General features: G+C 74.8%; 42 protein-coding genes and 1 pseudogene (1 of these 43 running past the window's edge). 22 read left to right on the forward strand and 21 right to left on the reverse strand.

Annotated features, from left to right (window positions below; genetic code table 11):
• The 4 genes from ACWCYO_RS01050 to ACWCYO_RS01065 all read right to left on the reverse strand — a co-directional run.
• The coding region (locus tag ACWCYO_RS01050; RefSeq protein ID WP_449782939.1) for an amino acid adenylation domain-containing protein at nucleotides 1–13,589 on the reverse strand (13,589 nt) is incomplete at its 3' end.
• A gap of 107 nt (nucleotides 13,590–13,696) precedes the next feature.
• Complete coding sequence (locus ACWCYO_RS01055; RefSeq protein WP_449782940.1) at nucleotides 13,697–15,955, reverse strand: ATP-binding cassette domain-containing protein; 2,259 nt, start codon at nucleotides 15,953–15,955, stop codon at nucleotides 13,697–13,699.
• A 232-nt stretch (nucleotides 15,956–16,187) separates the two neighbouring features.
• Complete coding sequence (locus ACWCYO_RS01060; protein WP_270140406.1) at nucleotides 16,188–16,562, reverse strand: DUF5132 domain-containing protein; 375 nt, start codon at nucleotides 16,560–16,562, stop codon at nucleotides 16,188–16,190.
• Nucleotides 16,563–16,863: 301 nt separating this feature from the next.
• Entirely contained in the window at nucleotides 16,864–18,552 is a 1,689-nt protein-coding gene (locus ACWCYO_RS01065) for a DUF885 domain-containing protein (RefSeq protein ID WP_449782941.1), read from the reverse strand.
• A 211-nt stretch (nucleotides 18,553–18,763) separates the two neighbouring features.
• Here ACWCYO_RS01065 and ACWCYO_RS01070 point away from each other — a divergent pair, with 211 nt between their 5' ends.
• The 5 genes from ACWCYO_RS01070 to ACWCYO_RS01090 are packed head-to-tail and all read left to right on the forward strand — an operon-like array spanning nucleotide 18,764 to nucleotide 25,244.
• Nucleotides 18,764–20,347 (forward strand): ABC transporter substrate-binding protein, encoded by a 1,584-nt coding sequence (locus ACWCYO_RS01070; RefSeq protein WP_449782942.1) that lies wholly within the window; start codon nucleotides 18,764–18,766, stop codon nucleotides 20,345–20,347.
• Entirely contained in the window at nucleotides 20,344–21,333 is a 990-nt protein-coding gene (locus ACWCYO_RS01075; RefSeq protein WP_449782943.1) for an ABC transporter permease, read from the forward strand. The genes ACWCYO_RS01070 and ACWCYO_RS01075 overlap by 4 nt, the downstream gene beginning before the upstream one ends.
• A gap of 1 nt (nucleotide 21,334) precedes the next feature.
• Complete coding sequence (locus tag ACWCYO_RS01080) at nucleotides 21,335–23,185, forward strand: dipeptide/oligopeptide/nickel ABC transporter permease/ATP-binding protein (RefSeq protein WP_449782944.1); 1,851 nt, start codon at nucleotides 21,335–21,337, stop codon at nucleotides 23,183–23,185.
• Complete coding sequence (locus ACWCYO_RS01085; RefSeq protein ID WP_449782945.1) at nucleotides 23,182–23,955, forward strand: ABC transporter ATP-binding protein; 774 nt, start codon at nucleotides 23,182–23,184, stop codon at nucleotides 23,953–23,955. The genes ACWCYO_RS01080 and ACWCYO_RS01085 overlap by 4 nt, the downstream gene beginning before the upstream one ends.
• On the forward strand, nucleotides 23,952–25,244 hold the full coding sequence (locus ACWCYO_RS01090; RefSeq protein WP_449782946.1) for an NAD(P)/FAD-dependent oxidoreductase: 1,293 nt from the start codon (nucleotides 23,952–23,954) through the stop codon (nucleotides 25,242–25,244). Before ACWCYO_RS01085 ends, ACWCYO_RS01090 begins: the two co-directional genes overlap by 4 nt.
• Here the strand turns inward: ACWCYO_RS01090 and ACWCYO_RS01095 are convergent.
• On the reverse strand, nucleotides 25,234–26,307 hold the full coding sequence (locus ACWCYO_RS01095) for an alpha/beta fold hydrolase (protein WP_449782947.1): 1,074 nt from the start codon (nucleotides 26,305–26,307) through the stop codon (nucleotides 25,234–25,236). The genes ACWCYO_RS01090 and ACWCYO_RS01095 overlap by 11 nt on opposite strands.
• A gap of 171 nt (nucleotides 26,308–26,478) precedes the next feature.
• Complete coding sequence (locus ACWCYO_RS01100) at nucleotides 26,479–26,664, reverse strand: hypothetical protein (protein WP_449782948.1); 186 nt, start codon at nucleotides 26,662–26,664, stop codon at nucleotides 26,479–26,481.
• 92 nt (nucleotides 26,665–26,756) lie between these two features.
• On the opposite strand from ACWCYO_RS01100, the gene ACWCYO_RS01105 reads away from it, so the two are divergent.
• Complete coding sequence (locus ACWCYO_RS01105) at nucleotides 26,757–26,945, forward strand: hypothetical protein (protein WP_449782949.1); 189 nt, start codon at nucleotides 26,757–26,759, stop codon at nucleotides 26,943–26,945.
• 124 nt (nucleotides 26,946–27,069) lie between these two features.
• Here the strand turns inward: ACWCYO_RS01105 and ACWCYO_RS01110 are convergent, their stop codons facing one another.
• The 3 genes from ACWCYO_RS01110 to ACWCYO_RS01120 are packed head-to-tail and all read right to left on the reverse strand — an operon-like array spanning nucleotide 27,070 to nucleotide 29,538.
• Nucleotides 27,070–27,966 carry a phenylalanine 4-monooxygenase gene (locus tag ACWCYO_RS01110; RefSeq protein ID WP_449782950.1) on the reverse strand — a complete coding sequence of 299 codons (897 nt, stop codon included), beginning with the start codon at nucleotides 27,964–27,966 and terminating at the stop codon, nucleotides 27,070–27,072.
• A gap of 52 nt (nucleotides 27,967–28,018) precedes the next feature.
• Nucleotides 28,019–28,801 (reverse strand): ABC transporter permease, encoded by a 783-nt coding sequence (locus ACWCYO_RS01115; RefSeq protein ID WP_270140426.1) that lies wholly within the window; start codon nucleotides 28,799–28,801, stop codon nucleotides 28,019–28,021.
• Nucleotides 28,798–29,538, reverse strand: a complete 741-nt coding sequence (locus tag ACWCYO_RS01120; RefSeq protein WP_270140428.1) for an ABC transporter ATP-binding protein — start codon at nucleotides 29,536–29,538, stop codon at nucleotides 28,798–28,800. The genes ACWCYO_RS01115 and ACWCYO_RS01120 overlap by 4 nt, the downstream gene beginning before the upstream one ends.
• A 259-nt stretch (nucleotides 29,539–29,797) precedes the next feature.
• Between ACWCYO_RS01120 and ACWCYO_RS01125 the strand changes: the two genes are divergently transcribed.
• Together ACWCYO_RS01125 and ACWCYO_RS01130 are read left to right on the forward strand one after the other, a co-directional pair.
• Entirely contained in the window at nucleotides 29,798–30,550 is a 753-nt protein-coding gene (locus tag ACWCYO_RS01125; protein WP_270140430.1) for a DUF72 domain-containing protein, read from the forward strand.
• A gap of 10 nt (nucleotides 30,551–30,560) precedes the next feature.
• Entirely contained in the window at nucleotides 30,561–30,845 is a 285-nt protein-coding gene (locus ACWCYO_RS01130) for an acylphosphatase (RefSeq protein ID WP_270140432.1), read from the forward strand.
• A gap of 38 nt (nucleotides 30,846–30,883) precedes the next feature.
• Here ACWCYO_RS01130 and ACWCYO_RS01135 read toward each other — a convergent pair whose 3' ends face one another.
• Nucleotides 30,884–31,543, reverse strand: a complete 660-nt coding sequence (locus ACWCYO_RS01135) for a helix-turn-helix domain-containing protein (RefSeq protein ID WP_270140433.1) — start codon at nucleotides 31,541–31,543, stop codon at nucleotides 30,884–30,886.
• A 26-nt stretch (nucleotides 31,544–31,569) separates the two neighbouring features.
• Nucleotides 31,570–32,148 (reverse strand): zinc-binding dehydrogenase, encoded by a 579-nt coding sequence (locus ACWCYO_RS01140; RefSeq protein ID WP_449782951.1) that lies wholly within the window; start codon nucleotides 32,146–32,148, stop codon nucleotides 31,570–31,572.
• Between the two features lie 194 nt (nucleotides 32,149–32,342).
• On the opposite strand from ACWCYO_RS01140, the gene ACWCYO_RS01145 reads away from it, so the two are divergent.
• Nucleotides 32,343–34,055, forward strand: a complete 1,713-nt coding sequence (locus ACWCYO_RS01145; RefSeq protein WP_449782952.1) for a GAF domain-containing protein — start codon at nucleotides 32,343–32,345, stop codon at nucleotides 34,053–34,055.
• 32 nt (nucleotides 34,056–34,087) lie between these two features.
• Here the strand turns inward: ACWCYO_RS01145 and ACWCYO_RS01150 are convergent, their stop codons facing one another.
• The 5 genes from ACWCYO_RS01150 to ACWCYO_RS01170 all read right to left on the reverse strand — a co-directional run bounded on the left by ACWCYO_RS01150 (nucleotide 34,088) and on the right by ACWCYO_RS01170 (nucleotide 38,737).
• The gene (locus tag ACWCYO_RS01150; RefSeq protein WP_449782953.1) at nucleotides 34,088–35,071 is read right to left on the reverse strand and encodes an Acg family FMN-binding oxidoreductase; all 984 of its coding nucleotides are present in this window, start codon (nucleotides 35,069–35,071) and stop codon (nucleotides 34,088–34,090) included.
• A 151-nt stretch (nucleotides 35,072–35,222) separates the two neighbouring features.
• On the reverse strand, nucleotides 35,223–35,903 hold the full coding sequence (locus tag ACWCYO_RS01155; RefSeq protein WP_449782954.1) for a response regulator: 681 nt from the start codon (nucleotides 35,901–35,903) through the stop codon (nucleotides 35,223–35,225).
• A gap of 126 nt (nucleotides 35,904–36,029) precedes the next feature.
• Nucleotides 36,030–36,632: a CBS domain-containing protein gene (locus tag ACWCYO_RS01160; RefSeq protein WP_270140441.1), complete on the reverse strand. Its 603-nt coding sequence runs from the start codon at nucleotides 36,630–36,632 to the stop codon at nucleotides 36,030–36,032.
• 9 nt (nucleotides 36,633–36,641) lie between these two features.
• Nucleotides 36,642–37,337 (reverse strand): CBS domain-containing protein, encoded by a 696-nt coding sequence (locus tag ACWCYO_RS01165; RefSeq protein WP_270140442.1) that lies wholly within the window; start codon nucleotides 37,335–37,337, stop codon nucleotides 36,642–36,644.
• Nucleotides 37,338–37,528: 191 nt separating this feature from the next.
• Entirely contained in the window at nucleotides 37,529–38,737 is a 1,209-nt protein-coding gene (locus ACWCYO_RS01170; protein WP_449782955.1) for a hypothetical protein, read from the reverse strand.
• A gap of 376 nt (nucleotides 38,738–39,113) precedes the next feature.
• On the opposite strand from ACWCYO_RS01170, the gene ACWCYO_RS01175 reads away from it, so the two are divergent.
• Nucleotides 39,114–39,968, forward strand: a complete 855-nt coding sequence (locus ACWCYO_RS01175; protein ID WP_449782956.1) for a YhjD/YihY/BrkB family envelope integrity protein — start codon at nucleotides 39,114–39,116, stop codon at nucleotides 39,966–39,968.
• Nucleotides 39,969–40,053: 85 nt separating this feature from the next.
• On the opposite strand, the gene ACWCYO_RS01180 is transcribed toward ACWCYO_RS01175, so the two are convergent.
• From ACWCYO_RS01180 to ACWCYO_RS01190, 3 genes are all read right to left on the reverse strand, one after another.
• Entirely contained in the window at nucleotides 40,054–40,425 is a 372-nt protein-coding gene (locus tag ACWCYO_RS01180; protein WP_449782957.1) for an STAS domain-containing protein, read from the reverse strand.
• A 212-nt stretch (nucleotides 40,426–40,637) separates the two neighbouring features.
• Nucleotides 40,638–41,333: a CBS domain-containing protein gene (locus tag ACWCYO_RS01185; protein WP_270140448.1), complete on the reverse strand. Its 696-nt coding sequence runs from the start codon at nucleotides 41,331–41,333 to the stop codon at nucleotides 40,638–40,640.
• Between the two features lie 5 nt (nucleotides 41,334–41,338).
• Nucleotides 41,339–44,083, reverse strand: coding sequence for a bifunctional acetate--CoA ligase family protein/GNAT family N-acetyltransferase (locus ACWCYO_RS01190; protein WP_449782958.1), 2,745 nt, complete (start codon nucleotides 44,081–44,083; stop codon nucleotides 41,339–41,341).
• Nucleotides 44,084–44,236: 153 nt separating this feature from the next.
• Here ACWCYO_RS01190 and ACWCYO_RS01195 point away from each other — a divergent pair, with 153 nt between their 5' ends.
• Both ACWCYO_RS01195 and ACWCYO_RS01200 read left to right on the forward strand, forming a co-directional pair.
• On the forward strand, nucleotides 44,237–46,633 hold the full coding sequence (locus ACWCYO_RS01195; RefSeq protein ID WP_333493419.1) for a glycoside hydrolase family 65 protein: 2,397 nt from the start codon (nucleotides 44,237–44,239) through the stop codon (nucleotides 46,631–46,633).
• A 38-nt stretch (nucleotides 46,634–46,671) separates the two neighbouring features.
• Complete coding sequence (locus tag ACWCYO_RS01200; protein ID WP_270140452.1) at nucleotides 46,672–47,271, forward strand: cation transporter; 600 nt, start codon at nucleotides 46,672–46,674, stop codon at nucleotides 47,269–47,271.
• 25 nt (nucleotides 47,272–47,296) lie between these two features.
• Here the strand turns inward: ACWCYO_RS01200 and ACWCYO_RS01205 are convergent, their stop codons facing one another.
• Nucleotides 47,297–47,914: an Rv1733c family protein gene (locus tag ACWCYO_RS01205; RefSeq protein WP_449782959.1), complete on the reverse strand. Its 618-nt coding sequence runs from the start codon at nucleotides 47,912–47,914 to the stop codon at nucleotides 47,297–47,299.
• A gap of 348 nt (nucleotides 47,915–48,262) precedes the next feature.
• On the opposite strand from ACWCYO_RS01205, the gene ACWCYO_RS01210 reads away from it, so the two are divergent.
• The 10 genes and pseudogenes from ACWCYO_RS01210 (at nucleotide 48,263) to ACWCYO_RS01255 (ending at nucleotide 57,231) form a co-directional block, all read left to right on the forward strand.
• Nucleotides 48,263–48,496 (forward strand): DUF1918 domain-containing protein, encoded by a 234-nt coding sequence (locus ACWCYO_RS01210; protein WP_333493420.1) that lies wholly within the window; start codon nucleotides 48,263–48,265, stop codon nucleotides 48,494–48,496.
• 125 nt (nucleotides 48,497–48,621) lie between these two features.
• Nucleotides 48,622–49,497 carry a universal stress protein gene (locus ACWCYO_RS01215; protein ID WP_270140456.1) on the forward strand — a complete coding sequence of 292 codons (876 nt, stop codon included), beginning with the start codon at nucleotides 48,622–48,624 and terminating at the stop codon, nucleotides 49,495–49,497.
• A gap of 79 nt (nucleotides 49,498–49,576) precedes the next feature.
• Nucleotides 49,577–50,110 (forward strand): flavodoxin family protein, encoded by a 534-nt coding sequence (locus ACWCYO_RS01220; RefSeq protein ID WP_270140457.1) that lies wholly within the window; start codon nucleotides 49,577–49,579, stop codon nucleotides 50,108–50,110.
• Nucleotides 50,111–50,346: 236 nt separating this feature from the next.
• Complete coding sequence (locus ACWCYO_RS01225; RefSeq protein ID WP_270140459.1) at nucleotides 50,347–50,586, forward strand: hypothetical protein; 240 nt, start codon at nucleotides 50,347–50,349, stop codon at nucleotides 50,584–50,586.
• Between the two features lie 77 nt (nucleotides 50,587–50,663).
• Nucleotides 50,664–51,206 (forward strand): annotated as a pseudogene (locus ACWCYO_RS01230) (cation-transporting P-type ATPase); the annotation flags it as partial.
• Nucleotides 51,207–51,307: 101 nt separating this feature from the next.
• Nucleotides 51,308–51,619, forward strand: coding sequence for a hypothetical protein (locus ACWCYO_RS01235; protein ID WP_449783042.1), 312 nt, complete (start codon nucleotides 51,308–51,310; stop codon nucleotides 51,617–51,619).
• Nucleotides 51,620–51,778: 159 nt separating this feature from the next.
• Complete coding sequence (gene ppsA, locus ACWCYO_RS01240; protein ID WP_449782960.1) at nucleotides 51,779–54,142, forward strand: phosphoenolpyruvate synthase; 2,364 nt, start codon at nucleotides 51,779–51,781, stop codon at nucleotides 54,140–54,142.
• 223 nt (nucleotides 54,143–54,365) lie between these two features.
• Nucleotides 54,366–55,229, forward strand: coding sequence for a universal stress protein (locus ACWCYO_RS01245; RefSeq protein ID WP_449782961.1), 864 nt, complete (start codon nucleotides 54,366–54,368; stop codon nucleotides 55,227–55,229).
• Nucleotides 55,230–55,243: 14 nt separating this feature from the next.
• Nucleotides 55,244–55,957, forward strand: a complete 714-nt coding sequence (locus ACWCYO_RS01250; RefSeq protein ID WP_270140464.1) for a helix-turn-helix domain-containing protein — start codon at nucleotides 55,244–55,246, stop codon at nucleotides 55,955–55,957.
• Nucleotides 55,954–57,231 carry an NAD(P)/FAD-dependent oxidoreductase gene (locus ACWCYO_RS01255; RefSeq protein WP_270140466.1) on the forward strand — a complete coding sequence of 426 codons (1,278 nt, stop codon included), beginning with the start codon at nucleotides 55,954–55,956 and terminating at the stop codon, nucleotides 57,229–57,231. Before ACWCYO_RS01250 ends, ACWCYO_RS01255 begins: the two co-directional genes overlap by 4 nt.
• Nucleotides 57,232–57,340: 109 nt before the next feature.
• Here the strand turns inward: ACWCYO_RS01255 and ACWCYO_RS01260 are convergent, their stop codons facing one another.
• On the reverse strand, nucleotides 57,341–57,671 hold the end of the coding sequence (locus ACWCYO_RS01260) for an Acg family FMN-binding oxidoreductase (protein WP_449782962.1). 665 nt of this gene lie beyond the right edge of the window; 331 of the gene's 996 nt are visible here — the last part of the coding sequence; its start codon lies beyond the right edge, outside the window — the gene reads right to left on this strand; the stop codon is at nucleotides 57,341–57,343.

The raw sequence follows: 57,671 nt of genomic DNA on the forward strand, positions 1-57,671 counted from the left end.
GGATCGCCACTGGTGTCGGTGCGCAGCACCAGCGTGTTCACGAAGAACCCGACCAGCTCGTCCAGCGCCTCGTCAGTACGGCCGGCGATCGGGCTGCCGATCGGGATGTCCGTCCCCGCACCCAGCCGGGTGTAAAGCGCCGCCAACGCCGCCTGCAGCACCATGAACAGACTCGCCCCCGAGCGCCGCGCCAACTCCGCCAGGGCGGCGTGCAGTTCGGGGCCCAGCTCCAGGCCGAGGTGGTCCCCGTGCCAGCCGGCGACGGCCGGGCGCGGGCGGTCGACGGGCAGCTGGAGCAGCTCCGGCAGGTCGGACAGCTGCCGCTGCCAGTAGTCGAGCTGCTCGGCGAAGCGGCTCTGCGGGTCGGCGGCGTCGCCGAGCAGCTCGCGCTGCCACAGCGTGTAGTCGGCGTACTGCACCGGCAGGGCCGGCCGGCTCGCCGCCCGGCCCTCGCAGCGGGCGGCGTACGCCTCGGCCAGGTCGCGGGCCAGCGGACCGGTGGACCAGCCGTCACCGGCGATGTGGTGCATCACCAGCAGCAGCACGTGCTCGTCCGGTGCGAGCGCGAACAGCTCGGCCCGCAGCGGGGGTTCCGCGGCCAGGTCGAACGGCTGCCGGGCGAACTCGGCGAGCCGCTCGGGCAGTTCACTCGAGGACACCTCGGTCAGCCGCGCCCGGGGTCGGGCCTCGGCCGGGTCCAGCACGCGCTGGCACGGGACGCCGTCGGCCTCGGGGAAGACCGTGCGCAGGCTCTCGTGCCGGGCCACCACGTCGGCCAGCGCCTCGTCGAGTGCCGCCCGGTCGAGCGTTCCGGTCAGCTGGAGCGCCAGCGGGATGTGGTAAGTGGCGGCGCTGCCGTCCATTCGGTGCAGGAACCAGAGCCGGCGCTGGGCGAAGGAGAGCGGCACCGCCTCCGGCCGCTCGTGCGCGGTCAGCGCCGGGCGGGCGCGGGCCGCCCCGGCCAGTGCCTCGACCAGGCCCGCCACGGTGGGCGCCTGGAACAGCGCGCGCAGTCCCAGCTCCACGCCGAGCACCGAGCGCACCCGCGCGGTCAGCCGGGTGGCGAGCAGGGAGTGCCCGCCCAGGTCGAAGAAGTCGTCGTCGACCCCGACCTGCGGTACGCCGAGCACCTCGGCGAACAGCCCACACAGGATCTGCTCCTGCGGGGTGCGCGGCGCCCGGCTCGTCGCCGTGGCCACTGCCTCGGGCGCGGGCAGGGCGGCGCGGTCCAGCTTGCCGTTGGGCGTCAGCGGCAGCGCGTCCAGCAGCACGAACGCGGACGGCACCAGGTAGTCCGGCAGCCGCTCGCGCAGGTAGGCCGCCAGTGCCGCCGTGGTGGCCGGCTGCTGCGCCGAGGGCACCACGTACGCGACGATCCTGGTCTCGCCCCGGTCCTCGCGGGCGAGCACGGCCACCTGGGCGACGCCCGGGTGGGCGGTCAGCTCGGCCTCGATCTCGCCCGGCTCGATCCGGAACCCGCGGACCTTCACCTGGTGGTCGACCCGGCCGGCGAACTCCAGCTCGCCGTCGGCCCGCCAGCGCACCAGGTCCCCGGTGCGGTACATCCGCGCTCCCGCCGGGCCGTACGGGTCGGCGACGAAGCGCCCGGCGGTGAGCCCGGGCCGGTTCAGGTAGCCGCGGGCGAGGCCCGCCCCGGCCAGGTACAGCTCCCCCAGCACCCCGGGGGCGACCGGCCGAAGCGCCGGATCCAGCACGTACACCCGGCAGTTGTCGATCGGGCGGCCGATCGGCACCGGCAGCGGGCAGTCGGCGGGGTCGGCCGGCAACGGGTAGGCGGTGATCACATGGGTCTCGGCGGGCCCGTAGTGGTTGTGCAGCACCCGGCCAGGTCGGCCGGCCTGCAAGCGGCGCACCGCCGTGCCCAGGCGCATCGCCTCACCGGCCTGGGCGACCAGCCGGAGGGCCGGCAGCTCCAGCCCGGCCTCCTCGGCGGCCTCGGCCAGCGCCTCGATCACCAGGTTGGGTGCGAACAGCTCGGCCACCTGGTGCCGGTCCAGCCAGTGTGCGAACAGCTCGGCGCTGCGGCGCTGCTCCTCGGTCGGCACCACCAGGGTCTTGCCGTACAGCAGCGCCGAGAGCACCTCCTGCACCGAGACGTCGAAGCTGATCGCGGTGAACTGCGCGGTGCGCGTGCCGGGTTCGCCGCCGACGGCCCGGTGGTGCCAGGCCAGCAGGTTCAGCAGTCCGGCGGCGGGCATCACCACGGCCTTGGGGCGGCCGGTGGAGCCCGAGGTGTAGATGACGTAGGCCGGGTGACGCGCGTCCACGACGACGGCCGGATCGTGGTCCGGCTGCTCGTCGGACGGCGTGACGGCCGCGGGGTCGTCCAGCACCACGGCCGGCCGGGCGTCCTCCAGCATGTACGCGATGCGGGCCGCCGGGTAGTCCGGGTCGACCGGCAGATACGCCGCGCCGGTCTTCAGCACCGCGAGGACGGCGACCACCAGCTCGGCCGAGCGCGGCAGCCGCAGCGCGACGACCCGCTCCGGCCCGACCCCGCGCGCGATCAGCGCGTGCGCCAGGCGGTTGGCCCGGCGGTTCAGCTCGCGGTAGGTCAGGGCGGTGTCCTCGAACAGCACCGCCGGGGCCTCCGGGGTCGCCCGGACCTGCGCCTCGAACAGGGCCGCCAGGCCCTCCGACGAGACCGGACGCGCGGTGTCGTTGCGGGCGACCAGCAGCTCGTGCCGCTCCTCGGCGGTCAGCACGTCGATCCGGCTCAGCGGCCGGTCCGGCTCGGCGACCACCGCGGCCAGCAGCCCCAGCCACCGGGCGACCAGTGCCTCCACCGTGGTTTGGTCGAACAGGTCGGTGCTGTATTCGACCCGCCCGATGATGCCCTCGGCCGGCCCGCCGGTGCCGCCACGCTCCAGCAGGTGGAAGCCGAGGTCGAACATCGCGGTGGGCGTGCGGAACAGGAGGATCTCGGAGCGGAGACCGTCCAGCGCGAACTCGGTGCGCGGCACGTTCTGCAGCGCCAGCAGCACCTGGAACAGCGGTTGCCGGGAGAGCGACCGGGAGGGGTTGAGGGCCTCGACGACCTGCTCGAACGGCAGGTCCTGGTGGGCGTACGCGCCGAGCGCCCCCTCCCGGACCCGGAGCAGCAGCTCGGCGAAGCTCGGGTCGCCGCTGGTGTCCGTCCGGAGCACCAGGGTGTTGACGAAGAAGCCGACCAGGTCGTCCAGCGCCTGGTCGGTACGGCCGGCGATCAGGCTGCCGACCGGGATGTCCGTGCCCGCGCCGAGCTTGTCCAGCAGTGCGGCCAGCCCGGCCTGGAGCACCATGTAGACGCTGGCCCCGTGCTCCCGGCCCAGCCGCACCAGGGCGCCGTGCAGTTCCGCGTCCAGCTCGATCGCCAGGTGCCCGCCCCGGTACGAGGTGGTCGCCGGGCGGGGCCGGTCGGCGGGCAGCCGGATCTGCTCGGGCAGGCCGGCCAGCCGCTCCGTCCAGTAGGCCGTCTGCCGGGCGAACGGGCTCGCGGGGTCGTCGCGGTCGCCGAGCAGCCGGTCGTGCCACAGGGTGTAGTCGGCGTACTGCACCGGCAGCGGCGCCCACCGCGGTTCCTCGCCCCGGCGGCGCGCCGCGTAGGCGGTGGCCAGGTCGGCGGCCAGCGGGCCCAGCGACCAGCCGTCACCGGCGATGTGGTGCATCACCAGGAGCAGCACGTGCTCGTCCGCCGAGAGCTCGAACACCTCGGCGCGCAGCGGCGGTTCGACCGCGAGGTCGAAGCCGCGCGCGGCGGCCCCGGCCAGCAGCTCCGGGAGGGCCGTCTCGTCCGCCGGGGTGACCGTCAGCCCCGGACGCGCCGCTCCGACGGCCAGCACCCGCTGGTACGGCGTGCCGTCCGCGGCCGGGAAGACCGTGCGCAGGGTTTCGTGCCGGTCGGCGAGGTCGCCGAGTGCCGCTTCCAGGGCCGCCAGGTCCAGCGGTCCCGAGAGCCGCCAGGCGAGCGGCATGTTGTAGACCGAGGCGGCGCCCTCCAGCTGGCGCAGGAACCACAGCCTGCGCTGGGCGGAGGACAGCGGCACCAGCTCGGGCCGCTCCGCCCGCTCCAGGGCAGGCCGCGCCCGGTCCGCCCCGCCCAGCCCGGCGGCCAGCCCGGCCACGGTCGGGTTGCGGAACAGGGTGTGCAGCGCCAGCTCCACGCCCAGGGTGGTCCGGACCCGGGCCACCAGCCGGGTGGCGAGCAGGGAGTGCCCGCCCAGGTCGAAGAAGTCGTCGTCGACGCCGACCTGCGGCAGGCCGAGGACCTCGGCGAACAGCCCGCACAGGATCTGCTCCTGCGGGGTGTGCGCTGCCCGGCCGACCGGCGTCGTGCTGGAGCCGGGCTCGGGCAGGGCGCGCCGGTCGAGCTTGCCGCTGGTGTTCAGCGGCAGGGCGTCGAGGGCGACGTACGCGGTCGGCACCATGTAGTCCGGCAGCCGCTCGCGCAGGTGCGCCCGCAGCTCCTCCGGCCGGGGCTCCGCCCCGGTGGCGGCCACCAGGTAGGCGACCAGGCGCGGGTCCTCCGCCCGGTCCTGCCGGACGATCACGGCGGCCCGCGCGACCTGCGGGTGTTCCGCCAGTGCCGCCTCGATCTCGCCGAGTTCGATCCGGAATCCCCGGAGCTTGACCTGGTCGTCGGTGCGGCCGAGGAACTCCAGGTTCCCGGCCGGGTTCCACCGCACCAGGTCACCGGTGCGGTACATCCGCGAGCCCCTCGGCCCGAACGGGTCCGCCACGAACCGCCCGGCCGTCAGCCCCGGCCGGTTCAGGTAGCCGCGTGCGAGGCCCGCGCCGGCGATGTACAGCTCACCGGGCACACCGGCCGGCACCGGCTGCAGGGCGGCGTCGAGCACGTGCAGGCGGACACCGCCGAGCGGCCGGCCGATCACCGGGCGCTCACTCGACTCCAGCGGTGCGAAGACCGACTCCACCGTGCACTCGGTCGGCCCGTAGTAGTTCAGGGAGGTCACACCGTCGGCCGCCCGCAACCGCTCCCACAGCTGCTCGGGAACGCTCTCCCCGCCCAGCGCGAGCAACAGCGGACGCCACTGCGGATGGTCCAGCAGACCATGCGCGACGAGGACTTGAACGTACGACGGGGTGGCACCGAGGATGTCCAGCCCGACCCGCGCGGCGTGGTCGAGGTAGGCGTTCGGGTCGGTCCAGGTCGCCTCGTCCAGGACGTGCAGCTCGTGGCCCGCGTACAGGCACGACATCTGGTCGCAGGAGGCGTCGAACGACACGGACGTGGTCATCCCCACCCGCAGCCGCTGCTTCGTCCCCTGGGGGAACATCAGCGCTCGCTGCTCGGCGAACAGGTTGGACAGGCCGCCGTGCGTCGCCACCACGCCCTTGGGCTTGCCGGTGGAACCGGAGGTGTAGATGACGTACGCCGGGTGGTCCGGATCGACGGCCACCGCGGGGTCCGTCGCCGGACAACCCGCCACCAGGGCGGCCGTCTGCGGCTCGTCGAGTACCAGCCACCCGGCGGAACCGGTCTCCGGCAGCCGGCCCCGGGTGCGGGCGTCGGTCAGCACCAGGACGGGCCGGGCGTCGTCCAGCATGTACCCGATCCGCGCGGCCGGGTACTCCGGATCGACCGGGAGGTAGGCGGCACCGGACTTCAGCACCGCGAGGATCGCCACCACCAGCTCCGCCGAGCGCGGCAGCGCCACCGCCACCAGCCGCTCCGGCCCGGCACCCCGCGCGATCAGGGCGTGCGCCAGCCGGTTCGTCCGCGCGTCCAGCTCCGCGTACGTCAGCGTGGCTTCCGGCCCCACCACCGCGACGGCGTCCGGGGTCGCCCGCACCTGGGCCCGGAACAGCTCCGGCAGGCCGGCGGTGAAGGCCTGGGCCGCCGGGCCGGTGCCGAGCGCCGTCAGCTCGCCGCGCTCCTCGGCGGTGAGCAGGCCGAACCGGCTGAGCCGCCGTCGCGGGTCGGCGACCGCGGCGCGGAGCAGCCGCTCCCACCGCCCGAGCATCGTCTCGACGGTGGCCGGGTCGTACAGGTCGCTGGTGTACTCGACGGACCCGTCGAGCCCTTCCGGGGAGCCGTCCTCGGCGAGCCGCTCGGACAGGGTGAAGATCAGGTCGAGCTTGGCGGTGGTCGACGCCGACGGCACCTCGTCCACGTGCAGCCCGGGCGGCGCGAAGTCGGCCCGGGGCGCGTTCTGCAGCACCAGCATGATCTGGAACAGCGGGTGGTGCGCCAGCGACCGGGACGGGTTCAGGAGCTCGACCAGGTACTCGAACGGAAGGTCCTGGTTGGCGTACCCGGCCAGCGCGGTGTCCCGCACCCGGCCCAGCAGCTCGGCGAAGGTCGGATCGCCCGAGGTGTCGGTGCGGAACACCAGGGTGTTGACGAAGTAGCCGACCAGCTCGTCCTGCGCCTGGTCGGTCCGGCCCGCGACCGGGCTGCCGACCGGGATGTCGTCGCCCGCGCCGAGCTTGCTCAGCAGCGCCGCCAGCCCCGCCTGGAGCACCATGAACAGGCTGGTCCCGTGCGCGCGGGCGAGCTCGCGCAGTCCGTGGTGCAGCTCGGCGTCCAACCGGGCGCGCACGGAACCGCCCCGGTGCGAGGCGACCGCCGGGCGGGGCCGGTCGGTGGGCAGCTGGATCCGCTCCGGCAGACCGGCCAGCTGCCGGGCCCAGTAGGCCGCCTGGCCGGCGAACAGGCTGTCCGGGTCGGTGGAGTCGCCGAGCAGTTCGTGCTGCCAGAGGGTGTAGTCGGCGTACTGGACCGGCAGCTCCTCCCACCGCGGCTCCTCGCCGCGGCAGCGCGCCGCGTAGGCGGCGGTCAGGCCCTGCGCGAGCGGACCCAGCGACCAGCCGTCACCCGCGATGTGGTGGAGTACCAGCTGGAACACGTGCTCGTCCGGTGCCAGCTCGAACAGCTCGATCCGCAGCGGCACGTCGACCGCCAGGTCGAACCGACGCGCCTTCGCCTCCGCCAGGGCGGCCGGCAGCTCGGCCTCGGTGGTCCGGCGGACGAGCAGTTGCGGGCGGGCCGCCACGACGTCCAGCACCCGCTGGTACGGAGTGCCGTCCACCGCCGGGAAGACCGTGCGCAGGCTCTCGTGCCGGGCCACCACGTCCGCCACGGCGGCCTCCAGGGCCCGCCGGTCCAGTTCCCCGGACAGCCGCCAGGCCAGGGCGATGTGGTAGTTCCCGCTGGCGCCCTCCAGCTGGTGCAGGAACCACAGCCGCCGCTGCGCGAACGACAGCGGGATCCGCGCGGGGCGCTCGCGCCGGGCCAGGGCGGCCTGCGCCGGCCCGGCCGCCACCAGGGCGGCGGCCAGGCCGGCCGGGGTCGGCGCCTCGAACAGGGTGCGCAGCGGCATCTCCACGCCGAGGGTCGCGCGGATCCGGGCGGCCAGACGGGTGGCCAGCAGCGAGTGGCCGCCGAGGTCGAAGAAGCCGTCCTCGACGCCGGCCGAGGCCACGCCCAGGACCTCGGCGAACAGTTCGCAGAGGACCTGCTCCTGCGGGGTGCGCGGCGCGCGGCCGGTGGCGGCCGGGGTGAGCTCCGGCTCGGGCAGGGCCCGGCGGTCCAGCTTGCCGTTGGTGGTCAGCGGCAGCGCGTCCAGCACCACGAAGGCCGAGGGCACCATGTACTCCGGCAGCCGCTCGGCCAGGTGGCCGCGCAGTTCGGCCGGGCGCGGCGCGGCGCCCGCGGCGGGCACCAGGTAGGCGACCAGCCGGGTGTCGTCGGCCCGGTCCTGGCGGGCCAGGACGGCCGTCTGGGCGACGGCCGGGTGAGCGGCCAGTGCCGCCTCGATCTCGCCGAGCTCGATCCGGAAGCCGCGGACCTTCACCTGCTGGTCGGCCCGGCCGACGTAGCGCAGGCTGCCGTCGGCGGCCCGGCGCACCACGTCGCCGCTGCGGTACATCCGCGATCCCGGCGGTCCGAACGGGTCCGCGACGAAGCGGCCCGCCGTCAGGCCCGGCCGGTTCAGGTAGCCGCGCGCCAGTCCGGGGCCCGCGACGTACAGCTCGCCCGCGACGCCGGGGGCGACCGGGCGCAGGCCGTCGTCGAGGACGTACGTCCGCAGGTCCGGGAGGGCGGTGCCGATCTGCCCGGCGGCGGTGCCGGACGCACCGAGCGCCGCGTGGGTGACGTGCACCGTGGTCTCGGTGATGCCGTACATGTTGACCAGTCGCGGCGCGTCCTCCGGGTGCCACTGGTACCAGTCGGCCAGCCGGGCGTGCTCCAGCGCCTCACCGCCGAACACCACGGTGCGCAGGGCGAGTTCACGGCCGGTCGACGGCGCCTCGGCGTCCGCCTGGATCAGCTGGTAGAAGGCGGAGGGCGTCTGGTTGAGGACGGTCACCCGTTCGCGGGCGAGGAGTTCCAGGAAGCGGCCGGGCGAGCGGCTGGTCTCGTGGTCGACGACCACCAGGCGGCCGCCGTGCAGCAGCGGGCCCCACAGCTCCCACACGGAGAAGTCGAAGGCGTAGGAGTGGAAGAGCGTCCAGACGTCCTCGGCGGTGAAGCCGAACAGCTCCTCGGTGGTCCGGAACAGCCGCACCACGTTGCGGTGCGGGACCACGACGCCCTTGGGGTCGCCGGTGGAGCCGGAGGTGTGGATGACGTAGGCGGCGTGGCCGGGATCGACGGTGACCGCCGGGTCCGTGTCCGGCAGCCCGTCCAGGTCGGCGGTGTCCAGCAGCAGCCGGTCCACGCCCTCCGCGCCCGGCAGCTCGCCGGTCCCGCTGGTGGTCACCAGCAACGCGGGTCGGCCGTCCCGGAGCAGGTAGGCGATCCGGGCCGCCGGGTACCGCGGGTCCACCGGGAGGTAGGCGCCGCCCGCCTTGAGCACGGCGAGCACCGCCACGACCTGCTCCGCCGAGCGCGGCAGCGCCAGCGCCACCAGCTGCTCCGGGCCCACCCCCCGGGCGATCAGGGCGTGCGCCAGCCGATTGGCGCGCGCGTTCAACTCGCCGTAGGTCAAGGTGACTTCGCGGTCCGTGAGGGCGACAGCCGTCGGAGTCTCCCGCACCTGCCGCTCGAACAGCCCGGTCAGGCCGCTCTCCTCCCGGTCCTCGGCCCGGTCGGTCCGCGCCGGGAGCAGCGCGCGGAGCTCCTCGGCGGACAGCACGTCGATCCGGCCGATCCGCCGGCCGGGGTCGGCGACGACGGCGCGCAGCAGCCGCAGCCACCGCTCGACGATGCCGGTCACGGTGGCCGCGTCGAACAGGTCGGTGCTGTACTCCACCACGCCCGACAGGCCGTCCCCGCCGGGCTGTTCGGCCAGGATGAAGGTCAGGTCGCACTTGGCCGTCCCGGTGTGGACCAGGTCGGCCACCACCCGCAGCCCCGGCAGGTCGAAGGTGCCGAGCGGCGCGTTCTGCAGGGCGAGCATGGTCTGGAACAGCGGGTGGTGGGCCAGCGTCCGGGTCGGGTTGAGCACCTCCACCAGGTGCTCGAACGGCACGTCCTGGTGCGCGTACGCGGCGAGCGCGTCGGCGCGCACCCGGGCGAGCAGTTCGGTGAACGACGGGTCGCCGGCGAGATCGGTGCGCAGCACCAGGGTGTTGACGAAGAAGCCGACCAGCTCGTCCGCGGCCTCGTCGGTGCGTCCGGCGATCGGGGTGCCGATCGGGACGTCGGTGCCGGCGCCGAGCTTGCCCAGCAGGGCGGCCAGTGCGGCCTGGAGCACCATGAACAGGCTGGCGCCGCCGTCGCGGGCCAGGGCGCGCAGGCCCTGGTGCAGCTCGGCGTCGATCCGCACCGGCAGGTGGGCGCCCCGGTAGGACGTCGCGGCCGGCCGGGGCCGGTCGAAGGGCAGCTCGATCTGCTCCGGCAGACCCGCCAACTTCTGTCGCCAATAGGCGAGTTGGCTGCTCAGCAGGCTGTCCGGGTCGGAGCCGTCGCCGAGCAGCTCGCGCTGCCAGAGGGCGTAGTCGGCGTACTGGACGGGCAGCGGCGACCACTCGGGCTTCGCGCCCTCGGCGCGGGCCGCGTAGGCGGTCGTCAGGTCCCGCGAGAGCGGCCCCGTCGACCAGCCGTCGCCGGCGATGTGGTGCACCACCAGCAGCAGCACGTGCTCCTCGGCCGCCAGCCGGAACAGTTCGGCGTGCAGCGGCGGTTCCTCGGCCAGGTCGAAGCCGTACCGGGCCGCCTGCGCCAGCCGCTCCGGCAGCTCGGGCTCGTCGAGTTCGGTCACCCGCAGTCGCGGCCGGGCCTCGTCGGGGTCCAGCACCCGCTGGCAGGGCACGCCGTCGACCGTGGGGAAGACGGTGCGCAGGCTCTCGTGCCGCTCGACCAGGTCCGCCAGGGCGTCCGCCAGGGCCCGCTGGTCCAGGTGCCCGGACAGCCGCAGGGTCAGCGGGATGTTGTAGGTGGCACTCGGGCCGTCCATCCGGTGCAGGAACCACAGCCGTCGCTGGGCGAACGACAGCGGGACGGTCTGCGGCCGCTCGCGCCGCTCCAGCGCCGGGCGGGCCCGGCCCGCGACGTCCACGGCCGCCGCCAGTCCGGCCACCGTCGGCGCGTCGAACAGGTCGCCGAGCCGCAGCTCCACGCCGAGGATCGAGCGGGCCCGGGCGACCAGCCGGGTCGCCAGCAGGGAGTGCCCGCCGAGGTCGAAGAAGCTGTCGTCCAGCCCGGGTTCGGCCACCCCGAGCACCTCGGCGAACAGCCCGGCGAGCAGGTGCTCGGTCGCGGTGCGCGGGGCGCGGCCCGGAGCGGCGGGCTGCCGCTCGGGCGCCGGGAGGGCCTGCCGGTCGAGCTTGCCGTTCGGGGTCAGCGGCAGCGCGTCCAGCAGCACGTACGCGGCCGGCACCATGTGCCGGGGCAGGTGGTCCCGCAGGTGGTCGCGCAGGGCGGTCCCGGTCACGGTGGCGCCGGGCGCGGGCACCGCGTAGGCGACCAGCCGGGGCTCCGGCTCGGTGCGCACCAGCACGGCGGCCCGGGCGACCTGCGGGTGCTCGGTGAGGACGGCCTCGATCTCGCCGAGTTCGACGCGGAAGCCGCGGATCTTGACCTGGTCGTCCGTGCGGCCGAGGAACTCCAGGTTGCCGGACGCGTCCCAGCGCACCAGGTCGCCGGTGCGGTACATCCGCGAACCGCTCGGCCCGAACGGGTCCGCGACGAACCGCCCGGCGCTCAGCCCCGGCCGGTTCGGGTAGCCGCGGGCCAGCCCCGCGCCCGCGATGTACAGCTCGCCCGCCGCACCGGCCGGCAGCGGCCGCAGGGCGCCGTCGAGCACGTACAGCCGGGCGTTGGTGGCGGGCCGGCCGATCACCGGGTGGGGGCTCGAGCCCACGGACGCGATCACCGGGTTGACGGTGCACTCGGACGGCCCGTAGAGGTTGAGGCAGGTCACCCCGTCCACTGCCCGCAGCCGCTCCCACAGCTGTTCCGGAACGGCCTCGCCGCCCGCCGCGACCAGCGCCGGGCGCCACTCCTGGTCCCCCAGCAGTCCGTGGGCCACCAGGTCGTGCAGGTAGGAGGGGGTGGCCTCGACGTAGTCCAGTCCGCAGCGCCGGGCGTAGCCGACGAAGGCCTCCGGGTCGGTCCAGGTCGCGTGGTCCAGGACGTGCAGTTCGTGGCCCGCGAACAGGGCGAGCAGCTGGTTCCAGGAGGCGTCGAAGGACACCGAGGTGGTCAGGGCCACCCGCAGTCGCTGCCGCTCCTCGACCGCCGACGGGAAGCGCAGCCGCCGGAGGTCGGTGAGCAGGTTGAGCAGGCCGCCGTGGGTCGGCGCGACGCCCTTGGGCCGGCCGGTGGAGCCGGAGGTGTGGATGACGTACGCGGGGTGGCGCGGGTCGACGGCCACCATCGGGTCGTCCGCCGGGTGGTCGGCCACCAGGGCGGCGGTCCGCGGGTCGTCCAGCACCAGCCGGTCGACCGGCCCGGGCTCGGGCAGCCGCCCCTCGCCGTGGGAGTCCGTGACCAGCAGGGCCGGCCGGGCGTCGTCGAGCAGGTACGCGATCCGGGCGGCCGGGTACTCGGGGTCGACCGGGACGTACGCCGCGCCGGTCTTCAGCACGGCGAGGATCGCCACCACCAGCTCCGCCGAGCGCGGCAGGGCCACCGCCACCAGCCGCTCCGGGCCCGCTCCCCGGGCGATCAGGGCGTGCGCCAGCCGGTTGGCCCGCGCGTCCAGCTCCGCGTACGTCAGCGAGACCTCGCCGCACACCAGCGCGGTCAGCTCCGGGGTCGCCCGGACGTGTTCCCGGAACAGCTCCGGCAGGCTCGCGGCCGGGGCCGGCGCCACCGGCCCGGCGCCGAGCTCCGCCAGCTCACGGCGCTCCTCGGCGGTGAGCAGTTCGATCCGGCCGACCGGCACGTCCGGGTCGCAGTCCGCGAGGGTGTCCAGCAGGGCGAGCAGCCGCCGCTGGTGGGCGGCGAGGTCGTCCTCGCCGTACGCCTGCGGTGAGCCGTGCAGCCGGAGCAGCGGCGGGTTGCCGTCCCGGTAGTCGAAGACCCAGACCGCGAGGTCGGTGGTCGAGCCGGACACGAAGTGGTGCACGGAGGCGGGGTGCCCGGCGAAGCTCGGCCTGGAGTTGAAGGCCATGATGTTGACGATCAGGGGGAACGCCGTCCCGATGCCGCCGGGGGCGCCGAGGTCGCGCAGCAGGTCCTCGCTGCGGTAGCGCTCGTGCGCGACGGCCGTCTCGACCTCCCGCGCCGCTTGGGCGACGAGTTCGCGCCAGGGCAGGTCCGGCCGCACCGTCAGCCGCAGCGGCACCACGTTGGACATGGTGCCCGGCACGGCCGTCAGGTCCCGGTCGGCGCCGCGGCGGGCGGTGACGGGCAGGGCGAGCACCACCTCCTGGCTGCCGGTCAGCCGGTGGGCGTAGAGCGCCGTCGCCGCGACCACCAGCCGGGACCACCGGACGCCGACCCGGCCCGCCGCCGCCCGCAGGGCGTCCGGGCGGCGCAGTGGCCGCTCCTCGGCCAGCCGGAGGGCGAGGTGCGGGTCGGTCGCGGGGCCGTCGGCGAGCCGGGTCGGGGCCGGCAGGTCGGCGAAGCGCTCGGTCCAGTGGGCGCGGTCGGCGGCGAAGTCGGTGGAGGCGCGGTAGGCGGCGTCGCTGTCGACCAGGTCCCGCAGCGAGCCGAACGGGCACGGCGGGACGGCGCCGCCCCCGACCAGTGCCGAGTACACCTCGCCGACCCGCTGCCGGAGCATGGAGCTGCTGATCGCGTCCAGCACCACGTGGTGGTAGTTCAGGTACCAGAGGTACTCCGTCGGTGACGCCTTGATCAGCGCGTGGCCGAACAGCGGGTCACGGGCGAGGTCCAGCGGGCGCAGCAGGTCCCGCTCCATCCAGGCCACGGCCGCCGCCCGGGGGTCGGCCTCCCCGCTGAGGTCGAGGTGGGCCGGGGCCCAGTCCCAGCTCTCCCGGAGCACCTGGCGCGGGCCCTCCCCGTCGTCGACGAAGGTCACGTGCAGGGCGTCGACCTCGTCGACGACGCGGCGCAGCGCGGTCTCGAAGATCTCCCGGTCCACCGGCCCGTGGATCTCCAGGCACTCGCCGACGCGGTAGCCCGGGATCGGCGTCCGGGAGCGCTGCTCGGCGAGCCAGATCTCGCGCTGGGCCGCGGTCAGGGGAAGGACGTCACCGTCGCGACGGGACATGGGGGTACCTCCGGGAGTGTGGGCAGGCTTGGTGGCAGGACGCACCGGGCCGCGCCGACCGCGGTGTGGTCACGCGGTCGGCCGGCGGGCGGGCGCGGCTCGCTGGGTCAGGCGGCGAGTTCGCCGGCCTGGAGCTGCCAGAGGGACGCGTAGAGTCCGTGCTGGGCGAGCAGTTCGTCGTGGGTGCCCTGTTCGGCGACGACGCCACCCTTGTCCAGGACGTAGATCCGGTCGGCGTGGCGGACCGTGGAGAGCCGGTGGGCGATGACGACCATCGTCCGGTCGGCCGCGAAGAGCCGCAGCGTGCGCTGGATGGCCGCCTCGGTCTCGTTGTCCACGGCGGAGGTGGCCTCGTCGAGGATGACGACCGGCGAGTCCTTGAGGATCGCGCGCGCCAGGGCGATCCGCTGCCGCTGGCCGCCGGAGAGCGCGGCGCCGCGTTCGCCGATCAGGGTGTCGTAGCCGTCCGGCAGCGTGGCGATGAAGGTGTGCGCCTCGGCCATGGTGGCGGCCTGCACGACGGCTTCGTCGGAGGCCTCGAAGCTGCCGTAACGGATGTTGTCGGCGATGCTGCCGTCGAAGAGGAACGGGTCCTGGGCGACGAAGCCGATGGCGTGGCGCAGGTCGTGCCGCCGTAGGTCCCGGACGTCCTGTCCATCGAGCAGCACGCTGCCGGACTCGGCGTCCTGGAAGCGCATCAGCAGTTTGGCGATCGTCGTCTTGCCGGAGCCGGTGGCGCCCACCAGGGCGGTCACCCGCCCGGCCGGGAAGGTGAGCGAGAGGTCCTCCAGGGCCGCCGGCCGGCCGGGGTAGGCGAAGGTGACCCCGTCGAGGACGAGCTCGCCGCGCACCTCGGCGAGGTCGAGCGTCCCGTCGCTGCCGTCGGCCTCGACGGGCAGGGCGCGCAGCCGCTGGACCCGGTCGTAGGAGGAGAGGGTGCGCTGGTACTGGTCGACGATGCCGCCGAGCCGGCTCATCCGCATCAGCAGCATCTGGGGCAGCCCGATCAGCGGGCTGAACACCTCGAAGCGCAGGGTGCCGTTGAGCACCGAACGGCCGCCGATCAGCAGGGTGCCGGCCATCGACGCGGTGGTGCAGGCCCGGACGGTCTCGGCGTGGCGGATGGTGCTCCGGTCGGTCTGCCGAGTGCTCTCCTGGGCCGCCTCGCTCAACTCGTCGATGCGTCCGGCCTCGTGGTCCTCGGTGCAGAAGCTCTTGACGGTCGCACTGGCTTCCAGCGAGTTGATCACCTGGCTGCCCAGCCTGGCCCGGCGCTCGCCGGTGACGGCGTAGTCGGCCGCGGCCCGGTCCTGGTGGCGCAGCGACAGCCAGGCGATGACCGGGATCGGCAGGAAGGCGATCCAGGCGATCTGCGGCGCCAGCAGCAGGAAGGCCGGCACCAGGAGGGCCAGGCTGGTGCCGAGTTGCAGCACGTCGTTGGCCGGGCCGGCGAAGAAGGCGCCGAGCTGGCCGACGTCGTCGGTGAGCGCGCCGGCCACCCGGGTGGTCCGTTCGCCCTCCAGGTGCCCCAGTTCGAGGTGCTGGACGTGCCGGTAGGTGTGGCTGCGCCAGTCGTGCTCGATGTCCTGGCCGAGCCGGCGCCACTGGAGGTTCGAGTGGTAGGAGAGGCCCGCCACGGCGGCGCAGGCGACGGCCACCAGGCCTGCCAGGCCCCAGAGTTGGGCGGACGCAGTGGTCAGGCCGAGGCTGACCAGCGGCGCCGCCTCGCCCTTGATGAGGACCAGTCCGGTCCAGCCGAGGAAGGTGCCGAGCGCCATTTCCGAGACCTGGCAGGAGACCGAGAGCGCGGCCGCCCGGTAGAGGCGGGCCCGGTGCGGTCCGACGATCTCCAGCAGGGGGTGGCGTCCGGCGCCGGGCCCGGCCGCCTCCTGGGCGGCGTCGACGGTTCTGCGCCAGGCCTTGCGGAGGACGGCCGCGGTCGCCGCGGCCACCCCGCCCACCGCGACCAGCTGCCTGCTCAACGCCGAGCCCTTGATCAGCGCGATCCCGGCCGCGACCCCGCCGCCGACGGCGAGCACCGGTCGCACCACCAGGCCGCGGTCGGCCCGCGGGGCCGGTGCGGCACCGGGCCGGCCCGGTGCCGGGCGTCCCGCTCCGGTCGGGTCCTCCGCGACCAGGGTGACGGCCCGGCGGACGATCCGGCCGACGTCCGTGGCGCGCACCCGCGCGTCGTGCCGGACGAGCACCCCGCCGGTGACCGGGTTGGCCCGGGCCTCGGTGATCCCGGGAACGCGGCGCAGCACGGCGGCGAGGAATTCGGCCGTCCGGGGCCGTCCGAGCACCAGCCTGACGTCCCAGCGCTGGCGGCCAGGAATGACCGAGCGCGGGCTCGCGTCCAATTCCACCGAACGGAATCCGGCTGCGGCACCCAGTAGCGATGGCATGTGTACGATCACCTGTTTGCGGAGGTCACGGAGCAACCGTCACGGACACGACGGACTACCGCGACGGAGCGGGAATTTCTGAATGGCGGATCTGTGCGGCCGAACGGCCCTGCGATCGGCCGCCGCCCGGGCGCATTCCGTCGAAATCGATCGGCTTGCGCGCCTGGCGGCGGCCGCGGGTCCTCACGGGCCGTCAGTGCGCCTTTCCGGCGACGGCGCCCGCGCCGGCGCCGGCGGTCGCGCGGATCTTCGGGGTCCTCGCATCCCCCTCGGTGCGGTCGGCGGGCTCGTCCTTGGCGCCGTTCGGGCCGCCGCTGCCGGTGGCGCGCTGGCCGTCACCGGAGCGGCCTCCGGTCTCACCGGCGGCGACCTGAGCGGCCACCATGTCGGCGGCCACCTCCGCCGCGAGGTCGTGGATGTTCTCCCCGGCCTCGTGGGCCGCCTTCTTCACCTCCATCGCGATGCCGACGGACGTCTTGACGACCCCACGCACCAAGGGCTTCAGCAGACGCTTGGCCAGGGGGGCGACGATGAGGCCGACCAGGAAGGGCGGTACTACGGGCGGCATGATGCTCCATCCTCTCTACGCATACGTATGACAGGGAACCCGGGCACTGCGAACACCGGAGCAGGACGCAGCCGGGCGGACGAAAGCATTCCACCTCGGAATCCGGAATTCACCTACCGAACCGAATTCCCGGACACCGGCACGCACCACCCGATCTCGTGGCCACCGTAGTCGAACCATGTCCGCCCGAGCCAAACGGCTTCCGGCGGGTTCACTCATGCGGGTGTTCGTGATCGTCCGGTGTGACCTGAAATCGCCGCACACTCGAACACTTGGTGACGCAATTACCTGATCATCAAACTCAATGGGTGCCGAGTTCCCGCACCACCCGCCGCCGTAGCCCCGGGAACGGCAGCGCCCCGCCCCCCAGCACCGCCTCGTGAAAGGCCCGCACCTCGAAACCGGCGCCCAACTCCGCCTCGGCGTCGGCCCGCAGCCGGCCGAACTCCAGGAAGCCCGCCCGGTAGGAGAGCGCCTGCCCGGGCAGATCCGTCGAGTAGCGCAGCAGGTCCGAGGCGATCTGGCCGTCCGCCTCGGTCGAGTTGGCGCGCATGAAGTCCCGCGCCCGCGCCAGCCCCATCGTCCCGAGGTTGAGCCCGGTGTCGACCACCAGCCGCTGCGCGGTGAACCGCTCCTGGGCGAGGCGCCCGTAGGCGTCCCACGGGTCCTCGTAGAGGCCCGCCTCCCAGCCCAGGCCCGCCGCGTACTCCGCCCAGCCCTCGTTGAACGCGCCGAACTCGGCTACCTCCCGGCGCAGTTGGGGCAGTGTGCGGTTCTCCGCCTGCCGGGCGAGGTGGAAGTGGTGGCCCGGCGCCAGCTCGTGGTAGATCAGCGAGGCCGAGCCGAGCAGCGACCGCCGCTCCAGGTCGGAGCCGTTGTAGCGGTAGCGCCCGACCGGGTCGGCGGCGGTCGGCGCCTCGTAGTACCCGAAGGTCATCCCCGGCTCCAGCGCCGGGTCCAGCCGGGCCAGTCCGTACGGGGCGGCCGGCAGGATGGCGAACCAGCGCGGCAGCACCGGGGCCAGCCGGTCGAGATGGCTCCGGTAGCGGGCCTCGACCTCCGCCGGTGTCCGGGCGTACAGCCGGGGCTCGGTCCGCAGCCGCTCGTGGAACTCGGCCTCGGAGCCGTGGAAGCCCAGCGTCGCGCGCACCTCCCGCATCCGCTCGGCGAGTTCGCGGCACTGTTCGCGGCCGAGTTCGTGCAGCCGCTCGGGCGCGGTGTCGCCCCCGGTGTGGGTCCGGACGAAGTCCCGGTACGCCTCCTCGCCGCCCTCGTACCGTGCCCAGCCGACCTCCTGCGGGGCCGCGAGCAGGTAGGCCGGGTTGTCGAGGACGGCGAGCAGCCGGTCGAAGGCCGGTGTCAACTCGCCTTCCACCAGCCGCCGTACGCCGTCCCGGAGCTGCCCGCGAGCCCTCGGCCCCAGCGCGTCGATCCGGTCCTCGGCCACCTCCACCCGGCGGGGGACGGATTCCCTCAGGCCCGCGAGCGTGGCGCGCGCTCCGGCCAGCGCCGGGGCCGGCACCCGGAAGCCGCGCACCGCCTGCCCCACCACCTTGTCGCAGATCGAGCCGACCACCCCGGCCAGCTCCCGCACCAGCCCCAAGTACCGCTCGGCGTCCGGCGGTTCGGCGAAGCGAAAGGCGCGCAGCACCGCATCGGTGTACAGCGACAGCGGGAACAGCCGATACGGCGTGGCCGCGGGCGTCAGCCAGTAGTGCCGGTACGCGCGCAGCTCCTGTTCGGCCAGTCCGACCAGGAACGCGACGGTGTCGGCGTCGGCGCCGGACGGCTCCGGGCCCCCGAGCACCCGCACCCGGTCCAGCACGCCCCCGGCGAACCGCGCCCGCTCCTCGGCCTCGGCGAGCGAGGCCCCCGGCAAGGTCTCGACCGGGAGCCCCTGGCGGACCCTCGGCATCGGGTCGCGCGCCAGCAGGAACTCCCAGTAGCGGTCCGTCAGTCGGCCGATCTCCCGGCCCGTTTCGTTCGTCATGCGGACCATCCTGGCGACGACCGACCACCGGGCGGCCCGGCCCAGGACGCCCCGGTTGCGACACCCCTCGAACGGGTGAATCATGATCACCCGCCCCGGCCGCCGACGATGGCTCCCGACCAGGCCGCCAGGACGCTCCGGACCGTTCGAACGCGCGTTCCGTACACGTCAGTTGACTCGCCACGGCCAAGACCGGTGGCACCATGACGCCATGCCCCGACGCACCCCGCCGGTCGCCCTGACGGCCGCCCTCACCGCCGCGGCCCTCCCGCTCAGCGGCTGCGGCGGCGTCGCCACCTCCTCGACGACCACCCCCCTGGTGGACCACGGCACCGTCCGGATCGCCGAGTCCAGCGAGACGCCGAGCTTTGACCCGTACTCCGCCTTCGGCGCCAGTCAGGCCCGCTACGCCTACGACTCGCTGGTCGACATCGCACCCGACGGCACCGTGGTCTCCGGCCTCGCCTCCTCCTGGCAGGCCACCACCACCACGGCCACCTTCACCCTCCGCGCGGGCATCACCTGCTCCGACGGCACCCCGCTCACCGCTTCCGCCGTGGCCCGGGCCCTCGACTACGCGGGCGACCCGGCCCACCAGCTGGCCGGCGCCCAGACCGTCCTGCCGAACGTCCCCTTCACCACCAAGGCCGACGACGGCGCCGGCACGGTGTCGGCCACCACCGCCACGCCCTTCCCGTTCCTCACCCGCACCCTCGGCCTGCTGCCGATCGTCTGCCCCGCCGGCCTGGACCGGCCCGAGGCGCTGGACCGCACCACCCAGGGCACCGGCCCGTACGTGCTCACCCGCTACTCCCCCGGCGGGCCCTACGAGTTCACCGTCCGGGCGGGCTACGCCTGGGGCCCGGGCGGGGCGACCACCGCCGCGCCCGGCCTGCCGGACCGGATCGTCCTCTCCGTGGTGGCCCAGGCCTCCACCGCCGCCAACCTGCTGCTCACCGGGGGCGTCGACATCGCGAGCGTGAACGGGCCCGACCGGGCCCGGCTCGCCGGCCACGGCCTGGCCACCGAGGACGTGGCGACGGTGGTCGGGCTGACCTTCTTCAACCAGCGCCCCGGCCGGGCCCTCGCCGATCCGGCGGTGCGCCGCGCCCTGGTGGCCGCGCTCGACCGCCAGGGCCTCGCCAACGTCGCCGTCGGCGGCACCGGCCGGCCCGCCACCGACTTCGGCGCCGAGGGAGCCGTCTGCCACGCCGACCTCGCCGCCGCCAACCTGCCCGCGCAGGACGCCGCCGAGGCCCTGCGCGCCGCCGGCTGGACCCGCACCGGCACCGGCCCGCTCGGCAAGGACGGCCACCGGCTGCGGCTGCGGCTGATCACCAGTCCGGACCTCGGCCCGACCCTGCCGCCCGCCGCCGAGCTGATGGCCCGCACCTGGACGGCGCTCGGCGCGGACGTCGAGCTGGTCACCGAGAGCCTGCCCGCCCTGGTCAACGCCATGTACCAGACCGCCGATTTCGACGTCGTGGTCGGCAGCACCCCCGGCTTCGCCCTGCCGGTCGGCTTCATCCCGTTCTTCTCCGGTCCGACCCCCGCCCGGGGCCTCAACTTCGCGGCCGTCAGCAACCCCGAGTACGACACCCTGGTCGCCCAGGCGCTCCGGGAGCCCGACACCACCGGCTGCGGCACCTGGAACCGGGCCGCCGCCGCACTGCTGCGCTCGGCCGACGCCCTGCCGATCGCCGACGGTTGGAGCACCGTGTACGGCCACCGCACCACCTTCGCCACCACCTTCGGCGGCCAACTCGTCCCCACCAGCATCCGGCTGCACCGATGAACCGGGGGCCCGGCGTGTCGTCCCTCCGCCACGTTGCGCGCCACCCGTGGACGGCCTTCCTGGCCCGCCGCACGGCCCGGCTGGCGGTCTCCCTCGCCGTGGTGCTCACCGCCTCGTTCGCGATGGTCCGGCTCGTCCCCGGCGACCCGGTCCGCGCCGCCCTCGGCGTGGACGCCGCCCCGGCCCTGGTGGCCGCCCGCCGCCACCAACTCGGCCTGGACGCACCCTTCCCGTCCCAGTACCGGCACTACCTCGACGGCCTGCTGCACGGCGACCTCGGCACCTCGCTGGTCACCGGCACGCCGGTCGCGGAACTGGTCCGCACCCGGCTGCCCGCCACCCTGGAGATCGCCGGCCTCGCCTTCCTGGTCACCCTCGCCGTCGCCCTGCCCGGCGGACTGCTCGCCGCCGTCCGCACCCGCGACGGCCGGCACCCGCGCAGCGAGCTGGCGTTCACCGTGGTCACCGCCGGCCTGGCCGGGGTGCCGGACTTCGTCCTGGCCGCCGGGCTCACCGCCCTGCTGGCCGTCGGCCTCCAACTGCTGCCGGTGGCCGGAGCGGCCGGCGCCGAGTCCTTCGTACTGCCGGTCCTGGCCCTCGCCCTCGCGCCGACGGCCGTGCTGGTGCGTATCGTCCGGGTCGAGGCGATGAGGGTGCTGGGCGAGGACTACCTGCGCACCGCCCGGAGCAAGCGGTTGTCCCCCACCCGCCGCTACCTGCGGCACGCGGCGCCCAACATGGCCACCGCCGCGCTCACCGTCGCCGGGAGCCTGCTGCCCGCGCTGATCGCCGGCACCGTACTGGTCGAGAAGGTGTTCGCCTGGCCCGGCATCGGATCGGCGCTGGCCCAGTCCGTGGTGACCCAGGACTACCCGGTGATCCAGGCGATGGTGCTGATCCTGGGCACCACCGTGCTGCTGGCCGGCCTGCTGGTCGACGTGCTGCTGGCGGTGCTGGACCCCCGTTCGACGATCCGGGAGAGCTGAGATGTCCCTTCCCCGCCGGTACCTCCGCTCACCGACGGCCTGGATCTCCGCGGTGATGCTGGCCTCACTGGTCGTCCTCGCGCTGGCCGCCCCGCTGCTCTGGGGAACGGCGGCCGACCGGCCCGACCCCTCTGCGGTGCTGCGGGGCCCGTCCGCGGCCCACCCGTTCGGCACCGACGACCTCGGCCGGGACGTGCTCGCCCGGGTCCTGACGGCCACCCGGCCCTCCCTGCTGCTGGCGCTGGCCGCCACCCTGCTCGGTGCCACCGGCGGCGTGCTGCTCGGCGCGGCCACCGCCGTCGTCGGCCGCCGCGCCCGCCGGCTGCTCACCGCGCTGGTCAACCTGCTGCTCGCCTTCCCCGCGCTGCTGATCGCGCTCTTCCTCGCGGTCGTGTTCGGCGCGGGCGCCGGCGGGGCGGTGCTCGCCCTCGCCGTCGCCGGCGTCCCCGGCTTCGCCCGGCTCGCCCAGACGCTCGCCGCCGCGGTGGCCGGCACCGACCACCTCGCCGCGGCCCGGGTCCTCGGCCTGCGCCGGCACCGACTGCTGTGGCGGCACGTCCTGCCCAACATCGCCGAGCCGCTGCTGCTGGCCACCACCACGGCGGCGGGCACGGCACTGGTCGCGCTCTCCGGGCTGAGCTTCCTCGGCCTGGGCGTCCAGCCACCCGCCTACGACTGGGGACAGCTGCTCAACCAGGGGCTCGACCGGATCTACGCCGACCCGCTGCCCGCGCTCGCCCCGGGCCTGGCCATCCTCTACGCGGCCCTGACCTTCCAGCTGCTCGGCGAGGTGCTGGCGGGCCGCGTCGCCCGGCGCGGCCCGGTGGACCGGACACCCGCGCCACCGCCCGCCCCGAGCGGGCCCGCCGAGGAGGGCCTGGTGCTCCAGGTCGAGGACCTCAGCGTCGAACTCCCCACCCCGGACGGGACGATCCGGCCGGTGCACGGAGTGAGCCTCGCGCTGCGGCCGGGCGAGATCGTCGGACTGGTCGGCGAGTCCGGCTCGGGCAAGTCGCTCACCGCGCTCGCCATCGCCGACCTGCTGCCCGAGCGCGCCCGGATCACCCGGCGGACCCTGCGCCTGCTCGGCGCCGACCTCGCCACCCTGCCCCCCAGGCAGCGCGACCGCCACCTCGCGACCGGCCTGGCGATGGTGTTCCAGAACCCCGCCTCCGCGCTCAACCCGTCCCTGCGGATCTCCACCCAGCTCACCGAGGCCGTCCGGGCCCACCGCACCGCGAGTCGCGCCCAGGCCACCGCCCAGGCCGTCGGCGCCCTGCGCCGGGTCGGCCTGCCCCCCACGCTGCTGCGCTCGCGCCCCCACCAGCTCTCCGGCGGCCAGCGCCAGCGGGTGATGATCGCCTCCGGGCTGATGCTCAGGCCGGGGCTGATCATCGCCGACGAGCCGACCACCGCGCTCGACGTCACCGTGCAGCGGCAGATCACCCGGCTGCTCGCCGACCTCCGGCGGGAGACCGCCACCGCCGTCCTGTTCATCAGCCACGACATCGCGCTGGTCGGCGAGTTCTGCGAACGCGTCCTGGTGATGTACGCGGGCACCATCGTCGAGGCGCTGCCCGCCGACCGCCTCGCCGCCGGCGCCCGGCACCCCTACACCCGGGCGCTGGTCGCCTCGGTGCCGGACCTCGCCGCGGACCGCGACCGCCCGCTGCCGACGGTGGACGGCGCACCGCCCGACCCGCTCGCCCCCGCCCCCGGCTGCCCCTTCGAACCCCGCTGCCCGCGCCGGCTGGGCCACTGCGCCGAGCAGGCGCCACCGATGGACGACCTCGACGCCGTACAGCGGGTCGCCTGCTGGAACCCGGTGCCGGCCGAGGTGGCGGCTTCATGACCGACCTTCGGCTCCGCGACCTCACCGTCCGCCACCACGGCCCGCGCGGCCCGGTCACCGCCGTGGACGGCGTCTCGCTGGACGTGCCGTCCGGCAGCACGCTCGGGCTGGTCGGCGAGTCCGGCTCGGGCAAGTCCAGCCTGGCCCGGGCGGTCGTCGGCCTCGCCCCCGTGCACGCGGGCCGGGTCCTGGTCGACGGCCGGGAGGTCCGGGTCCGCACCGTCCGCGACCGGCGCCGGCTCGGCCGGCTGGTCCAGGTCGTCCTCCAGGACCCGGACACCGCGCTGGACCCGAGGATGACGGTCCGCCAGACCCTGGTCGAGGCGGCCACCGTGTTCGACCGGCTCGACCGGACCGGCCGTGCCGAGCGCGTCACCGGCCTGCTCGGCCTGGTCGGTCTGGCCCCCAGGCTCGCGGACCGGCTGCCGCGGCAGCTGTCCGGCGGCCAGCGTCAGCGGGTCGCCATCGCCCGCGCCCTGGCCGTCGGACCGGGCCTGCTGATCGCCGACGAGATCACCTCGGCCCTCGACGTCTCGGTGCAGGCGTCCGTCCTCAACACGATCCGCGACCTCCAGCGGCGGCTGGGCCTGTCGATGCTGTTCATCGGCCACAACCTGCCCGCGGTCTGCCACGTCTCCGACGCGGTGGCGGTCATGCGGCACGGCCGGATCGTCGAGACCGCCGCCACCGAGACCCTGCTGCGGAACCCGCGGCACCCGTACACCAGGGCACTGCTCGACTCCGTGCCGCGCCTGAGGGGGCAGCGATGACCACCCGCCAGCCGGACGCCGTGGTGGTCGGAGCCGGGGTGATCGGCGCGGCCATCGCCCTCGAACTCGCCCGCACCGGACGACTGGTGGTCGTCGTCGACAAGGCGGGCGCCCCCGGCCACGGCTCCACCAGCGCCTCCAGCGCGATCGTCCGGTTCAACTACTCCACCTTCGACGGCGTCGCCACCGCCTGGGAGTCCCGGCACCTCTGGACGGCCTGGCCCGAGCACCTGCGACTCACCGGCCGCCGCCCGCTCGCGGCCTTCCACCGCACCGGCGCCGTCCTGCTCGACTCCCCACCCGCCGAACCCTCCGAGGTCACCGCCCTGTTCGAGCGCGCCGGCGTCCCGTACCAGCGGTGGGACACCGCCGCGCTGCGCCGGCACCTGCCCGGGATCGACCCCGGCCGGTACTGGCCGCCGAAGCCGGTGGACGACGACGCCTTCTTCGCCGGCCCGACCGGCGAGCTCGGCGCGCTGTTCACCCCGGACGCCGGGTTCGTGGACGACCCGCAGCTCGCCGCCCAGAACCTCGCGGACGCGGCGGGCGAGCTGGGCACCCGGTTCCTGTTCCACCGGGCCGTGGTCGCCGTCGACCGGCAGGCGGACCGGGTGGCGGGCGTCCGCCTGTCCGACGGCACCCGGATCGCCGCACCGGTCGTGGTCAACGCCGCCGGTCCGTGGTCGGGCGGCCTCAACCGCCTCGCGGGAGTCGGGAGCGACTTCACCGTCGGCGTGCGCCCGCTGCGCGAGGAGGTCCACCAGGTCCCCGCGCCGAGCGGGTCCGCACCCGTCGTCGCCGACCTCGACCTCGGCACCTACCTGCGGACGGCCCCCGGCGGCCGCCTCCTGATCGGCGGCACCCAGCCGGACTGCGACCCGCCCGAGTGGATCGACGACCCGGACTCCGCCGATCCCCGCCCCACCACCCGGCGCTTCCGTGCCCAGGTGACCAGAGCGGCCCGCCGCTTCCCGGCGATCGGCGTCCCCAACCGACCGCTCGGGGTCGCGGGGGTGTACGACGTCGCGGACGACTGGACCCCGATCTACGACCGCACCGCCCTCGACGGCTACTACGTCGCCATGGGCACCAGCGGCAACCAGTTCAAGAACGCCCCGCTGGTCGGCCGCTTCCTCGCGACCCTGATCGACCTGGTCGAGGCCGGCCACGACCACGACGCCGACCCGGTCCGGTACCGCTGCGACCACACCGGCAACGTCGTGGACCTGGGAGCCTTCTCCCGCCGCCGCCCGGTCCGGGCGGACTCCGCGCGGACGGTCATGGGCTGACCACCCGCAGCTCGCGCACCAGGTCCCCGACCACGCCGACCACGAACTCGGGCGCCTCGTGCGGGAAGTCGTGGCCCGTCCCCTCCGGCGTGTGCACCAGCCGGGACGCCGTCGACGCCGCCAGGTACCGGACCCTGCCGCGGAGGTAGAAGCGGCTGATCCGCTCGGCCTCGGCCGCGTCCCGGGCGCCGGCCAGCACCGCCTCACCGCCGATGAGATCCCGGGGTATCACCAGCACCAGGGGCAGGTCGCCGAGGTCCCCGTCGTACACCACGGTCTCCCAGCCCACCCGCGCCAGGCCGGACGGCGTGAGCTCGTCGAAGGCCGACGCGGCGGCGCAGAGGTGCGCCGTCCGCCCGCCCCGGCCGCCGAACAACCGCCGCGTCGCCGCCAGCAGGAGGCCGCGACGCATCGCCGCGAGCCGCCGGTTGGGCGGCGCGAAGGCGATCACCTCCAGGGGCGTCGGATCCAGCAGCACCAGGCCGGCCACCAGATCCGGCCGGCGCCTGGCCACGTTCGCGACCAGCAACCCGCCGAAGGAATGTCCGACGAACACGAACGGGGCCCGCTCCCCCGCCGCCTCCAGCGCCGTCGGCAGCTCCTCCGCCTCGGCCGCCGTCGTCCGCGGGAAGGGCCCGACATCGCTCCAGCCCGTCCCGGGACGGTCGACCAGCACCGACCGGGCCCGGGCCGACAGCATCGTGTGCAGCTCGCGGAAGTCCTCACCGGGGGCGTGCCCGCCGGGCATCCAGACCACCGTCGGCCCGCCCCCGGCCTCGCCCTCGCCCAGGACGTGCATCCGGTGGCCGCCCACGTCCACCAACCGCCCCGGCGGCGGATTCACCCGCGCCTCCCGGGCCACCAGCACCAGGTGCCGCACGGCTCCCGCCGCCAGCAGCACACCGACGGCCATCGCCAGAGCACCGAGCGCCACCGCCCACCCGGGGCCCACTGCGACGAGAACGCCGCCCACCCCCGCCACCAGCACCGCGACCGGAACGCCCAGCCAGTCCCGGCTCAGCAGTGCGAGTAAGAAGTCCCCGGCCCGTCCGTCCCGGCGCATCGGTCCTCCGCGAAGGCACTCGAAAACCGATCCATGCCAGTATCCTCCCCCCGTCCACCCGCCCCGACTCCAGGCCGTACCCCCGGGATCGCCCGAGAACGCACCGCACGTGCTCAGCCGCTCGGGGTCACCGCCAGGCGGCGAAGGCGCCGGGAGAGTGGTCGTCGATGGTCACCCGGCAGGCTCGGGGAACACCTCGCGGATCGCCGCCCGCACCCCCTCGGCCAGCGCCTCGCGCAGCACGGGGATGAAGTCGCCCCGCTCGGTGTCGGTCAGCCAGGGGTCCAGCGTGCAGGAGACCAGATGGCTGATCGGAGTCTCACCGGGATCCCCCCGGAGGCCCAGCCGGTTCGCCACCCGCCGCATGTAGGCCCCGCCGTACAGGCCGGGTTGGAGGGCTGAGCCACTGACGATCAGGTCGGGGAGATCCAGGGGCGCGGGCGTGCGGGGTGGTCGACGCCGAGCGTGACGAAGGCCGCGTAGAGGCGCTTGCTGTTGAACAGCGCCTGTCCGTGCTGCGGCAGGCGCTGGGGCCCGAGCTGTACGAGACCGTGCTGGCCGTCCGGCGCGCGGAGGCTGAGCTGTTCGCGATGCAAACGGATGCGGAGGTCATCGAGGCCGTCCGCTGGCGGTACTGACGAAGCATCGGTTCCATGGGAGCGGTTCCTCGGCCGTGCCACCCTTCACGCCCGGCACCGGGCCACCGCTGCGCATACGGAACCACCCGAACGGAGTCGGTGTGAGCCTCCACGGCCTTGACGATCAGGTCCCACCGGACGAGCGCGTCCGGGCGGGGGACCGGCCGAAGCGCGGCGCGCTCTCGTCGTCGAGCTTCTCCAGGAAGCCGTGGAGGGTGTCGGCGACCTCGTGGAGGCAGCGGGCGCTGAAGAGGACCGGCTGGTAGCCGGAGATCTCGTACGGGGTGGCGAGTATCGCCCCGATGTCGAACGCGCGGACCCGGGGCAGTCCCAGGCGCCGGATCTCCCCGTAGGAGGACAGCAGGGCCGCGCCGTAGGCCTTCGGCGCGCCGTCCTCCTCGAGGACCCCGTACTCCAGGGTGAACCAGTAGACGTCGCTGATCATCTGCAGGACGTCCGCGTCGTCGATCCGCCTGGCCGTCTCTCCGATCAGGCGGTAGATGTCGGCGAAGGTCGGGCAGGACAGGTGGATCCCGTGGCCGAGGACGTCGTGGATGATGTCGGGCTCGGGCGTGTACAGCGGTAGGGCGGGGTGGCGGACGAACTGCACGGCGTGGAAGTAGCCGTCGGCCATGGAGCCGAGGAACCGCTTGTTGGCGACGACTCCTCCCGCGAGGGTGAACTCGAAACCCGTCATCCGCCGCAGCCGCGGTCCGACCTCGGCGTGCTGCGGGATGTGGTCGGCGGGAATCGGGGCCTGCTGTCTGGCGTCCAGGACGGCGCGGCAGGCGTGCTCGCCCTGGGCCGCCCAGAGCGCGCGGTGGACGGCGCGCCAGGTCCGGTCCTCGCTCGCGCTGTAGTCGACCGACGGCGCGGGATCGCCTACGCGATGTCCGCGGGCCGCGGCGGCGACGGCCCGGCGCCGCCGCACGTAGGCCGGGTCGCTGAGGCCGGGGTGCTCGCCGGGCGGGCCCAGCCGGCCGTCGGACGCGACGGGCGTGCGCCCTCGTGCTTTGCCCACGGAAGGCTTCTTTCCCGGTGGCGGAGACTCATGCGCCCCGGGGAACCGGATGTCATCGTCGGATACCGGCGGTGAGCGGCCGTAGCCGGTGGACGTCGTCGAACAGGGCTCGCTCGGCCAGGTGGGAGGCGGTGAGGGCGGCCAGGGCGGCGGCGGACAGCATCATGTACATCACCACGATCTGGTAGCGGATCGCGGTGAACGGGTCGACACCGGCCAGGATCAGGCCGGTCATCGCACCGGGCAGGCTGATCAGCCCGACGGTCCTGGTGGCGTCGACGGCGGGGATCAGCGCCGTGCGCAGGGTCGAGCGGAGATGGGGCGCGAAGGCCTCGACGGCGGGCAGGCCCAGGGCGAGGCGGGCCTCGATGGCGGGGCGCGCGGTGCGGGCCTCGTCGCGAAGGCGCACCAGGACGAGGCTGGTGGCCTGCATCGCGCCGGAGACCACCATGCCGCCGACCGGGATCACCACCCGGGCCTGGGGGGCGATGATCCCGAGGGCGAGCAGCACCCCGAGGGTCGCGGCGGAGCCGACGGCGGCCGCGGTGGTGGCGATCGGCAGCGCGCGGGGCATCCCGGCGGAGCGGCCCGCGCAGACGCGCCCGGCCGTGATCACCATGAGCGCGAGCCAGCCGGCTGCCCCGGCCACACCGGTGTGCTGGAGGACGAGGAGCAGGATCGCGCCGACGGCGGCGAGTTGGACGCCGGCGCGTGCGGCGGCCACGGCGATGTCCCGGGCCAGGTGCAGTCGCCGGTGCCACGCCACCGCGATCGCCGGCAGCACCAGGGCGATGGAGGCGGCGACCCCGGCCCAGCTCGGTACGGCCGTGTTCACGTTCCCTTCCGGAGGTAGTCGACGCGGTCCGCCGGTCCCGAGGCGACCAGACGGCCGCCGCGCAGGACCAGGACGTGGTCGGCGACCCGGCGCGCCTGCGGCGCGTTGTGGCTGACCAGCACCACCGCGAGCCCGTCCGCGACCAGGTCCTTGATCGTGTGCTCCACCGCCCGCGCACTCTCCTCGTCCAGGGCCGAGGTCGGCTCGTCGAGCAGCAGCACCTCCGGACCGACGGCCAGCGCCCGAGCCAGACAGACCCGTTGGGCCTCGCCACCGGACAGCCCGGCCGTGGCCCGCGTCAGCATCCCGGCCGGCAGGCCGGTCCGCTCCAACAGCACGGCGGCCTGGTCCTCCCCGAGGTCCGGGCGGCCCACCCGCAGGTCGTCCACGACCCGTTCGGTGAGCAGCACCGGCTGCTGGCCGACCAGGCCGACCCGGCGGCGCAGTTCCAGCACGTCGAGCTCCGGCAGCAGCGCGTCCCGGAAGCGGACGACACCCGACGTCGGCTCCACCAGCCGGTTCAGCAACCGCAGCAGCGTCGACTTGCCCGCCCCCGACGGTCCGACCAGCGCCGTGCACGTGGCGCCGGGGATCCGCGCCGAGAGGCCGTCCAGCAGCAGTCGCCCGGCCCGGCGCACGGTCACCCGGTCCAGGGCGAATGACGGGGGCGCGTCCTCCCCGGGCCTACCCCGACTCCGGGTGCGGGTGCGAACGGCGATGGCGAAGGGCTCGTCCACGGGCCTCCGTTGCCGGTGGGGCGGCGGGCGGGGCCGGCCCGCCCGGCCAGGAATCGGTCCATGCGCATCATCGTGCCAGTCGTACCGCCGGCACCCGTGGTGATCACCATCGCGCCCACTCGTACGGATGACTGACCGCCGGCCACCTCTGACCGGCTTCCCGGGCGTGCGACGCGAGGCGCAGCCGTTTCGCCCGACCGGCGAGCCCCGGGTGTCCTCATCGACTGCCCGGTCCGGCGGATGGGTGTTTGCTGGAGACATGTCGTTGATCGTCGGTACCTCGGGTTGGCAGTACGACGACTGGCGCGGGGTGCTCTATCCGGAAGGGGCGCCCAAGCGACGCTGGTTGGAGGAGTACGCCGAGCGGTTCGCCACGGTGGAGAGCAATGCCGCCTTCTACCGTTTGCCCTCGCCGGACACCTTCGCCGACTGGCGCACCCGTACCCCGGAGGGCTTCGTGTTCGCGGTGAAGGCCAGCCGCTACCTCACCCACATCAAGCGCCTGCACGAGCCGGCCGAGCCGGTCCAGCGGCTGCTCGCGGCGGCGCAGGGGCTCGGGGAGCGGCTCGGCCCGGTGCTGCTCCAGCTGCCGCCCACGCTGCACGCGGACGCCGAGCTGCTGGACCGCTGCCTGGCCGCCTTCCCGGCGGGCGTGCGGGTCGCCGTCGAGCCGCGGCACCCGTCCTGGTGGACGCCGGAGATCCGTGCGGTGCTGACCGGCCGGGCCGCCGCACTGTGCTGGGCGGACCGGGAGTCACGGCCGCTCACCCCGCTGTGGCGGACCTGCGAATGGGGCTACCTGCGCTGCCACGGTGGCCGGGCCCGGCCCCGGCCCCGGTACGGGCGGCAGGCGCTGGCCGCCTGGGTGGGCCGGATCGCCGACGGCTGGGCGGACTCGGCCGAGGTTTACGTGTACTTCAACAACGACCTGGGCGGTGCGGCGGTGCTCGACGCGAGCGCGTTCGCGGCCGCCGCCGCGCGGGCGGGCCGTACCGTGACCCGGACACCGTAGGGAGTGGGCGATGATCCGCAGTCGAGTGATCGTCTCCGGCGAGGTGCAGGGCGTCTTCTACCGGGACACCTGCCGTCGCGAAGCCACCGCGCAGGGGGTGCGCGGCTGGGTGCGGAACCTATCGGACGGCACCGTCGAGGCCGTGTTCGAGGGGACCTCGGCCGCCGTCCGACGGATGGTCGAGTGGACCGGGCAGGGGCCGCCCCTCGCCATCGTGGACCGGGTCCTCGTCTGGGAGGAACAGCCCGAGGGCCTGACCGGCTTCGAGATCCGGGCGACGCCCTGGCCCGGCTAGTCGCTTCGCCGGCGCGCTCGGGACCGTGGCGCGGGCGTTCACCCCTCACCGATCCGGCGGCCGGCGACCTCGCTCGGGCTGATGCGCACCCACAGCGGGCGGGCGCCGCCGGCCCAGGGGGTGGCGCCCGGCAGGGCGGCGAGCCGCTGCTCCTCCTGCGGGTCGTCGATGCGGTGGGCCTGGCCGAGGAGCAGGACGCTCCAGCCCCGGCTGCGGTGCTCGTCGATGTGGTCGACCTGGAAGGAGGCGGGCGAGCACTCGGCGGGGGCGGCGGCGCCGCGCGGGGAGGTGCGGTAGACGACGGTCCGGGCGTCGACCGCGTAGTTCACCGGGAGCACGACCGGGGCCGCGCGCCCGGGCAGGCCGATCCGGCCGACGCCGTGGGTGCCGAGCAGTTCCCAGCACTGCGGTTCGGTCAGGTGGAGCAGCAGCGGGCGCGGAGTCGCGGCGTCGGTCTGGCCCGGCGGGGCGTCGGGGCGGTGGCCGGTCAGCAGTTCCCGCCAGGGCGTGCCGAGCGCGGTGGCGATCCGGAGGAACGCCTCCTCGTCGAACTCCGGCCCGGTGCGCAGGAGTTGCCGCAGGTAGGCCGGCGACATGTGGGTCCGGTACGCCAGCATCCCTTCGCTCAGGCCGAGTTGGTTGCGGCGCTGGAGGATCCGGCGGGCGATGGCGGCGGGATCGGGGCGGTCGGTGATCATGATGGCGGCTCCTCGGCACGCGGGGGTCACGTCCGGAAGAGCGTGACCTTGAGGGCTCCGGTGTCGGCCGCGTCGGCGAAGACGTCGTACGCGTCCTGCAGCTCGTCGAGACCGAAGCGGTGGGTGACCAGCCCGGCGACGTCCAGCCGGCCGGCGGCGAGCAGGTCGAGCAGCAGCGGGGTGCCGTCGGTGTCGACCAGCCCGGTGGTGACGGTGACGTCACGGATCGAGAGGTCCTCCAGGCGGAGCACCGCGGGTTTGCCGTGCACGCCCACGTTGGCGACCCGGCCGCCGGGGCGCACCAGGCGGGTGCAGGGTTCGAAGGACTCGGGCACGCCGACCGCCTCGACCGCGACGTCCACGCCGAGCCCGTCCCGGCCCAGTTCGCGGACGGCCTCCGGGGTGGCCTCGGCACCGACGGCCTCGTGGCCCAGGACGCGTCCCTGTTCCACCTCCGGGACGTCGCCCTCGAGGATGTGCAGGTCGGTGCCGCAGATGGTCACCGCGTCCACCCGGACGACGGCGTCCTCCGGCTCGCGGACGACCGGGTCGGGGACGTCGCCCCAGGTGCGGCGGCCGGGTCCGTGGTAGCTGAGCGCCTTCAAGCCCTGCTCACTCCCCTCGGGGTGGCGGAGCCGGGCCGGTTCCGCCGGCTCTTCCAGCGTGCGACGCCGGTGCGCCGGCGGCAGGGGCCCGGTGGGGTCCGGTCGATGGGTCGATGGACCCCTTCGGTGTCCGGCGGGGCACGGCGCGCGCGCCTACGCTGGTCAGTGGCATCGGGCGAGCCGTGGAGGATTCCTTGGCCGACGCATCGGAGAGTTCGGCTCCTGTGCCCAAACTGCGCCTGGACGAACTCCTGGAGGAGCTCCAGGCCCGGCTGGACGCCGCCCGGGGCACGCGCGACCGTGTCCACAGCCTGCTGGAGGCGGTGCTGGCGGTCGGACGCGACCTGGAGCTGGCCCAGGCCCTGCAGCACATCGTGGAGGCGGCGGTCACCCTGGTGGACGCCGAGTACGGCGCCCTCGGCGTGATCGGCGAGGACCAGCGGCTCTCCCAGTTCATCCCGGTCGGGGTCACGGACGACCAGGTCGAGCGGATCGGGGACCTGCCGTCCGGCCACGGCATCCTGGGCGAACTGATCCGCCACCCTGAGCCGCTGCGCCTCAGCCGGATCTCCGATCACCCGGCCTCCTACGGCTTCCCGGCGAACCACCCTCCGATGAACAGCTTCCTGGGGGTGCCGATCCGGATCCGCGACAAGGTGTTCGGCAACCTCTACCTGACCGAGAAGCGCGGCGGCGGTGAGTTCGACGAGGAGGACGAGTCGGTGCTCGCCACCCTCGCCGTCGCCGCCGGGGTCGCGATCGACAACGCCCGGCTCTACGACCGGGCCCGGCAGCGGCAGCGCTGGTTGGAGGCGAGTGCCGAGGTCACCAGCACCCTGTTGTCGGGCAGCGGCGAGCAGGAGGTACTGGACCTGCTGCTCACGCGGGCGGCCGAGATCGCCGGAGCGGACCTCGCGGTCGTCGCGCTTCCGGTGCCGGATGCCCGGTTGGAGGTGCGGATCGCCGTCGGGCTCGGCGCGGAGCAGCACCGCGGGCTGGTGCTGCCGGTCGAGGGCTCGTTCATGGGTGCGGCCTTCCGCACCGGTGGGCTCGTGGTGAGTCCGGACGTCCAGAAGGACCCGCGGATCACGGCCGGTCCGCCGCGTTGGAAGGGCCTGGGGCCGGCGGTCGCGGTGCCCGTCGGCACCGCCGAGCGCGGGGTCCGCGGCGTGCTGATGCTGGCCCGCGCGGTCGGCGCACCGCTGTTCGAGGAGAGCGAGTCCGGGCCGTTGCTGGGCTTCGCCGGCCAGGCGGCGGTGGCGATGGAGCTCGCGGAGCGCCGCCGTGACTCCGAGCAGGTCGCGCTGCTCAAGGAGCGCGACCGGATCGCCCGCGACCTGCACGACCTGGCCATCCAGCGGCTCTTCGCCACCGGCATGACCCTCCAGGGCGCCACCCGCTTCATCGAGCATCCCGAGGCGACCGACCGCGTCCTGCGGGCGATCGACGACCTGGACGAGACGGCGAAGACCATCCGCGCCACCATCTTCGGTCTGCGCCTGCGCGAGTCCGGCCCGGCGGCGAGCGGTCTGCGCGCCCGCCTCGTCGACGTCGTCGACCGGGCCGCCCGCGCCCTCGGCTTCACCCCCGCGCTGCGGATGACCGGCCTGCTCGACGCCACCGTGCCCGCCGAGCTCGCGGACGCGGCCGTCGCGGTCCTGGCGGAGGCCCTGTCCAACGTCGCCCGCCACGCCCGGGCCCGCACCGCCGAGGCCACGGTCTCCGCCGAGAAGGACCTGACCGTCAAGGTCACCGACGACGGCGTCGGCCTCCCCGAGGGCGGCCGCCGCAGCGGGCTCACCAACCTGGCGGACCGGGCCGCCGCCCTGGGCGGCACCTTCACCGCCCGCGCCCGCCCCGAGGGCGGCACCGAACTGGTCTGGCGGGTGCCCCTGCCGGAGTCCTGAGGAGCCGGCTACTCCTCCCGCTCCAGCAGGTCCTACCCGTCCCGCTCCAGCACGTCCCGGGCCGCGAGGCGTGGCGTCGGCGAGCCCTCCGGGCCGTAGCCGAGGCGGATCAGGATCTGGACGTAGCCGGGGCCCTGGTGCGGGTCGCGGGCCTCCCAACGCAGGTAGGGCCATTCCATGGCCTGGTGCAGCAGGGAGGCGCGGACGCCGTGGACGGTGGCGGCGAGCAGGACGTGTTCCAGGGCGAGGCCGGCGCGCAGCCAGTCCTCGGGGGTGTCGTGCTCGGTGGTGAGGACGGCGATGCGCGGCTCGTGTTCGAACCGGGCGGGGGCCTGGTGCTCGGCGGCGTGGAGGGCGGAGAAGTCCCGCATGGGCAGGTGGCCGGCCAGGTCCTGCGGGCCGAGCGCAGCGGGCGGTATGCCGTAGGGCCGGGCGTCGCCGGTGCGGATCCAGCTGCGGCTCTCAGTGCGCTGGGCGTCGTCGGTGGTGTTGCGGCGCTCGGCCTCGGCGGTGAGGTGGAGCAGCCGGGCGGTCTCCGCGTGGTCGGGCAGGTGGAGGGCGGTGTCCTCGGCGCGGGCGGCCGCGACCAGTTCGTCGAGGACGGCCGGGGGGACGGCCTCGCCGGTGAACGGTGTGCGGATGGAGTGCCGCCGCCAGATCGCCTCGTACAGCCGCTCGGTGCCCGGGACGGGCCCGGTGGCCGCGCCGTCGAGGCGGACGGCGGCGAACAGGTCCGGTTCGGCCGGGTCGGGCAGCAGGCGCACTTCGGGCGCCCAGCCGAGGTGGCGGGCGGCGACGCGCAGGTTGAGCACGGCCGCGCCGACGGAGATGTGCAGCGCCCGGCCCTGGGGGTCGGCGGCCGGGACGGCGCGGCTGCGGTCGGCCGTCACCTCGAGGGTGGAGGTGGCCGACTGGAGGTGGAAGCGCCAGGGCTGGCTGTTGTGGATCGAGGGTGCGGCGACCGCGGCGGAGACGAGCTTCTCCAGGCCGGCGGCGTCGAGGGCGAGGGTGGGCATGGCCGCCTCCGTTGCTCGGTCGGGTGGACCACTTCCACCGTGCGACCGGGTTCCGGTGTGGCGCTTGGGCCGTTCGGCTCTCTCTCCGGGTCCGCCCGGCTCAGTGCCGGCCCGGGTCCGCGCGGCTCAGTGCCGGCCCGGGTGGTGCGGCTCAGTGCCGGCCCGGGTGGTGCGGCCCGGGGGGCTCCTCGGCGTGGGCGGCGAGGACGGCGGCCTGGAGCCGGCGTTCCACGCCCAGCTTGGCGAGCAGCCGCGAGACGTGGTTCTTCACGGTCTTCTCGGCGAGGTAGAGCTCCTGCCCGATCTGCCGGTTGGTCTTGCCCTCCCCCACCAGCGCGAGGATCTCCCGCTCACGCGGGGTGAGCCCGGCGAGCGCGGCGTCCGTCTCGCTCTCCTCGTGGTGGCGCAGGCTCTCCATCAGCTTGTGGGTGGTGGCCGGGTCGAGCATGGACTGGCCGGAGGCCACCGTCCGTACGGCCCTGACCAGTTCGGCGCCCTTGACCTGCTTCAGGACGTAGCCTGCCGCGCCCGCCATGATCGCGTCGAGCAGCGCGTCGTCGTCGTCGAAGGAGGTCAGCATCAGGCAGACCAGCTCGGGCATCCGGTCGCGCAGGTCACGGCAGACGCTCACCCCGTCGCCGTCCGGCAGCCGTACGTCCAGCACGGCGACGTCCGGGCGCAACGCGGGCACCCGGGCGAGGGCCTGGGCACAGCTGGCGGCCTCACCGACGACCTCGATGTCCTCCTCGGCCTCCAGGAGGTCGCGGACGCCGCGCCGGACGACCTCGTGGTCGTCCAGCAGGAACACCCGTACGGGCTGGCGCGTGTCCATGACCTGCTCCCTGGATGTACGCGGGCGGTGACACCACCGATTCTGCGCGTTCGCGCCGCGCCGCGCACCGGGTCAGCCGCGCGGGACGACGGCGACCGGGCACAGGCCTGGTGGGCCACCGCCCGGTCAGGCCGGGGCGGCGAGCCGGAGCTCGACGCCGGCCACCCCGGGCACGGAGCGCACCAGGCGCTCCAGGACGCCCGCGGAGACGGCGTCCGGCAGGCCGCCGGTCAGGGTGATCCGGCCGTTCTCGCAGCGCACCTCGGTGCCCAGCCCGGCTTCCGGGCCGAGGGTGGCGACGAGCTCGAAGCGGACCCGGTCGGCGAGTTCGCGATCGTCGCCGAGGTAGACCTTCAGCAGGTCGCCCCGGCTGACGATGCCGACCAGGTAGTCCTCCTCGTCCACGACCGGGAGCCGCTTGAGGTGGCCCCGGGCCATCGCCCGGGCGGCTTCGTTGAGCGGGCTGCCGGGGCGCACGGTGACCGCCGGGACGGACATCATCCGCCCCGCCGTCAGGGCGTCGGCGCGCTCGCCGTCGCGGTCGCGGGCGGTGAGCAGGTCGGCCTCGGAGACCACCCCGATCACCCGCCCGTCGCCGGTCAGCACGGGGACGGCGCTGACCCGCCAACGCTGCAGGGTCTCGGCGACCTCACGGAAGTCCGCGTCGCGTCCGACGGCGACCACCGCGTGGGTCATCACGTCGGCGACGGTGCTCGGTGTGCTGGTCACGGCGGCCTCCTAGGAAGCGGCTCGGTAGGCGCGGGGGTGTTCCAGGTGCGGCTCGGTGTCGTCCTCGGTCCAGTCGAGGGTGGCGTGGACCGCGACCACACCGTCCACGGCGCGGCAGAGCTGCTCGGTGATCGGGATCAGGCTGCGGCGCGGCAGCCGCCCCTCCAGCGTGACGACGCCGTCGTGCACCGACACCTGGACGTCACCGGGGTCGAGCCAGAGGGTCTGGCCGAGCACGTCGTGGTTGATCTCGTCGCGGATGCCGGCGTCGTGGCGCAGGAAGACCTGCAGCAGGTCGCGGCGGCTGACGATGCCGACCAGCCGACCGATCTCGTCCACCACGGGCAGCCGCTTGACCCGGTGCTTGTCCATGGCGCGGGCGGCCTCGGGCACCGACCAGCCCGGGCGGGCGGTCATGGCGGGACTGGTCATCAGCCCGCCCGCGGTCTCCGCCTCGGCGCGGGCGCGGTCCTCGGCGTCCAGCCAGCGGCCCGGGAAGCGGCCCTCCGGGTCCGGCAGGACGGCCTCCTTGCGGAGCAGGTCGGCCTCGGAGACCATGCCGAGCGGTCGGCGCTGGTCGTCGACGACCGGGATCGCGGTGATGTCGTTGCGGTGGAACAGCGCCGCAACCTCCTTGAACGGCGTGTCGGGCCGGGCGGTGACGACCTCACGGGTCATCACGTCGCTGACGCTGCGGTGCTGCATCGTCCTCACTCCTCCTCCGGTGGTCCCGCCTCCACTGTCCGCCCGCCGGAAGCCACCGGACAGGGCCGTACGGTCCCCGCCGTGAGGGCCGGTTCGGCCCAGGCCGGCGGGTCCGTGCGGCAGGACGACGGGAGGAGTTCCGCACCCCCGGGAGGCGGCCGTGCTACTCCTCGTGGAGTCCGGGCAGCCCGTCACCCATCGGAGCGGTTCCCGGCGCCGACCCGTCCGGAAGCGGCGAGCAGCGCCAGGACGACGAGCACCGCGAGGAGCACCAGGACGAGCAGCAGCACGGTCGGCACGGTCGGGTGGTTCCACAGGGCGAACACCAGGGCAAGGACCAGGAGGGCCGCGAGGGCGAGCCGGCGGCGGTGGGCATCGGTCCAGGTGCCGACCCGCCCGGTGCGCACCCCGTGCGCGTAGCCCCAGCGGGCGACGGAGTCCGCGGCGCGGTCCGCCCGCCCCCGGACGGCGCGTGGCAGCCGCCCCGCACCGGACAGGTAGACGCCGAGTGCCACCAGCACACCCAGGACGATCGCGGTGCGCAGGGCGATCCGCGGGAAGTGCAGCAGGGTGTCGAAGACCACCGCCGCGGCGGCCCGGGACTGTACGGCGGGCGGCAGGTGGTCCAGGTAGTAGTGACGGGCGATCACCAGGGCGACGGCCACCACCAGGCAGCCGCCGGCCGCGCCGAGCGCCGTGGAGACCAGGGCCCGGCGCCTGCGCCGGGCCAGCAGGATGCCGAGCGCGCCGAGCACCACGGTGAGCACGGGCATCCAGTTGCCCACCACGTCGAGTGCGTGCGCGGCGCCGCGGATCCTGGCCAGCTCGTCGGACTGGAACAGCACCAACCGCTTGTCCACGTCCGGGATCTTCTCGGCCGGGGAGAGCCCAGCGGCCACCAGCTCCTGCTTCAGCCGGTCGACGACCGTCCCGAGGTCGAGCGTGACGGTGCCGTCGGAGATCTCGACCGCGCCCCGGCCGTGGCCGGTGAGGACCTGGACCACGGCCGTGTGGGCGGCGCGGTTGGCCTGCGTCCACACGGTGGCGAAGGTGTCGCTGTGCACGACCTCCGTCGCGGCCTTGGTGACCACCTGGTTCACCGCGTCGTCGAGTTCGGGCCCGAGCGATTTGACCGCCGCGGCGGCCCTGGGGGGCAGGCCGTGCGACTGCAACCAGGCGGCCAGGTCGGAGGTGACCGCCGAGCCGTCCACCTTCACGTCCACCGCCTGGGTGATCCGGTGCACGGCGGCGTCCTGGATCGCGGGATCGGTCGCCAGCGGGGCGACCGTGGCGACGTACCGGCCGGTGTCCAGGACGATGTCGTGCACCCAGACGGTGAGCAGCGAGACCGGTACCAGGACGCAGGTCAAGGTGATCAGCACGGCCGAGACGGTGCTCATGACGATCCGCCCCGCCCGGTGGCGGCGCTCGGTCCCGGAGGGCGGACCGTCGCCCGCCGCCCCGCCCGTTCCCGGCGCGGACGAAGGCCCTGGCGGCTCGTCCATCGGGTCTCCCAGCACTCCGTGCGGCCATGGCGCCGCTGACCACCATTGCCCCGTAGGCCCCGGCCTCCGGCACCCCGAGGTGAGCCGTCCGGGCGAGCTGCGGCGGCGGCCGGAGCGGCTGCCCGCGCGGGCCGTTGCGCCGAACGGCAGTCCGCCGGAGATGCCACGCGTCATCCCGTCGCCCAGTCTTGGACGGAATCCCGGGTGCTCGGCGCCGGTGACGAACCGCGGCGGCGGCCGGAGTGCCGACACCGGTCGGAGGGAGAGCGCAGTGGCGGAACGGCGTGGTCGGCCCAGCCGCGCTCAGCGGATCCGCGCCGGATCCACCCGGCTGCGCGGGCGGACGGCCAGGCTGCGCGAGGCCCCGTTCCCGCGCCGACTCGCGGCCCAGCTGATCCACATCCACGTGCTGGACACCGCCACCCGCCTGGCGGCGCAGGCGTTCCTGACCGCCATCCCGGTGCTGTTCGTGATGGCCGCCTTCATGCCTCGCGAGGTGCGCAAAAGCGTCTCCGAGTCCCTGCGCACCGTCCTGGGACTCCACGGTGCCTCGCTCGACCAGGTCAGACAGGTGCTCGAGACCAGCCAGACGGAGACCACCGAGTCCTTCGGCACCGCCGGAATCCTGGTGACCCTGCTCTCGGCCACGAGTTGCAGCCGGGTACTGCAGCGCCTGTGCGAACGTAGCTGGCACCTGCCCCATCTGGCGGGACGTCTGGCGGCATGGCGGTGGCTCGCCTGGCTGTTGGTGTGGCTCGCCGCCCTGACCGTCCAGGGGCAGGTGTGGGACGGATTCGGGGCGGGCAACGGGCTCGGGCTCGTCCTCTACCTGCTCACGGTCACCCTTCTCTGGTGGTGGACACAGCACCTGCTGCTCGGCGGCCGGGTTCGCTGGCTCCCGCTGCTGCCGGGGGCCGCGCTGACCAGTGCCGCACTGACGGCGCTCGCCTGGGGATCGCGGCTCTACGTCCCCCGCTCGCTGAACCGCAGCGTGACGCAGTTCGGCTCGCTCGGCCTGGTCTTCACCCTGCTCAGCTGGCTCATCGTGGTGTTCACGGCCATCACGCTCGCCATCGGCATCGGGTACGTGGTGGCGGGCCGGGACCGACCGACGGACGCGGAATGAGGACGCGAGACGCTGCTGGTCAGGGCAGGGACTCCTTCGGTAGCGCCCGCCTCGTCGGGAACGGGAGACGGGAGGGAAGGGAAGGTTAGTGGGGGGACTCCGGCGAACCGGCGCCCGCCGGGCTGCCGACCAGGGCGGGTTGAGCCGGCAGGAGGTCGGTGAGGCGGAGCAGGGCGAGGATCCGGCGGAACCGCGGCCGGACGCCGGTGAGCCGGAACTCCGCGTGGTGGACGCGGCAGGCCCGGCGGGCCTGGAGGAGGGCGCGCACGCCGGCGGCGTCGCAGAAGGTGAGGGCCTCGACGTCAAGGACCAGTTGACCCGGACGAGCCGCGAGGGCCCGGATGACGGCGTCGAGCAGGAGCGGCGCGGTCGCGATGTCGAGTTCGCCTTCCAGCGACATCGACACGCAGTCCTGACACATCCCGGCCCTGGTACGGAGTAGTTCGTCGTGTTCCATGACGACCGCCTGGGAAGCTCGGCTGGCGGAGCGGGCCGGGAACATCAGCCCTACGTCCACCGTAGGAGCGGGTCTTCCGACCGGCCGATGGGCCGTATGGCCCCCGGCGGGGGCCGTACGGCCTTCGCGGGGTGCCCTCCAGCCCTCCTCGCGGGCTCAACTTCGTGCCGGCCGATCAGGCCGCCGGAGGAGCGCGGGTGCTGCGCGAAGCCTCACCCGAACGGCCCACCGCCCGGCCCCGGCGGGTCGTCCAGGTCCCAGGTGAGGTGGTCGGCCAGGGCCTTCAGGCCGTCGATGCGGGCGAGCTGGAGGCAGAGGGCGGCCGCGTCGCCGCGGGTGCGGGTGCGGCCGGTGACCGAGAGCAGGCCGCGTTCGCAGCGGACGTGCAGGGAGGTGGGCACGACTCCGCTGCCGGGGGTGAGGGCGAGGGCGAGCGCCTCGGAGCCGATGGCCTCGTCCTCGCGGCGCAGGGCGTCGAGCAGGTCGTGGGTGGAGAGCAGGCCGGTCAGGCGGCCGTCGGCGTCCACGACCGGCAGGTGGTGGAGGGCGTGCTCGGCGACCAGGGCCACCGCGTCGGTGGTGTTCGTGTCCTCGGTGACGGTGACGGCCGGGGCGGTCATGAGATCGCGGGCTCGCAGTTCCCGTCGCGGGTCGTGCTCGGCGTGGGCGGCGAGCAGGTCGGAGGCCGCGACGACGCCGGTGACGGTGCCGTCCGTGGTCACCACGGGCACGATGCCGCGCCGGGAGGCACTCAGCACGGCGGCGACGGTGGCGAAGTCGGTGCCGGGGGTGACGGCGATGCCCGGGCGGCTCATGCAGTCGCGGATCCGGGTTCGGCCGGGCGGGCGTCCGGGCTCCACCGGCGGGAAGGTGTCGGCCGGTGTTCCGTCGAGAACGCTGTGCTTCATGGTGTTCACTCCCCTTCGGCGGCCGCCGGGCGCCGCAACCGCCGCAGGTAGGGGTCGAAGGACCGCCGGCGTTCGAGGCGGACCCGGGCGTCCACGCAGACCGCGCCGGCGGGGCGGAGGATGACGGGGTTGAGGTCGGCCTCGACGAGCTCCGGGAAGTCGTCGGCGAGCCGGGAGAGCCGGGCGAGGACGGACCGTAGCGCGGCGAGATCGACCGGCGGTGCCCCGCCGTCGCCCAACGCCCCGCCGTCGCCCAACAGGAGTGGTGCGCAGCGGAGTTCGGCGACCATGGTGGTCAGGTCGCGTTCGCTCAGCGGGGCGAGCCTGGCCGCCCGGTCGGCCAGCAGGTCGGCGGCGGTGCCGCCCAGGCCGAGGACGATGAGCGGGCCGAAGACCTGGTCCTGAACCACGCCCGCGAGCAGCTCGACGCCGGGTGCGGCCATCGGCTGGACCACCGCCCCGGCCAGCTCGCCCCCGAAGTGGTGGGTGAACTCCCGGTAGGCGGCGCGCACCTCTCCATCGCCGGCCAGTCCGGTGCGGACCGCGCCCGCGGCGCTCTTGTGCACCTGGCCGGGCCAGTACGCCTTCAGGGCCACCTTCCCCTCGTGCCCGAGCCGGCGCAGGCCGGCCGCGCTGACGGCCGCCGTGTGCTCGTCGCGGGCCCACACCGAGGTGATCAGCGGCAGCCCGTAGGCCTCCAGCAGGTCGGCGGTGGACAGCGGGTCGAGCCAGCCGCCCTCGGGGTGGGCGGTGAGGTGGCCGTCCACCACACTGCGCGCTGCGCGGCGGTCGCAGTCCGGCGCATCGGCCGGCGGTGAGAACGGCTCCGCGAGCCGGCGGGCGCGGTTCCGGGCGTGGGCGAGGGCGCGGGCGGCGGAGAGGCTGTCGGAGTAGGCCGGGATGCTGCCGCCGTCGGCGCAGCCGCGGTAGCGGACGGGCACCTGCTGGTCGAGCAGTACGGCCGCGATCGGGACGCGGCGCCGCGCCGGGCCCTCCAGCAGGGCGCGCACCGGGTCCTGGCCGGGGGTCTCGCACAGCGCCGTCGGCGCGATGCACACCAGGATGGCGTCCACGGCCTCCTCGCGTTCCAGGGCGCGGAGGAACAGGGCGAGTTCGGTCGGGCGCACCGCCGCCGTGGTGTCCACCGGGTTGCGGACGGAAGCACCGGGCGGGAGCAGGTCCGCGAGCTCGGCCGGGAGTTCCGGCAGGTCCAGCCCTGCCTCGGCGCAGGCGTCGGCGGCCAGGATGCCGATGCCGCCCGCGTTGGACACCACGGCGACCGCTCCGCGCGGGGCCGGCAGCGGCTGGGCGTGCAACAGGGCGGCGGCCTCGACGAGTTCCTCGATGCTGCGGGTCGCGGTGATGCCGGCCTGGCGGAACAGTGCCTCCCGGGTGACGGTGGGGGTGGCGGCGGCCGCGGTGTGCGAGGCGGCGCCCCGCCGGCCGGCGGTGGAGCGCCCGGCGTCGACGGTCAGCACCGGGATGGTCCGGGTGACCCGGCGGGCGGTGCGGGCGAAGGCGCGCGGGCTGCCGAAGGACTCCAGGTGGAGCAGTGCGAGGTCGGTGCGGTCGTCCGCCTCCCACCACTGGAGCAGGTCGTTGCCGCTGACGTCGTACTTGTCGCCGAGCGAGACGAAGCTCGACACCCCGATGCCCAGCCAGGCCAGTCGCTGGAGCAGCGCGATCCCCACACCGCCGCTCTGCACCGCCACCCCGGCGGTGCCCGGCCGGGGGAAGGCGCCGCCGAACTCGGCGTCCAGCCGGACGGTGGGATCGGTCTGGGCCATGCCGAGGCTGTTCGGCCCGACCAGTCGCATGCTGTGCCGACGGCAGGCCCGCATCAGCCCGCGGGCCTCCTCCGCCCCGAGCCCGGAGGTGAGCACCACCAGCGCCCGGACCCCGGCGGCGCCGCACTCCTCGGCCGCGCCGGGGACGGCTCCGGCGGGCACGGCCAGCACGGCGAGGTCCGGCACGGCGGGCAGCGCGTGGACGGAGGGGTAGGCGGGCGCGCCGTCGATCTCCGGGGCGTACGGGTTGACCGCCCAGACCTCGCCCGCGAAGCCGCCCCGCCGGATCTTCCCGAGGACGGTCCGCCCGACCGAGCCCGCCCGTCGGGACGCCCCGACCACCGCGACCGAGGCCGGGCGCAGCAGCGCCGCCAGGCTCGCGACGTCGGCGCGGCGGCCGCGTTCGTCCACGGCCGAGCGGTAGCGCTCGCCGCTCTCGTCGTCCAGCGGCACCCGGATCCTGACCTCACCCTGGGCGTAGCGGCGCTCGACCGGCAGCCCGAGGTCGGCGAAGACCTGGTGGACGGCCCGGTTGCCGAACAGGGTGTCGGCCTCGAAGAAGCGGATGCCGGCGGCGCGGGCGGCGTGCACCAGGTGTTCCAGCAGCAGGGTGGCCGCGCCCCGGCCGTGCCAGCGGTCGGCGACCGACAGGGCCAGCTCGGCGGTCTCCGGCGGCTCGTCCAGCAGCTCGCAGTCCGCCTCGCCGACCAACTCCTCCCCCACCCAGGCGCCGAGCGCCAGCAGGTCGCTCCGCAACGGTCCGCAGAGCCGGTCGGCGGCCTGCTCCGGCGCGTTGCGGCTCACCCCGAAGAACCGCATCCGGCGGCTCTCCTCGGACATCCCTTCGGCGTGCAGGTCCAGCACCGCCCGGTGGTCCTCCGGGCCGAGCGGGCGGAGTTCGACGGTGGTGCCGTCGGCCAGCAGGGCCTCGGCGGTGTTCCGCGGCGGGTGGACGGTGGACATGGCGCCTCCTCCTCGGCCGTCGCCGTGCTACCCCTCCAGCCTCCGCGCCGGATCGGCGAGCCGCGAGGGCCGACCGGCCCCGCCCGCCCGCCGAGCGGCCCGGCGGGGCGGTGCGCAGACTGGAGGCAGGCCAGTCGGCACGGAGGTCGCGTCGTGGCAGCAGACCCGCCGGCGGGGTACCCGGACATGCCGGACCCGTGGACGCTGCGCTACCAGGGCTTCGACCCGGACGAGGAGGGGCTGCGGGAAGCCCTGTGCGCGGTCGGCAACGGCTACCTGGTCAGCCGGGGCGCCGCACCGGAGTCCGTCGCGGACGGGGTCCACTACCCCGGCACGTACCTGGCCGGCTGCTACGACCGGGCCGAATCGACGGTCGCCGGGCGGACGGTCACCAACGAGGACCTGGTCAACTGCCCGAACTGGCTGCCGCTGACCTTCCGCCCGGCCGACGGCGCGTGGTTCGCCGGACCGCCCGCCGAGCAGACCGTGGAGCTGGACCTGCGCCGGGGCGTGCTGACCCGCAGCGCGCTGGTGGTGGACGAACGGGGGCGGCGGACCCGCCTGGTGCAGCGCCGCCTCGTCAGCCAGGCCCGTCCGCACCTGCTCGCGCTGGAGAGCACTTTCACGCCGGAGAACTGGTCCGGCCCGCTGGAGGTGCGCTCGGCCCTGGACGGCGTCGTCACCAACACCGGTGTCCTCCGCTACCGGGGGCTGACCGCGCGCCACCTCGTCCCGGCCGGTCAGGGGGTGGACGAGGCGGGTCTGCTCTGGCTGGCCGCCGATGCCGCCAACTCCCCGCTGCGGATCGCCCTGTGCGCCCGGACGAGTGCGGACCGCGCGGCGCGGGTGAGCACCGAGTCCCGCGAGGGCTGGGCGGCCCACCACCTCACCCTGGACGCCGAGCAGGGCCGGCCCGTCACCGTGACCAAGACCGTCGCGGTGCACACCTCGCGCGACCGGGCGATCGAGACCCCGCTGCGCGCCTCCCGCCAACTCGTCGCCGAGGCCGGGAGCTTCGACCAGCTGCTGGCCGAACACGCGCTGCGCTGGGCCGAGTTGTGGCGGCATTGCCGGATCGAGGCGGACTTCGACGGCGCCGGCCCGCTGCACCTGAACCTGTTCCACCTGCTCCAGACCCACTCCGAGCACTCCGTCGACCTGGACGTCGGCATCCCGGCCCGCGGGCTGCACGGCGAGGCCTACCGGGGCCACGTCTTCTGGGACGAGCTGTTCGTGCTGCGGCTGCTGAACCTGTGCTTCCCCGAGCTGGCCCGCGCCGTGCTGCGCTACCGCCACCGCCGCCTCGACGCCGCCCGGCGGCAGGCCCGTGAACTCGGACTGCGCGGGGCGGCGTACCCGTGGCAGAGCGCCGCCGACGGCCGGGAGGAGTCCCAGCAGCTGCACCTCAACCCGCTGTCCGGCCGCTGGCTGCCCGACCACAGCCACCTCCAGCGGCACGTCGGCTCGGCCGTCGCGTACAACATCTGGCAGTACTACCAGTCCACCGGCGACCGGGAGTTCCTCGCCCTGGCCGGCGCCGAGATGCTCCTGGAGATCGCCCGCTTCTGGTCCTCGGCAGCCCGCTACGACCGGTCCAGGGGCCACTGGTCGATCCGGGGTGTGCTCGGCCCCGACGAGTACCACGACGCCTACCCCTGGGCGGCCCGGCCCGGCCTGGACGACAACGCCTACACCAACGTGCTGGCCTCCTGGGTGCTGGCCCGCGCCCAGGACGCCCTGGACGTCCTGCCCGGGTACCGCCGCGCCGAGCTGCGCGAGCGCCTCGCGCTGGACGACCTGGAACTGGACCGCTGGCAGGAGGTCGGCCGGCACCTCCACGTCCCCTTCCACGACGGCGTGTTGAGCCAGTTCGACGGTTACGGGCGGCTGGCCGAACTCGACTGGGAGAGCTACCGGCACCGTTACCCCGACCTGCGCCGGCTCGACCGGATCCTGGAGGCCGAGGGCGACACCGTCAACCGCTACAAGGCCTCCAAGCAGGCCGACGCGCTGATGCTCTGGTACCTCTTCTCCGCCCGCGAGGTCCGCGACCTGCTGCGCCGCCTCGGCCACCCCGCGGGCCACGAACTGCTGCGCCGCACCTCCGACTACTACCTGCGCCGCACCGTGCACGGCTCGACGCTCAGCTCCGTGGTGCACGCCTGGGTGCTCACCCGCTCCGACCGCCGCGCCTCCTGGCGCTACTTCCGCGACGCCCTGGTCGCCGACCTCCGCGACCACCAGCACGGCACCACGGCGGAGGGCGTCCACCTCGGCGCCATGGCGGGTGCGGTCGACCTGCTGCAGCGCTGCTACACCGGCCTGGAGGTCCGCGAGGACGCCCTCTGGCTCGACCCCCACCTGCCGTCCGCGCTCGGCCGTCTGGAGCTCGACCTGCGCTACCGGGGCCACTGGGGTCTGACGATCGCCGTCGACCGCCGCACGGTCACGGTCAGCCTGCGCGCGGACCGCCAGGAGCCGGTCCGGATCCGCCTGCGCGGCACCGAGGCGACGATCGGACCGGGCGAGACCCGGCGCTTCCACCTCTGAGCTGCCGGGGCCGCGGGCGGGTCTGGGAGAATCCGGCGGTGAACACCGTGAACGGGACCTCCCGCCAGACCCTGCTCCGCCGGGGTTTCGCCCTCGAGTACGCCACCCTGGGCTGGAACGTGATCGGCATCGTGATCCTCGCGGTCGCCGCGATCAGCGCCCGCTCGGTCGCGCTGGCCGGTTTCGGCCTGGACTCCCTGATCGAGATCGGCGCCTCCACCGTCGTGATCTGGGAGCTGTCCGGCACCGGCGAGGACCGACAGAAGCGGGCACTGAAGCTGATCGGGACCGGTTTCGCGCTGCTCGGCCTCTACCTGCTCGCGCAGTCCACGATCGTCCTGGTCAGCGGCTTCCACCCGCACCACTCCCCGCTCGGCATCGCCTGGACCGCCGTCACCGCCGCCGTGATGTTCGCCCTCGCCTACGGCAAGGCCCGCACCGGCGCCGCCCTGGACAACCCCGTCCTCAGGACCGAGGGCCGGGTCACCCTCATCGACGGACTGCTCGCCGCAGCGGTCCTGCTCGGCCTGGTCCTCAACAGCACCCTCGGCTGGTGGTGGGCCGACCCCGCCGCCGGCTACGTGCTCGTCTACTACGCCGCCCGCGAGGTCCGCGAGATCTTCCTCGGCGAGCACTGAGGTCGGGGGCGACGCCTCACCTGCGCTACCGCCGCCCGGACCAGCGTGGCTCCACCTGCTCCCAGGCGGCCTCCCAGCCCTCCTCCGCCCGTCGCTCCAGCGCGCGGCGGCGCAGCGCGAAGACGCCCTCCGCGCCGAAACCGAGCACGGTCACCGCGCCCAAGCCGACGAGCACGGCGTCGGTGAGGATCAGATCGGCCGACCTGGGCGCACCGACGGGGCTTCCGGCGTCGTTCAGTCCGACCCGGACGGCCGTCCCGGTGAGGGTGCCCTCCGGCACGGGCACGCTCCCTGTGCCGGGCCCGACGGGGTACGTCCAGCGGGCCGGGGCGTACTCCCGGACGCCACCCGCACGCGGGTTGACCGACACCGGCGGGCCCGTGGTGACGGCGGTGACGGTGTGCCGGTGCCGCGCGGTCTGCTGGGCGGTGCGGGTCTCCGCGCGGTGCACGAGCAGGGCCGCGACCGCGGCCACCACCAGCGCGGCCAGCGTCGCGAGCGCCAGCCCGGCCACCAGACGGCTGTACGCCCGGTCGAGCGGGCGGCAGAGCGGGCTGTGGTCCCGGCCGACGGCGCGGCGGACGTGCCGGCGCAGGGACGTGTGCGTGGACGGGCGCCTTGGCGTGGTGGCTGTGGCGGACATGTCGCGCCTCCTCCGTACCGGGTGGCAGGTACTCCCGCACATCAGTCTTCCGAGCGCTCCCCCGGTCCCCCGAGGGCCTGACGGCCCCGGTGCCGGGCCCCGAGGGGCCATCCGCGCCGGGTCACTCGTCCCGACCCGGTCTCCTCGGACGGGGACCACCGCCCGACGGGCGCCCGGTGCCCGGGTCGGCGGAGCTTGGGTCGGCGGAGCTTGGGTCGGCGGAGCTTGGGTCGGCGGGCCCGGTGTCGAGGACCGACCGGCCCCTGCCGAACCTCCCCATCGGTGGTGCCATGGGAGTACGGACGACCGGGGCGCACCCCGGCCCGGTACCGAACCTGGGAGGACGGCATGAAAGCCGCCGTGGGAGACCGCATCATCGTCCAGGCCACCCGGCCCGGCGCGGCCCGCAGGGACGGCGAGATCGTCGGCCTGCACCACCCGGACGGCAGCCCGCCGTACGACGTGCGCTGGTCCGACGACGACCGGGTGACCGAGTACTTCCCCGGTCCGGACACCCGGATCCACCACTACCGGCACGAGGACGCGACGGTCCCGCCCCACCCGCACCTCTTCGCTGACTGACGGACCGCGGCCGTGATCGTCTCCCTCCGCGCCCGCGCGCCCGGGCTGACCGCCGCCGAGGCCGCCCGTCAGCTCGCCGCCGCACGGCCCCAACAGCGCCCGGTCCGCGTTCCCGAGGAGGAACCATGACATCCGTACGCCCCTACGACGGGGTCCGTTCCGTCGTCCTCGGCGTCGACGCGCGCGACACCGGCAGCATGGCCGCCGCCTGGGCCGCCGACGAGGCCGCCCGGCGCGGCCTGCCGCTGCGGCTGGTGCACGCCGTCCCGTCGTTGTTCCGCGAGTTCCGCCCCCTCGACCAGGCCGGCTACCACAAGGCCCTGGTCGAGCGCGCCGAACAGGCCATCGACCGAGCCTCCGCCGTGGTGTGGGACCGGCATCCGGCCCTCGCGCTGACCACGGACATCGCCGAGGACCTCCCGGCCCCGGCCCTGTGTCGGGAATCCCGTCGGGCCGCGCTCGTCGTACTCGGCTCCCGTCGACTCGGCCGAGTTGCCGAGACACTGAGCGCCTACTCGGTGGCCGTGCCGGTGAGCGCCCAGGCGCACTGCCCGGTGGCCGTGGTCCGCGACCCCGAGCACACCACCCAGGACCCGCCGTACGTCGTGCTCGGCGTGGACGGCAGCCCCTCCTCGGAGGCCGCCGTCGACTTCGCCTTCGACCTCGCCGCCGAGCGTCGGGCCGCCCTGCGCGTCCTGTGGGTCTGGCACCGCCCGCCGGTGGGCCACCTCGACGAACCGGCCACCGTCCAGCTCCTGCGACGGCTGCTCTTCGAGTGCACCGCCGGCCGGCACGACCGCTACCCCGATGTGACGGTGACCCACGAGCTGGTGCACGGCCACCCGGTGGAGGAACTCGGCATCGCCTCGGAGCACGCCCTCGCGGTGGTCGTCGGCCGCCGCGGCAGTGGCGGCTTCACCGGCATGCGCCTCGGCTCCGTCCCCCACGGCCTGCTGCACCGTGCCAACTGCCCGGTCATCACCGTTCCCACCCACCCGTAGTCGACCGGGTCCGGACCGAACCGCCCCCCTCCGCACGGGAGTTGCGGAGCGACGCCGGACAGAGCGAAAGAGGGAGACCATGCACACCGTGATCGTGTACGAGAGCATGTACGGCAACACCCGCGAGATCGCCGAGGCGATCGCCCAGGGCATCCACCAGGCCGACCCCGCGGCGGCCGTGGACTGCCTCCCGGTGGCCGAGGCCGATGCGAAGACCACCCGGTCCGCGGACCTGTTGGTGGTCGGCGGCCCGACCCACATGCACGGCATGTCCTCCGGGCTCAGCCGCCGGATGGCCGTCACCGCCGAGGCGCACAAGCAGGACCGTGCGGCGGCCGCGGCCGAGGCGCGGGAGACCGCCGAGGGGCCGGGGCTGCGGGCCTGGTTCCACGACCTGCCGCCGACCGAACCCGGCACGTACGCCGCCGCGTTCGACACCCGGGTCGACATGCCCCGGGCCGGCGGGGCCGCCAACGGCATCGCCCGTCGGCTCTCCGGCCACCACTACGACGTGGTCGCCGAACCCGAGGGCTTCATCGTGGAGGGCAACGACGGCCCGCTGCGGGCCGGCGAACTCGACCGCGCCCGTGCCTGGGGCGCGGGGCTGGTCTGACCGCGCGCGGGAACATCCTCCACCCACCAACGGACGGGCCGCCACACCTATCCGGCGAAGGCAACGGGAACCGCTCTCGACCTGATCGTCCGGCGTTCCCGGACGTTGGGGTCGGACCCGGTCGGACCCGACCCACGGGTCCGACCGGCCCCACCGCCGGGGGCGTTCAGCCACTGCCCCGAAGAGCAGCCACTCGGAAGGCTGGTCATCGGGGAATCCGACAGGAGGTGGCGGCCATGATGGCAGCACTGTTCAGGACCCTCGGGCGGATCGCCGCCCGGCACCACAGGTCGGCCCACGCCGACCGCGCCGAGTGCCCGGAGCCGCGGCCGACGGTCACCTGGGAGGAAGCCGAGCGGCTCACCACGGCCGCTCTGCTGACCGGTCTGATCGACCGGGCCGAGTACCGGGACCACCTCGCGCTGCTGGCCGCAGTGGAGGACGCCCGCAGCCCGCTGCGGCTGCCACTGCCATGACGGCCGACGCCCGACGTCCGGGCGGACGTGCTGACATCCACCGGGCCCGCACCCCCCGATGACGAACGGGGCTGGCCGTGGCTGACGACGTAGCGGCCGCTCTCCGCACCGCCCCGCCCCCGGCCGACGCCCCGGCCCTGGAAGCCCGCGAGCCGCTCGGCCTGCTCTTCCGCGACCTGCGGACCCCGCCCGACGGCCTCAGCGAGCGCGAGGCCGCCCGCCGCCTGACCGTGTACGGGCCCAACGCGCTCGTCCGCCGCGAGGGCCGCCGCTGGCCGCGGGAACTGGCGCGCCAGTTCAGCCGCCCCCTCGCCCTGCTGCTGGCCTTCGCCGCCGCGCTGGCGGCCGTCAGCGGTGCGCCGAACCTCACGGGCGCGATCCTCGCGGTGATCGCGCTCAACGCGCTCAGCCAGCGCACCCGACGCGAGGAGAGCCCGCTGGAACAGCAGGTCAAACGGGTCGCCCGGCTGATCGCGGTGATCGCGGTCGGAGTCGGGCTCGCGTTCCTGCCGATGGGCCTGGCCGCCGGTCTCTCGCTGACGGCGTCGGTGGCCTTCGCCATCGGCCTGCTCGTCGCCAACGTGCCCGAGGGCCTGCTTCCGACGATCACCCTGGCGCTCGCCGCGACGACAACTTCGCCACCATCATCGCGGCCGTCGAGGCGGGGCGGCGCACCTACGACAACATCCGCAAGTTCATCGTCTGCATCTTCGCCCACGCGGTGCCGGAGGTCGTCCCGTTCCTGGCCTGGGGCGCCGACGAACCGCGCCGGGCGGTCGTCCGCCACCGCACGCCAGGGCCCGCGCTCGCGACCGCGCCCGCACCGCCGACTCCCGCGACCCTGCCGGCTCCGCGGAGTCCGCACCATCCGCTCCCGGCCCTGCTCGCCCGGCACGGCTGGAGCGTCCACCGGCTCACCCACGCCCTCGGCGTCGGCGAGCACGCGGCCGCCGAGATGGTCGCGCACGCCCACCGGATCTCGGCCGAGCACGCCCACCGGATCTCCGCCGAGCACGGCCACCGGACGCGCTGAGCGCCGCCGCCCCGGCCAAGCCCGCGGCGCCCTGGGCCGAACGGCCCCGATCCGGCGGCCGACCGGTCCGGTCGCCGAGGGCGCACGCCTCTCGAAGCGCCGCCCACCACCCACGGAAGGTGGTAGGGGACAGAGCCCTCGACGTGTCTGGAGGCAGCCATGCGCCGTGTCATCCGCTTCCGCGACCTCGGCCGGGAGGACGTCGGCCTGGTCGGCGGCAAGAACGCCTCGCTCGGCGAGCTGATCAACGGCCTCGGCCCCGCCGGGGTGCGAGTGCCGGACGGCTTCGCCACCACCGCCGACGCCTACCGCGAACTGCTCGACACCGGCGGCCTGCGCGAGCGGATCGCCGAGCAGGTCGAGCGGCTGCACGGGGGCGTCCCGCTGCCCGAGGTCGGCGCCGCGATCCGCTCCGCCGTCCTGGCCACCGCACTGCCCGCCCCGCTCGCCCGGGACGTCCTCGCGGCGTACGGGCAGCTCGCCCACGAAGCCGGGCGCGAGGACCCGGACGTCGCGGTGCGCAGCAGCGCCACCGCCGAGGACCTGCCGGAGGCGAGCTTCGCCGGCCAGCAGGAGACCTTCCTCAACGTCCGGGGCGCCGACGCCCTGCTGGACGCCTGCCGCCGCTGCTACGCCTCGCTGTTCACCGACCGGGCGATCGACTACCGGGAGCGGATGGGCTTCGACCACCTCTCCCTGGCCCTGTCGGTCGGGGTGCAGCTGATGGTGCGCTCCGATCTCGCGGGCGCGGGCGTGGCGTTCACCCTGGACACCGAGACCGGCTTCCCGGGGGTGGTGGTCATCAGCGCCGCCTGGGGGCTGGGCGAGACGGTGGTGAGCGGTCAGGTGGACCCGGACGAGTACACGGTGTTCAAACCGGTGCTCAAGGACCACCACCTCGACCCGGTGGTCCAGGTGCAGCTGGGCGCGAAGCGCCGCAAGGCCGTGTACGGCGAGGACGGCTCGACCGCGACGGTCGACACCGACGAGGACGAGCGGATCCGCGCGGTACTCGGCCAGGGCGACATCCGCACCCTCGCCGAGTGGGCGGTGGCCGTCGAGGAGCACTACGGCTGCCCGATGGACCTGGAGTGGGCCAAGGACGGCATCAGCGGGCAGCTGTTCCTCGTCCAGGCGCGCCCGGAGACCGTACAGTCCCGCCGGCACGGCGAGGTACTGCACCGCTTCCGGCTGACCGGTACGGGCGAGCGGCTGGTGGACGGCATCGCGGTGGGCGAGGCCGTCGGCGCCGGACCGGTGTGCGCGCTGGCCGAGCCGGTCGGGCTGGAGCGCTTCCCGCAGGGCGCCGTCCTGGTCACGGAGATCACCGACCCGGACTGGGAGCCGCTGATGAAGCGGGCGGCCGCGATCGTCACCGATCACGGCGGGCGCACCTCGCACGCCGCGATCGTCAGCCGGGAGCTGGGCGTACCGGCGGTGGTCGGCGCCGGCTCGGCGACCGGCGTGCTCACCGACGGGCGGGAGGTCACGGTCTCCTGCGCCGAGGGCGCCGAGGGCCACGTGTACGCGGGCCGGGTCGCCTACGAGGCGACCGAGACCGACCTCGGCTCGCTCCCGGCCACCCGGACCAAGGTGATGCTCAACCTGGCCGACCCCGGCGCCGCCTTCCGCTGGTGGCGCCTGCCGGCGGACGGCGTGGGCCTGGCCCGCACCGAGTTCGTGGTCGCCCACCAGGTCCGCGTCCACCCGATGGCGCTGGTCCACCCCGAGCGGCTGTCCGCCGAGGACCGGCGGCTGGCCGACGAGCTGACGTACGGCTACCCGGACCGCACCGACTACTTCGTCGACGGGCTCGCCCACGGCGTGGCCCGGATCGCCGCCTCCCGCTGGCCGGACCCGGTGGTGGTGCGCACCAGCGACTTCAAGACCAACGAGTACGCCCGACTGGTCGGCGGCGCGCCCTTCGAACCGACCGAGGCCAACCCGATGATCGGCTGGCGCGGCGCGAGCCGCTACTACGACCCCGGCTACCGAGAGGGCTTCGCCCTGGAGTGCCAGGCGCTGCGCCGGGCCCGGGACGAACTCGGGCTGACCAACGTCGTGGTGATGATCCCGTTCTGCCGCACCCCGCAGGAGGCCGACCGGGTCCTCGCCGTGATGGCCGACAACGGGCTCGCCCGAGGCACGAACGGCCTGCGGGTGTACGTCATGGCGGAGATCCCGGCGAACATCCTGCTCGCCGAGCAGTTCGCCGAACGCTTCGACGGCTTCTCGATCGGCAGCAACGACCTCACCCAGCTCACCCTGGGCGTCGACCGCGACTCGGGTCTGCTCGCCCACCTCTTCGACGAGCGCGACCCGGCCGTCACCCGCAGCATCGAATCCCTGATCGCGACCGCCCACGCGGCCGACCGCCACGTCGGCCTCTGCGGCCAACGCCCCAGCAACGACCCGGACTTCACCCGCTTCCTGGTCCAGGCCGGGATCGACTCCATCTCCGTCACCCCGGACAGCTTCGCCGCCGTGAAGCACTCGGTGGCCTCGGCCGAGGCGGCGAGCTGACGGCGCCGCCCCGCCCCTCAGGCCTGGCCCCCGTTCCGGGCCGGACGCGGCGGACTGCCGCGCGGCCCAGGAGATCGCGGGCTGAAAGGCTGGGCCCACCGGCCCGCCGGCCCGGCCCGATCGGCCCTGCCACGCCCGCTCGTCGGCGGCCGACGATGAAGGTGGTCAAGGCTCCGCACAGAGTCGGTGACGGCGCCGGCCGGGGCCGACGAAGGAGTCTGCGATGAACGGCTTCGAAACCCGCCGCCCCGTGATCGTGGGCGTCGACCGCTCCGAAGCGAGCCACTGGGCCGTGCGCTGGGCCGCGGACGAAGCGGCCGGGCGCCATCTGCCGCTGCGGCTGTTGCACGCGCAGGAGTGGCCGGTCGACCGGGGCACCGACGTGGCGGACCACCCTTGGGCGATCGGCCTGCGGGCCGCCGGGGAGGCGGTGCTGGACACCGCCCGGATGCTGGCCGACGAGCGGCACCCGGGGCTGGAGATCACGTCCGAGCTGGCCGAGGGCCGGCCGGTGCGCGTGCTGCGCGAGGCCGCCGACGAGGCCGCGCAACTCGTGCTCGGCGTCCGCCGGTTGAGCGAGGCGCACTCCGCCCTGCCGACCGGCTCCAAGGGCGCCTCGCTGGCCGGCCACCTGGACTGCCCGCTCGCCCTCGTCCCCGAACCCGCCGACGGCGTCTCCGGCCCGGGGCCGGTCGTGGTCGGGGTGGACGGCTCGCCGGCGTCCCGGGCCGCGATCGGCTTCGCCTTCGAGGAGGCCGCGATCGGCGGCACCGACGTGCTGGCCGTGGAGGTCCGGCGCCCGGCCGAGGCGGGCCGGCCCGAGTTGATCGAGGAGTCCCTGACGGACCTGTCCGAGGCGCTGGCCGGCCTTCGGGAGAAGTACCCGGACGTCCGGGTCCGGCGCGAGGTGCTCACCGGCTCCCCCGCCCCGATGCTGGCCACCGTGGCCACCCGCGCCCGCTGCCTGGTCATCGGCAGCCGGGGCCTGGGCGGCTTCCGCGGCCTGCTGTTCGGCTCCACCGGCCGCGCCCTGGTGCACCGCTGCACCGTGCCGCTGGTGATCGTCCGGAACGGCGCCCCGGTCTGACCACGGAGGTCGTCATGAAGACCGTCCACGAACGCGTCACGACGTCCGGCCCCGGCGACCTCGGCCGCCGGGTGGCCCACCGCCGTACCCGGCTCGGCCTCACCCGCGAACTGGTGGCCGAGCGCGGCGGCCTGGACGCCGGATTCGTCGCATACCTGGAGACCCACCCCGTCCCGGTCGGCGCCACCACCCTCACCCGGCTCGCCGACGCGCTCGACACCACCGTCACCGACCTGCTCGGCGGCGGACGCGAGGTGCCGTCCGGCCAGGCCCTCGCCAACTCCCGGGTGAGGCTCGAGGAGTTGGACCCGGCGGCCTGCTGGACCAGGCTCAGCTCCGGTGGCGTCGGCCGGGTGATCCTGACGGCGCCGCGCGGCTTGGTGGCGCTGCCCGTCAACTACCGGGTGCTGGACGCCACCATCCTCTACCGCACCGCCGAGGACGGCACCCTCGCCCGCACCGATGGCAGCGAAGTCGCCTTCGAGGTCGACCAGTTGGACGAGGTGTTCGCCACCGGCTGGAGCGTGCTGGTGAACGGCACGGTCTCGGTCGTCTCCGACCAGGAACTCGTGCACTGGTTCGAGCGGCACGCCGACCCCCACCCCTGGGCGGGCGGCACCCGGGACACCTGGATGCGCATCCGGCCCACCGGGATCAGCGGCCGGATCATCCGCCCCGACGGCCCGCCGGTCCTCGACTCCGGCCTGGGGGAGGAATCCCCACGATGAACGCGGAACCGCACGTCCTCGTGGTCGGCGGCGGCTTCGCCGGGCTGGAGACGGCCTTCGGGCTGCGCCACCTGCTCGGCGACGGCGTCCGGCTGTCGCTCGCCGCCGACCGGGAGGACTTCCTGTTCAAGCCCAACACCATCTACCTGCCGTTCGGCGGTGCCGAGGACCCGCTCCACATTCCCCTGCGCCGGCCGTTGTTCCGGCGCCACATCGCCTTCCACCAGGGCACGGTGGCCGAGGTCGATCCGGACGCCCTGGCGGTGGAACTCGTCGACGGCACCCGGCTGCGCGGCGACTTCCTCGTCCTCGCCACCGGCGCCGCGATGCGCCCGCAGGAGGTGCCCGGCCTGGCCGAACACGCCCGGACGGTGTGGACCCCGCGCCAGATGCACTCGCTCGGACGGCGGTTCCAGGAACTCAAGGAGGCCGCCGGGGCCGGGCAGCACCGCCGGGTGCTGTTCCTCGTCCCACCGGGCAACAAGTGCGCCGGGCCGCTGTACGAGATCGCGTTCATGCTCGACACCTGGCTGCGCCGAGCGCGGCTGCGCCCGTCCGTCCACCTGACCTGGAGCACCTACGAGTCCGGCTACGTCCAGGCCTTCGGGCCGAGGCTGCACCAGGTCGTGGAGCGGGAGTTCGCCGCCCGGGGCATCGAGGGGCACACCTCGGCCGTGGTGGAGAAGGTCGGCCACGACGAGGTCCGCTACGCCGACGGCTCCGTCCACCCCTACGACCTGCTCGTCGCCTTCCCGCCGTACGCCGCCGCCGTGGACTACCACGGCCTGCCCCGCGACGACCGGGGCTTCCTGCAGACCCTCTCCATCACCCGGCAGGTCCACGGCCACCCGCAGGTCTACGCCCCCGGCGACGCTGGCGACTTCCCGGTCAAGCAGGCCTTCCTCGCCTTCCTCCAGGCCCACGCGGTGGCCGAGCACATCACCACGGTGATCGACCCGACGCTGCTGGCGCAGCCGCGCCCCTTCGAGCCGATCAGCATGTGCGTCATGGAGATGCTCGACAAGGCGACCTTCGCCCAGGTACCGCTGGAGGAGACCGGCGACCCCACCTGCCCGGTGCGCGTCGCGGCCGACGCGGGCGACCGCTACCGCGTCGGCACCTCGCCCGTGTGGCGCTTCGGCAAGAAGGCCCTCGGCGTCTACCTCCCCGTGCGGTTCCGCGCGGGCCGCCCCTTCCACAGCGGCCGCCCGTGGCAGGCGATGCAACTGGCGCTCGACGGGATGTCACGCACCCTCGCCTCCGGGTCGGACTGACCGGGAGGCGGCGACGAACCTCCATGCCGGGATCCTGGCAGATCCCGGCATGGAGGGCACCGGCCTTCCCGAGCGACGCCCGACGGAGCGGACCCCGACGGAGCTGCCGCTACCCCGCCGCCGTCGGCGGGTCGAGGACGTCCTCCACCCGGCGGCGCGGGCTGGCGGCACCGGGCGGGCCGTAGCCGAGCCGCAGCACCAGCTGAACGTGGGCCGGTCCGTCGACGGGGTCGCGCAGGCGCCAGCGGGTGTCGGGGATCTCGACGGCCTGGTGCAGGACGGAGGCCCGCAGGCCGTGGACGGTCGCGAGCAGCCAGACCCGTTCCATCGCCTGACCGGTGCGCAGCCAGTCGGCCTGGCGGTCGAAGTGGGTGGTGAGGGTGGCGAGTTGGGGCAGGGCCTCGAAGCGTGCGGCCGGAGTGGTGTGGCGCGGCGGGTGG

The sequence above is a fragment of the Kitasatospora sp. NPDC001683 genome, assembly GCF_053596495.1.

What these genes read in the sequence shown, in the direction of transcription:
- ppsA (WP_449782960.1), top strand. Translation starts at nt 51,779, where the DNA reads ATGCGCCGTGTCATCCGCTTCCGCGACCTCGGCCGGGAGGACGTCGGC.
- ACWCYO_RS01180 (WP_449782957.1), bottom strand. Translation starts at nt 40,425, where the DNA reads ATGGAACACGACGAACTACTCCGTACCAGGGCCGGGATGTGTCAGGAC.
- ACWCYO_RS01185 (WP_270140448.1), bottom strand. Translation starts at nt 41,333, where the DNA reads ATGAAGCACAGCGTTCTCGACGGAACACCGGCCGACACCTTCCCGCCG.
- ACWCYO_RS01065 (WP_449782941.1), bottom strand. Translation starts at nt 18,552, where the DNA reads ATGACGAACGAAACGGGCCGGGAGATCGGCCGACTGACGGACCGCTAC.
- ACWCYO_RS01150 (WP_449782953.1), bottom strand. Translation starts at nt 35,071, where the DNA reads ATGCCCACCCTCGCCCTCGACGCCGCCGGCCTGGAGAAGCTCGTCTCC.
- ACWCYO_RS01075 (WP_449782943.1), top strand. Translation starts at nt 20,344, where the DNA reads ATGAACCGGGGGCCCGGCGTGTCGTCCCTCCGCCACGTTGCGCGCCAC.
- ACWCYO_RS01250 (WP_270140464.1), top strand. Translation starts at nt 55,244, where the DNA reads ATGAAGACCGTCCACGAACGCGTCACGACGTCCGGCCCCGGCGACCTC.
- ACWCYO_RS01125 (WP_270140430.1), top strand. Translation starts at nt 29,798, where the DNA reads ATGTCGTTGATCGTCGGTACCTCGGGTTGGCAGTACGACGACTGGCGC.
- ACWCYO_RS01085 (WP_449782945.1), top strand. Translation starts at nt 23,182, where the DNA reads ATGACCGACCTTCGGCTCCGCGACCTCACCGTCCGCCACCACGGCCCG.
- ACWCYO_RS01190 (WP_449782958.1), bottom strand. Translation starts at nt 44,083, where the DNA reads ATGTCCACCGTCCACCCGCCGCGGAACACCGCCGAGGCCCTGCTGGCC.
- ACWCYO_RS01245 (WP_449782961.1), top strand. Translation starts at nt 54,366, where the DNA reads ATGAACGGCTTCGAAACCCGCCGCCCCGTGATCGTGGGCGTCGACCGC.
- ACWCYO_RS01210 (WP_333493420.1), top strand. Translation starts at nt 48,263, where the DNA reads ATGAAAGCCGCCGTGGGAGACCGCATCATCGTCCAGGCCACCCGGCCC.
- ACWCYO_RS01165 (WP_270140442.1), bottom strand. Translation starts at nt 37,337, where the DNA reads ATGCAGCACCGCAGCGTCAGCGACGTGATGACCCGTGAGGTCGTCACC.
- ACWCYO_RS01255 (WP_270140466.1), top strand. Translation starts at nt 55,954, where the DNA reads ATGAACGCGGAACCGCACGTCCTCGTGGTCGGCGGCGGCTTCGCCGGG.
- ACWCYO_RS01130 (WP_270140432.1), top strand. Translation starts at nt 30,561, where the DNA reads ATGATCCGCAGTCGAGTGATCGTCTCCGGCGAGGTGCAGGGCGTCTTC.
- ACWCYO_RS01155 (WP_449782954.1), bottom strand. Translation starts at nt 35,903, where the DNA reads ATGGACACGCGCCAGCCCGTACGGGTGTTCCTGCTGGACGACCACGAG.
- ACWCYO_RS01080 (WP_449782944.1), top strand. Translation starts at nt 21,335, where the DNA reads ATGTCCCTTCCCCGCCGGTACCTCCGCTCACCGACGGCCTGGATCTCC.
- ACWCYO_RS01215 (WP_270140456.1), top strand. Translation starts at nt 48,622, where the DNA reads ATGACATCCGTACGCCCCTACGACGGGGTCCGTTCCGTCGTCCTCGGC.
- ACWCYO_RS01060 (WP_270140406.1), bottom strand. Translation starts at nt 16,562, where the DNA reads ATGCCGCCCGTAGTACCGCCCTTCCTGGTCGGCCTCATCGTCGCCCCC.
- ACWCYO_RS01135 (WP_270140433.1), bottom strand. Translation starts at nt 31,543, where the DNA reads ATGATCACCGACCGCCCCGATCCCGCCGCCATCGCCCGCCGGATCCTC.
- ACWCYO_RS01090 (WP_449782946.1), top strand. Translation starts at nt 23,952, where the DNA reads ATGACCACCCGCCAGCCGGACGCCGTGGTGGTCGGAGCCGGGGTGATC.
- ACWCYO_RS01095 (WP_449782947.1), bottom strand. Translation starts at nt 26,307, where the DNA reads ATGCGCCGGGACGGACGGGCCGGGGACTTCTTACTCGCACTGCTGAGC.
- ACWCYO_RS01225 (WP_270140459.1), top strand. Translation starts at nt 50,347, where the DNA reads ATGATGGCAGCACTGTTCAGGACCCTCGGGCGGATCGCCGCCCGGCAC.
- ACWCYO_RS01205 (WP_449782959.1), bottom strand. Translation starts at nt 47,914, where the DNA reads ATGTCCGCCACAGCCACCACGCCAAGGCGCCCGTCCACGCACACGTCC.
- ACWCYO_RS01170 (WP_449782955.1), bottom strand. Translation starts at nt 38,737, where the DNA reads ATGAGCACCGTCTCGGCCGTGCTGATCACCTTGACCTGCGTCCTGGTA.
- ACWCYO_RS01070 (WP_449782942.1), top strand. Translation starts at nt 18,764, where the DNA reads ATGCCCCGACGCACCCCGCCGGTCGCCCTGACGGCCGCCCTCACCGCC.
- ACWCYO_RS01220 (WP_270140457.1), top strand. Translation starts at nt 49,577, where the DNA reads ATGCACACCGTGATCGTGTACGAGAGCATGTACGGCAACACCCGCGAG.